Annotated in this window: 45 protein-coding genes (2 of these 45 running past the window's edge); 8 read left to right on the top strand and 37 right to left on the bottom strand. The window is 37.7% G+C overall.

All coding sequences use genetic code 11. The features are described 5' to 3' along the window. The 8 genes from SanaruYs_RS13165 to SanaruYs_RS13130 all read right to left on the bottom strand — a co-directional run. A protein-coding gene (locus SanaruYs_RS13165) for a PKD-like domain-containing protein (RefSeq protein WP_127123023.1) crosses the window boundary here: on the bottom strand, window positions 1–432 show its 5' end (the start). It extends 8,079 nt beyond the left edge of the window; 432 of the gene's 8,511 nt are visible here — the first part of the coding sequence; the start codon lies at window positions 430–432; its stop codon lies beyond the left edge, outside the window. 92 nt (window positions 433–524) lie between these two features. Further along, the gene (locus SanaruYs_RS13160) at window positions 525–3,872 is read right to left on the bottom strand and encodes a hypothetical protein (RefSeq protein ID WP_127123022.1); all 3,348 of its coding nucleotides are present in this window, start codon (window positions 3,870–3,872) and stop codon (window positions 525–527) included. A 451-nt stretch (window positions 3,873–4,323) separates the two neighbouring features. Continuing rightward, entirely contained in the window at window positions 4,324–5,682 is a 1,359-nt protein-coding gene (hemN, locus tag SanaruYs_RS13155) for an oxygen-independent coproporphyrinogen III oxidase (RefSeq protein ID WP_127123021.1), read from the bottom strand. Window positions 5,683–5,800: 118 nt separating this feature from the next. Further along, on the bottom strand, window positions 5,801–6,247 hold the full coding sequence (locus SanaruYs_RS13150) for a KTSC domain-containing protein (protein ID WP_127123020.1): 447 nt from the start codon (window positions 6,245–6,247) through the stop codon (window positions 5,801–5,803). 127 nt (window positions 6,248–6,374) lie between these two features. After that, entirely contained in the window at window positions 6,375–7,943 is a 1,569-nt protein-coding gene (locus tag SanaruYs_RS13145) for an amidase (protein WP_127123019.1), read from the bottom strand. A gap of 178 nt (window positions 7,944–8,121) precedes the next feature. Then, window positions 8,122–8,283: a cbb3-type cytochrome oxidase assembly protein CcoS gene (gene ccoS, locus SanaruYs_RS13140; RefSeq protein WP_127123018.1), complete on the bottom strand. Its 162-nt coding sequence runs from the start codon at window positions 8,281–8,283 to the stop codon at window positions 8,122–8,124. Then, entirely contained in the window at window positions 8,280–10,691 is a 2,412-nt protein-coding gene (locus tag SanaruYs_RS13135; protein WP_127123017.1) for a heavy metal translocating P-type ATPase, read from the bottom strand. The genes ccoS and SanaruYs_RS13135 overlap by 4 nt, the downstream gene beginning before the upstream one ends. Then, window positions 10,684–11,526 carry a universal stress protein gene (locus SanaruYs_RS13130; RefSeq protein WP_127123016.1) on the bottom strand — a complete coding sequence of 281 codons (843 nt, stop codon included), beginning with the start codon at window positions 11,524–11,526 and terminating at the stop codon, window positions 10,684–10,686. The genes SanaruYs_RS13135 and SanaruYs_RS13130 overlap by 8 nt, the downstream gene beginning before the upstream one ends. 188 nt (window positions 11,527–11,714) lie before the next feature. Here SanaruYs_RS13130 and SanaruYs_RS13125 point away from each other — a divergent pair, with 188 nt between their 5' ends. Together SanaruYs_RS13125 and SanaruYs_RS13120 are read left to right on the top strand one after the other, a co-directional pair. Next, the gene (locus SanaruYs_RS13125) at window positions 11,715–12,482 is read left to right on the top strand and encodes an ABC transporter ATP-binding protein (protein WP_127123015.1); all 768 of its coding nucleotides are present in this window, start codon (window positions 11,715–11,717) and stop codon (window positions 12,480–12,482) included. 5 nt (window positions 12,483–12,487) lie between these two features. After that, window positions 12,488–14,140, top strand: coding sequence for a hypothetical protein (locus SanaruYs_RS13120; protein ID WP_127123014.1), 1,653 nt, complete (start codon window positions 12,488–12,490; stop codon window positions 14,138–14,140). Window positions 14,141–14,388: 248 nt separating this feature from the next. Here SanaruYs_RS13120 and SanaruYs_RS13115 read toward each other — a convergent pair whose 3' ends face one another. The 7 genes from SanaruYs_RS13115 to SanaruYs_RS13085 form a co-directional block, all read right to left on the bottom strand. After that, window positions 14,389–15,192: a DUF2705 family protein gene (locus SanaruYs_RS13115; protein ID WP_127123013.1), complete on the bottom strand. Its 804-nt coding sequence runs from the start codon at window positions 15,190–15,192 to the stop codon at window positions 14,389–14,391. Between the two features lie 51 nt (window positions 15,193–15,243). After that, entirely contained in the window at window positions 15,244–16,143 is a 900-nt protein-coding gene (locus SanaruYs_RS13110; protein ID WP_127123012.1) for an ABC transporter ATP-binding protein, read from the bottom strand. Window positions 16,144–16,170: 27 nt separating this feature from the next. Next, window positions 16,171–16,710, bottom strand: coding sequence for a DUF4252 domain-containing protein (locus tag SanaruYs_RS13105; protein WP_127123011.1), 540 nt, complete (start codon window positions 16,708–16,710; stop codon window positions 16,171–16,173). Window positions 16,711–16,750: 40 nt separating this feature from the next. Beyond that, the gene (locus SanaruYs_RS13100) at window positions 16,751–17,227 is read right to left on the bottom strand and encodes a DUF4252 domain-containing protein (protein ID WP_127123010.1); all 477 of its coding nucleotides are present in this window, start codon (window positions 17,225–17,227) and stop codon (window positions 16,751–16,753) included. 107 nt (window positions 17,228–17,334) lie between these two features. Further along, a complete protein-coding gene (locus tag SanaruYs_RS13095; protein WP_127123009.1) occupies window positions 17,335–17,862 on the bottom strand; it encodes a DUF4252 domain-containing protein in 528 nt (175 codons plus the stop codon). Window positions 17,863–17,907: 45 nt separating this feature from the next. Beyond that, window positions 17,908–18,414: a PG0215 family putative anti-sigma factor gene (locus tag SanaruYs_RS13090; RefSeq protein ID WP_127123008.1), complete on the bottom strand. Its 507-nt coding sequence runs from the start codon at window positions 18,412–18,414 to the stop codon at window positions 17,908–17,910. Further along, a complete protein-coding gene (locus tag SanaruYs_RS13085) occupies window positions 18,404–18,916 on the bottom strand; it encodes a GFO_1088 family ECF-type sigma factor (protein WP_127123007.1) in 513 nt (170 codons plus the stop codon). The genes SanaruYs_RS13090 and SanaruYs_RS13085 overlap by 11 nt, the downstream gene beginning before the upstream one ends. A gap of 40 nt (window positions 18,917–18,956) precedes the next feature. Here SanaruYs_RS13085 and SanaruYs_RS13080 point away from each other — a divergent pair, with 40 nt between their 5' ends. From SanaruYs_RS13080 to SanaruYs_RS13070, 3 genes are read left to right on the top strand one after another with little or no spacing between them, the layout of a single operon-like run. Next, window positions 18,957–19,256 carry a hypothetical protein gene (locus tag SanaruYs_RS13080; protein ID WP_127123006.1) on the top strand — a complete coding sequence of 100 codons (300 nt, stop codon included), beginning with the start codon at window positions 18,957–18,959 and terminating at the stop codon, window positions 19,254–19,256. 34 nt (window positions 19,257–19,290) lie between these two features. Then, entirely contained in the window at window positions 19,291–22,458 is a 3,168-nt protein-coding gene (locus tag SanaruYs_RS13075) for an AsmA-like C-terminal region-containing protein (protein WP_127123005.1), read from the top strand. Window positions 22,459–22,471: 13 nt separating this feature from the next. Beyond that, complete coding sequence (locus SanaruYs_RS13070; RefSeq protein ID WP_127123004.1) at window positions 22,472–24,523, top strand: TonB-dependent receptor; 2,052 nt, start codon at window positions 22,472–22,474, stop codon at window positions 24,521–24,523. Between the two features lie 16 nt (window positions 24,524–24,539). Here SanaruYs_RS13070 and SanaruYs_RS13065 read toward each other — a convergent pair whose 3' ends face one another. From SanaruYs_RS13065 to SanaruYs_RS13045, 5 genes are all read right to left on the bottom strand, one after another. Next, window positions 24,540–25,316: a hypothetical protein gene (locus tag SanaruYs_RS13065; protein WP_127123003.1), complete on the bottom strand. Its 777-nt coding sequence runs from the start codon at window positions 25,314–25,316 to the stop codon at window positions 24,540–24,542. Between the two features lie 72 nt (window positions 25,317–25,388). Beyond that, window positions 25,389–25,595 carry a hypothetical protein gene (locus tag SanaruYs_RS13060; RefSeq protein ID WP_127123002.1) on the bottom strand — a complete coding sequence of 69 codons (207 nt, stop codon included), beginning with the start codon at window positions 25,593–25,595 and terminating at the stop codon, window positions 25,389–25,391. Continuing rightward, the gene (arfB, locus tag SanaruYs_RS13055) at window positions 25,592–25,990 is read right to left on the bottom strand and encodes an alternative ribosome rescue aminoacyl-tRNA hydrolase ArfB (protein ID WP_127123001.1); all 399 of its coding nucleotides are present in this window, start codon (window positions 25,988–25,990) and stop codon (window positions 25,592–25,594) included. Before arfB ends, SanaruYs_RS13060 begins: the two co-directional genes overlap by 4 nt. 7 nt (window positions 25,991–25,997) lie before the next feature. Then, window positions 25,998–27,752, bottom strand: a complete 1,755-nt coding sequence (locus SanaruYs_RS13050) for an OmpA family protein (protein ID WP_127123000.1) — start codon at window positions 27,750–27,752, stop codon at window positions 25,998–26,000. 95 nt (window positions 27,753–27,847) lie between these two features. After that, a complete protein-coding gene (locus tag SanaruYs_RS13045) occupies window positions 27,848–28,285 on the bottom strand; it encodes a cytochrome B (protein ID WP_127122999.1) in 438 nt (145 codons plus the stop codon). Window positions 28,286–28,350: 65 nt separating this feature from the next. On the opposite strand from SanaruYs_RS13045, the gene SanaruYs_RS13040 reads away from it, so the two are divergent. The 3 genes from SanaruYs_RS13040 to SanaruYs_RS13030 all read left to right on the top strand — a co-directional run bounded on the left by SanaruYs_RS13040 (window position 28,351) and on the right by SanaruYs_RS13030 (window position 32,359). Continuing rightward, the gene (locus SanaruYs_RS13040; protein WP_127122998.1) at window positions 28,351–29,316 is read left to right on the top strand and encodes a ligand-gated ion channel; all 966 of its coding nucleotides are present in this window, start codon (window positions 28,351–28,353) and stop codon (window positions 29,314–29,316) included. Between the two features lie 151 nt (window positions 29,317–29,467). Next, window positions 29,468–30,841, top strand: coding sequence for a pyridoxal-phosphate dependent enzyme (locus SanaruYs_RS13035; RefSeq protein ID WP_127122997.1), 1,374 nt, complete (start codon window positions 29,468–29,470; stop codon window positions 30,839–30,841). A gap of 6 nt (window positions 30,842–30,847) precedes the next feature. After that, complete coding sequence (locus tag SanaruYs_RS13030) at window positions 30,848–32,359, top strand: tetratricopeptide repeat protein (RefSeq protein WP_127122996.1); 1,512 nt, start codon at window positions 30,848–30,850, stop codon at window positions 32,357–32,359. Here the strand turns inward: SanaruYs_RS13030 and SanaruYs_RS13025 are convergent. From SanaruYs_RS13025 to SanaruYs_RS12950, 17 genes are all read right to left on the bottom strand, one after another. Further along, window positions 32,356–33,600: an OmpA family protein gene (locus SanaruYs_RS13025; protein ID WP_127122995.1), complete on the bottom strand. Its 1,245-nt coding sequence runs from the start codon at window positions 33,598–33,600 to the stop codon at window positions 32,356–32,358. The genes SanaruYs_RS13030 and SanaruYs_RS13025 overlap by 4 nt on opposite strands. A gap of 105 nt (window positions 33,601–33,705) precedes the next feature. Continuing rightward, complete coding sequence (pbpC, locus tag SanaruYs_RS13020) at window positions 33,706–36,060, bottom strand: penicillin-binding protein 1C (RefSeq protein WP_127122994.1); 2,355 nt, start codon at window positions 36,058–36,060, stop codon at window positions 33,706–33,708. A gap of 190 nt (window positions 36,061–36,250) precedes the next feature. Then, a complete protein-coding gene (locus SanaruYs_RS13015) occupies window positions 36,251–37,084 on the bottom strand; it encodes a CheR family methyltransferase (RefSeq protein ID WP_127122993.1) in 834 nt (277 codons plus the stop codon). Window positions 37,085–37,230: 146 nt separating this feature from the next. Continuing rightward, entirely contained in the window at window positions 37,231–40,083 is a 2,853-nt protein-coding gene (locus SanaruYs_RS13010) for a PAS domain S-box protein (RefSeq protein WP_127122992.1), read from the bottom strand. 3 nt (window positions 40,084–40,086) lie between these two features. Continuing rightward, window positions 40,087–40,692, bottom strand: a complete 606-nt coding sequence (locus tag SanaruYs_RS13005; RefSeq protein WP_127122991.1) for a hypothetical protein — start codon at window positions 40,690–40,692, stop codon at window positions 40,087–40,089. An 11-nt stretch (window positions 40,693–40,703) separates the two neighbouring features. Continuing rightward, the gene (locus SanaruYs_RS13000) at window positions 40,704–42,479 is read right to left on the bottom strand and encodes a chemotaxis protein CheA (RefSeq protein ID WP_127122990.1); all 1,776 of its coding nucleotides are present in this window, start codon (window positions 42,477–42,479) and stop codon (window positions 40,704–40,706) included. Between the two features lie 12 nt (window positions 42,480–42,491). Further along, the gene (gene cheB / locus SanaruYs_RS12995) at window positions 42,492–43,532 is read right to left on the bottom strand and encodes a chemotaxis-specific protein-glutamate methyltransferase CheB (RefSeq protein WP_127122989.1); all 1,041 of its coding nucleotides are present in this window, start codon (window positions 43,530–43,532) and stop codon (window positions 42,492–42,494) included. 10 nt (window positions 43,533–43,542) lie between these two features. Next, window positions 43,543–43,899, bottom strand: coding sequence for a response regulator (locus SanaruYs_RS12990; RefSeq protein ID WP_127122988.1), 357 nt, complete (start codon window positions 43,897–43,899; stop codon window positions 43,543–43,545). A 16-nt stretch (window positions 43,900–43,915) separates the two neighbouring features. Beyond that, on the bottom strand, window positions 43,916–44,353 hold the full coding sequence (locus SanaruYs_RS12985) for a chemotaxis protein CheD (RefSeq protein WP_127122987.1): 438 nt from the start codon (window positions 44,351–44,353) through the stop codon (window positions 43,916–43,918). After that, window positions 44,350–44,862 carry a chemotaxis protein CheW gene (locus SanaruYs_RS12980; protein WP_127122986.1) on the bottom strand — a complete coding sequence of 171 codons (513 nt, stop codon included), beginning with the start codon at window positions 44,860–44,862 and terminating at the stop codon, window positions 44,350–44,352. The genes SanaruYs_RS12985 and SanaruYs_RS12980 overlap by 4 nt, the downstream gene beginning before the upstream one ends. A gap of 76 nt (window positions 44,863–44,938) precedes the next feature. Continuing rightward, window positions 44,939–47,539 carry a methyl-accepting chemotaxis protein gene (locus SanaruYs_RS12975; RefSeq protein ID WP_127122985.1) on the bottom strand — a complete coding sequence of 867 codons (2,601 nt, stop codon included), beginning with the start codon at window positions 47,537–47,539 and terminating at the stop codon, window positions 44,939–44,941. Between the two features lie 34 nt (window positions 47,540–47,573). Continuing rightward, on the bottom strand, window positions 47,574–47,738 hold the full coding sequence (locus tag SanaruYs_RS20115) for a hypothetical protein (RefSeq protein ID WP_160118660.1): 165 nt from the start codon (window positions 47,736–47,738) through the stop codon (window positions 47,574–47,576). Between the two features lie 4 nt (window positions 47,739–47,742). After that, window positions 47,743–48,267, bottom strand: a complete 525-nt coding sequence (locus tag SanaruYs_RS12970) for a hypothetical protein (RefSeq protein WP_127122984.1) — start codon at window positions 48,265–48,267, stop codon at window positions 47,743–47,745. A 305-nt stretch (window positions 48,268–48,572) separates the two neighbouring features. Next, window positions 48,573–49,757, bottom strand: a complete 1,185-nt coding sequence (locus SanaruYs_RS12965; protein ID WP_127122983.1) for a PAS domain-containing sensor histidine kinase — start codon at window positions 49,755–49,757, stop codon at window positions 48,573–48,575. 104 nt (window positions 49,758–49,861) lie between these two features. Next, window positions 49,862–50,515, bottom strand: a complete 654-nt coding sequence (locus tag SanaruYs_RS12960) for a response regulator transcription factor (RefSeq protein ID WP_127122982.1) — start codon at window positions 50,513–50,515, stop codon at window positions 49,862–49,864. After that, the gene (locus SanaruYs_RS12955) at window positions 50,508–51,929 is read right to left on the bottom strand and encodes a response regulator (protein ID WP_127122981.1); all 1,422 of its coding nucleotides are present in this window, start codon (window positions 51,927–51,929) and stop codon (window positions 50,508–50,510) included. The genes SanaruYs_RS12960 and SanaruYs_RS12955 overlap by 8 nt, the downstream gene beginning before the upstream one ends. 100 nt (window positions 51,930–52,029) lie before the next feature. After that, window positions 52,030–57,671, bottom strand: partial view of a PAS domain S-box protein gene (locus SanaruYs_RS12950; RefSeq protein WP_127122980.1) — the 3' portion only. 3,181 nt of this gene lie beyond the right edge of the window; only the last 5,642 of its 8,823 coding nucleotides appear in the window; its start codon lies beyond the right edge, outside the window; it ends in the stop codon at window positions 52,030–52,032.

Here is a 57,671-nt window from a genome sequence, read left to right as displayed (position 1 = left end):
GGCCGAACAATTGTTTGTAATTGTGTAAGTGGTGGCTGGCGCTATTGGTGAATTATCTGCAATTGAAACATTCAAAAAGGCGAAGTATGAGTCATCCGAAGTCGTCTTCTCATATGCTACTATTCCTAAAGAAAATCCACTTGACCATTGAATTGTGCAACTAGTTGCATTCTGACTTAGAACGGTGCCACCATTTGCCTCCCAAAAAGCGGGAAATCCAGAAGAAGGTGGTGCAACTACATTATTAAAACGATCACGCCATGTTGCAGTAAAACTTTGTGATTCTCCTGCAAGCGCAGTAGTAGGCCCACTAATGGTTACTGAATAAGATGGTGGAACTCCCTTCCCCTCGCTATGAATTGTTTTTTCTAAGCTTCGTCCATAGCAAAGACTAACACAACCGAGCAAGCAAACTAAAACTGCATTACGCATAAATATTATTATTTCAATTACTATATTCTTAATCTGGATAAATTTCCTAACAATGCTTAATCAGCAACTTTCATACTACTGATAATACACGGTTAGTCAACAATTGGTATAGTTCCAACAATCTCATTTTTATAATGATACATGAAAGTCCTAAGCACACCAGTGAAATCTTTAATCGCCTTTAGTCTGCCAAGTGAATCATACTCGAAGTATTGTATTTGGTTATTAGCATCCGCAATTGATGTAACCCCAATTCCAGGTTGATGTGTAAAAGTGGTTAACATTGCATGTACCGGGTACAACCGTATTTCGTCAATAAAAGAATCAGCAGATCCTATCTGAATATTTGATGGATTAACAAGATTATCCTCAATTAATTCCCACTCACCTGTTCCTGTTTTTTTCCAATAAGTAAGCGTATAATTACCCGTAAATGAAGCACTTATTGTGTATAGCCCTGCGAAAGATTTTTTCCCTGCTTTTGCATCTTGTACTTGACCAATGTCTTCAAAACCTTGATAAAAAACCTCAGAAGGTAGGGCATTTTTTATTTCAGCAATTGGTAAAGTAAAACCAGCAATTGAGGATCCTGATTCTGGAAGCGAAGGATACCCCCATATATAAGATAGTGTGGTATTATTTGTGAGCTTTTGACTAACAAGGTCACCTGCATCATTGTAATCAAAATCTATTTTTGGCGCATATCGATTGTCACTGATTAGAGTGTTATATTTTCCAGACGACTGGGTTTCCGATGTTAAAGAATCAGCTCCGATATTGGATTCGAAACTATAGATTCTAGAGACTTTTGCAAGGGTGTTGTATTTATTTATTGTCCCTTTAACCATTATAGAATCACCTGAGTTGTTTTTTTTCCATACTTGCTCCTCAATAATTGGAGATAAAACGTGTGCGTTTACAAGACTTGCTGTCGATGAAGTTATATAATCCTCAGGGTATTTATATTTTATATAAGTCTCTGTATCATCAGGATATGTGATTTCTTTTCCAACTACGTTTCGGGTAACATCATCGTAAATATTTATTGTTTTTGTTACAAGTGAATCAGTTCCTTCATATTTTGTTTCGATAGAAGAATCCAAATAATTCCAATCCATAGGTTGACTCACATAGTCATATCCGTAAATACCACCTGTACCAAAATTTCCACTTGTATAAACAACCTGTTCTGCTAGATATATTGAAATACCATTAAAAACTGTGTCTGTAACTTCCTTATATGAATAGGCAGACTTATGGATTGGGATAAAATGATCATTCAGCTTTTTATTAACTACTTTTTTTATAAGGTTAGCTTCTCTTAAATCTCCAGTTAGTTTATAAAAAAAGCTTGTTCGTTGTTGCTCCTCGCCAGCGACAAGTTCCTCAGTTACGAACTTGTACATCCAAGGCAAACCTTGCACATAACCCTCTGATAGATTTGAAGTATGCTGAACATAAACTGCACGAGCAATTTCTCCAGCATATGGGTCAAAAGTTGATATAGAAAATTGTTTTGATGAATAGCTTGGGTTAGAGCGCCCGATTCCAGTGGAAAAACCTTCATCATTTTTGTATGAATACTTTTTTATAATTGGACTCCCTTCGTTTGGAAAGGAGGAGATTTTTTTGATTCGTATACCTTCACCAACAGAGCCTTCTAATGGAACATTCTGATCTTCATTCTTATAATTTGTGTAGGCAGATACTGTAGTTTCGCCTTTATCGCAGTAAATTGTAATTCTGTAAATGCCAGCATCAAGTTGCATTGGAATAGTTTTTCCAGGATTATCAACATTAAATAAAATCTTAAAAACCCCCAGGTTCTGAATCACATCTACTTCGCCATCAACATAGTAAAGTCTTTCTAGTTTAAGCTCAGGTTGATTATCATGATTGACATGCTCATCAAATGGAGCAACTTTAGGTATTCGGGAAAATGTTAAATCTATAGTTTGATTGTAGTTGATGCTGAATTCTTCAGAAGTCTCAAGTATCACTAAATCTGAAATGCTAACGGGTCTGATTATTTCTAAATTGACTGTACCGCCAACTTTCAAATAATTTTTACCTGAAAAAAGAATGTTGGGTTCATATTCAAACTCAGTGCTTCCATCAGTAGGGTAAGTAATTTTTTTAAGTGCACCATACTTTGTATAGTTGAAGTTTGGGGTACGGCTTGGGCCAATAGGGTAAATAGGTGTTGGAATAAAGGAAAACCCAAAACTACCGGGGCTATTCAAATAACCAAAATGATCAACTGAAGAATCGAAGCCTGTACCAAAAGTATCATTCTCATTTTCATACTCGAAAAGGTGCTTAAGTTCTAAATTTGAACCGGAACTTCTCTCTGATAAGGCTTTTAATTTTAGAAAAGTCGTTCCGTGAGAGCCCGTTCCAAAATAATCATGTTCAAAATAATAGGATTTTATCATCATTTGATCACTTGAGATAACAGAGATTGAGTGGAGCGCTCTAGAATTTCCATCAATATCATTTCTAGCATTAATCTCAGGGTTAAAATCAATTATGTGCTTCTTGGATATAATTCTGGAAAGCCGTTTTGAATTAATAATTTTAGTTGGAAATGAAATACTTGCAGGAAATAAAGTACTTGAGTTCTCTATTTCCCCATAACCACTTTGAAACTCTCGATATGTCTGTGATTTTACGCCATATTGAAATTGTTCACCTTCATCTACATATTCTAAACGTATCGATTCGGTTCCAGAGGGATTAGTAATCTTAGTTAAATACCATGCGGAATTGTATACAGGTAAAGTGTACGGTGCGCCAAAACTATTCTTGGGAACTGTCGTTTCTGCACTACCAAATTCATATTTCACACCATCTTCAGTAATAATAGTAAAGCCATTCGCTCCGGTGTTACCTGTGATTTTAAGTTTCTGAAATGGTGTAACGTAGAATTTATCTTTATACTTGATAAATTTCCCTGAGTAGGAACCAAAGTTAAAACTATAGATATCTGGTTGGGTATCATACATGGCATTCTGATAAGCATTTTTAAGCCATGTGTTGTCAGTGGCAAGATTGAATATTTCATCTGTATAGTCACCTGCCGCGCCTAAATGTCCATCTACTTTGTCTCCAATCGTGCGTGTAATAACTCCACCAGCTTGAAGCGACCAACCAAGCCCTATCCAACTTGCTTCCTGAGATGGCTTAAATCCACTATAATTATAAGTAAGCGTAATTGGTAAACTTAAATCATTGCCCGCAACAGTGAATATTGGGATGGAGACATTGGCCATTCCGGTATAATGAGTTACTGGTACATCACCATATCTTCCCAGATTTGCTGCTGTCGGGGAGGGTGGAATCAAATCAGTACGAATTGGATTTTCCAATTGAGCCTGGACTTGAAAAAATGAACATGAAAATATAAGGACTAACTTACTGATAGCAATTAATTTGCGCATGCTGCCGAGATTTTAAAAACTATTTGATTACAATTTTGTTAAAATTGCTTTTAAATATAAATAGAAGAACAGAGATTATCAAAAAACAGGTTTTAAATTACTGCCTAAAGAATATGTTTCATTCAGTTGAATTCAAACTTTAGAATTTCAATTGACCCTCCTGGTCGTTGAGTCTCTCTACGACCTTAAATATAATTCTGTCTATCAATAAAACGCTACAATTTATTTCTGAAAAAAAAGTAATCTCTTGCGCTACTGCATCTTAAAATAAGAAATAAAAAATGATGGGTCATGCAGCCTTTTCAAGGGTCGTAGCGAGACGCTACGACCAGTGCGGGCCAGGTGCCAGGGTCAGGCCAGAGAGTCAAATTTGAAATTTGAAATTTTGAATTGTATTAGCAACCAGTCTTGCCACGAGCTGGCCGTGCGATACCTTAACTAATTTTAGTACTCATATCGCTTTACTATAAACAACTTTATCTTTCATAAGATCAGCGTAAGCATCAAACACCTGGCAAATATTTCTGATAAATGTAAAGCCTGCCTGTGTAACACGTACTGCGTCATGATTGATGCGCAGTAGGCCTTCCTGCTGCATCTCTTCTAGCAAGTCCATGCTTTCCTCATCAACCACTGCTTTAACATCTTCTATTCTGGCAAAACCATGACAGCTCAATGAAAGTATAATATCTTTTCGAAGGCGATCATCACCTTCATGCAGGTGCCCCTTCAAAACGGGTAACAAACCTTCTTCTCCAGATTTCTGATGCGCTTCTACTTCTTTAATATTTTGCGCATAGCCATAGGTTGTTTCACTGATGGATGAAGCGCCCAGTCCTATTAAAATATCGGTGTTAGTGGTGGTATAGCCCATAAAATTACGATGCAGTTTCCCTGCACGTTGTGCTTTAAATAATGAGTCGTGCGGTAAAGCAAAATGGTCCATGCCAATTTCTACATAACCTGCCATGATTAATCGTGAGCGACCTGTCTCATATAAAGTTCGCTTTCGCATATCACCCGGCAAGTCAGCATCTTCATAACCACGTTGGCCTGGTTTTAACCAAGGCACATGGGCGTAACTATAAAAAGAAATTCTATCCGGCCTTAACGTAAGCACTTGCTTCATGGTGTCGGCCACACTGGCTATTGTCTGAAAAGGCAAACCATAAATAAGATCAAAACTAACCGAAGTAAATCCTCTTTCACGACTTTGCAGCACTACCCTCTCGAGGTTTTCAAAAGGCTGTATACGATGAATCGCCTTTTGTACCTGCTCACTTAAATCCTGTACACCAAAACTAATTCTTTTAAAGCCATGCTTTTGCAACACATCCAAATGTGCTGACATGGTATTGTTGGGGTGGCCTTCAAGACTAAACTCATACTCAGGATGAATATTTACACGTGACAGAAGTGCTGTTAATAGTTTATCAAGATTATCTGCATTAAAAAATGTAGGCGTTCCTCCGCCTATGTGTAGTTCGCGCAAAATAGGTTTAGTTTGAAAAATACTTTCATACAAGGACCATTCCTGCATCAAAGCCTTAATGTATTTTTCTTCTACCGAATGGTTTTTTGTAATACGTGTATTGCATGCGCAGTACGTGCACAAACTTTCACAAAAAGGTAAGTGTATATACAGACTTATCCCCTTGGCTTCATTACTTTCATCAAAAGCAAGTTTTAGTTTTTGCTGCCAGGCAATGGTATCGAAAGCTTGCGTTTGCCATTGCGGCACTGTTGGGTAACTGGTGTAGCGCGGCACGGGCACATCGTACTTTTTCAGTAAAGCGGCATAGTTCTTCATAACATAAAATTGATGAAGACAAAAATAGCGCTGCCTCCTTTATCTTACCGTGAGTGCGATCAGGGGAGGTTATGATATAAATCAGCCGAAAAATTTGAACAAAGTAACTGCTAGTAAATTACTCTTCTGTTGCCTTATTTACTTTACGGTATACATGTGAGTGGTAAACATGTCTGCGGGCGAAACGATCGGGTGTGGCTGAATTAATAAACTTATTATAAATGCTTTTAGGCACACCAAAAAACTCGTAACGACTACCATCAGCAAAACCAATCTGCAAGGTTTGCCCTTTATATTGAAAATCAAGAAGCCTTGATGAATTCATGGTTTCTGTATACTGCGGTAATTGCTGCTCATGCGTTTCGGGCGCAATGCTTACCAGCAAATGGTAGGCTTCAATAAATGCTTTGCTTTTCTCTTCGGCTTCGGCTTTTGCCACTTCATTATCCTGAATTTTATCCGGATGCCAGTCCTTCATAAAGTTCCTGTAAATGGTTTTCAGGTCCTTTAAGGTTACATCCTTTTCTACACCCAGCAGCTTTCTTGATTCAATGATTTTTTTCATGCGGGTGCAAAAATAAACTATTTAAGCCTAAAAACCGACTCGCCCCTGATCATCAAAACTGATCAAGGGCGAGTTGAATTTGTTTTTCGCTAATCGTATGTTCTACTTCTAAAAAGAAAGCTAATTCTTAATTGGAAGGAATAAACTTTGGTGCTTTACGGTGTTTTGTACTTTGTTCATAGGCATAAGCAATCTCAATCAATAGTCCCTCTGTCCAGGCAGTGCTAAAAAACGACACCCCTACTGGTAACTCATCCACAAAACCCATAGGCAGCGTAATAGCCGGGTAACCTGAAATTGCTGCCAACGAAGAACTGCCACCAATGTAATGATCACCATTTATTAAATCTGTCTTCCAGGCTGGCGCTCCGGTTGGTGCCATTAAAGCATCGAGCTTGTTTTCTTTCAAGAGTTTATCAATACCATTTTCGCGTGTGGCTTTCTGCATAGTTGTTAAGGCTTCCAAGTATTCCTTACTTTGTAAATCACCTTTTTCGGCAGCCATTTCTAATAAACGCTGATCGAAATAGCGAAGCTCAATGGAATCCTTCTTATTAAATTCAATAAGGTCTTGCATTGTTTTCACAAGCGCCTTATCACCTAAGCTTGCAAAATATTTTTCTAACCCATCTTTAAATTCGTATAACAATACCTGAAAAGAAGCGCCATTCGCACTGCGCTCTAAACTAAAATCAATTTCAATTACCTCTGCGCCTTGATTTTTCAAATCTTCGATGGCTCGCTTCATTAGCGTATCAACTTTGGCATGAAAGCCCATACTGTTTTTTAGTAAACCAATACGCTTTCCCTTCAAACCATCACTCTTCAAAAAAGGTGTATAGTCGGTCAGGTACTTTCCATCTGAAGCTAATGTTTTGTCATCAGCAGTATCGACACCAACCATGGTACCTAAGCTGATGGCCACATCTTCAACGCTGCGAGTCATTGGCCCTGGTGTATCTTGCGTAAATGAAATAGGAATGATACCGGTTCTGCTCAGTAGGCCTACCGTTGGTTTTAATCCTACAAGACCATTATTGTTTGAAGGACAAACAATTGACCCATTCGTTTCAGTGCCTATAGCAAAAGCGGCCAGGTTTGCTGCAATGGATGCACCTGATCCTGCACTTGATCCGCAGGGATTGCGATCTAATACGTAAGGATTTTTTGTTTGACCACCAACACCACTCCAACCGCTTGACGACATATCGCCACGGAAGTTTGCCCACTCACTTAAATTTGCTTTAGCAATAATAATAGCACCAGCCTCTTTTAATTTTTGCGTAATAAAACTATTTGATGATGGTATAGAGTTTCTTAAAACAGTAGCCCCTGCCGTTGTAGGCATGTCGTCTGTATCAATATTGTCTTTTAAGATAACCGGGACGCCATGTAAAGGTCCACGAATTTTACCTTCTTTTCTTTCAGCATCCAATGCTTTTGCTTCTTCCAGCGCTTTTTCATTAATAAAAATAATGGAATTAATCGTTGGTCCGCTTCTATCAATACTTTCAATTCTATAAAGATAGTCGCTTACAACTTGTTCACTGGTAAAAGTTCCTTCTTCATAACCCTTAAGTAATTCACGCACTGTAATTTCTTCCAAATAGCTTGTTTCGCGGGTTGATTTAGTTTCTGGCTGGCACGAAAAAGCAAGACCAAGCAGAAAGACTAGTAAATAGTTTAACTTCTTCATAAGATGGGTTTATCTAATAAAGAAAGATAAATAATTAAAAAGTAAACCAGCATCTTAAAGTGACAAGCGAGCGTAATACGATTTTTTCGGTTGATCCGCGCCCACGTATTAATTATAACGGCAATTCTTATATAGTGCCATCTAAGCTGCAAAACAGATCAGGTTAAACAAAATGTAATCAACCTTCCTGCTTCTTCTCCTTTTTATCTTCGAATAACATACGCACAGAAGGTCCGTAAGTGTCGTCAAACTGCCCTGATTTCATGCTCCACAAAAAACTACCCAAGAAAAGTATGGCAATGGTAAGGGAAATCGATATTAATAAAATAATAATGGTCATACACTTTTCTTTAAAATGGAACGAGACACTACACCAACCGCTATACTACTAAATCCAACAACACTAATACTACTGATGGGCATTAGTATAGCGGCTACTAAAGGTGTGAGATAACCAGTTACGGCAAAACTGAGCGAAATAATATTATAGAAAAAAGAAATAGCAAAAGCAGCTTTAAGAATAGTAGTAGAGGCCTTTGCCAAACGTAAGTACAATGCTAGGTTAGTCAATTGAGAACCTTGTAAAATACCATCGCAGGCGGGTGTAAATACGCCAGCATTATCTGAAATAGAAATGCCTACATCACTTTGCTTAAGCGCGCCAGCATCGTTTAAGCCATCACCCAACATCATTACTTGCTTACCCTCCGCTTTCCAATCTTGAATAAAATTCATTTTGTCTTGCGGACTTTGATGGAATAATAATTTCGCAGAAGCTGGAAAAACTTGTTTCATGCGTAATTTATCGCTCTCATTATCACCCGAAAGCATAGCCACAGGCAAAGCATTCATATTTACCAGTGCTTGCTTTATCCCATTACGTAAAGCAGTTGTAATAGTAAAATGCCCTTTCACTTCTCCGCTAACAGAAACAAAAACATGTGAAGATGTTTGATCTGGTAAAGCATTCGCTCCGACAAAATTGGCCGAACCAATTTTTAGCGGCAAGCAAGCTACTTCACCTTCAATTCCCTTACCTGGTCTTTCAATCAGATTTTTTACTGTCCAATGTGCAGGCATCGTAAGGTGTTTTACAATTAGCTCACTCATGGGGTGAACAGAAGATGCAGCCAGTGATTTGATACAAGATAATTCGTGTTGTGTTAAATCCCCTTCAAAATGTACAGTTGCCGCACCTTGGGTTATGGTACCCGTTTTATCAAAAACAAGTGCGTTAATACCGGCCATGCGTTCTATCACATCTGCATTTTTTAAATAGAAGCCATGCTTACCAAATACGCGCAGCATATTTCCATAAGTAAAAGGTGCAGCAAGCGCAAGCGCACAAGGACAAGCCACAATCAACACAGAAGTCAGTATCAACCACATGTTGGCTGAATCTGCATAATACCAATAGACAGCCGTTGCAATTGAGAAAAATAAGACGAACCATGTAAAGCCTCTCGCGGCTTTATCAATCATTTTTTTATATCGGCTTTCTTTAGGCTTTTGAAAAACAGCATTATTCCATAAACTGGTTAAGTGACTTTGAGAAGTTTTCTTTTGCACCTCCAGGATAACCGGCTCACCCAATAAACGACCACCTGCATACACAAGATCACCAACATTGGCCTTAACTGGTTTGGATTCACCTGTTACAAAACTATAATCAATATAAGCCTGTTCACTGAGCAGCGTTGCATCAGTTGGCACTACCTCTATGTTCCTCACTTTAATAACATCTCCACATTCCAAATCATATACTACAACAGGTTTCCACTCTACACCTATTTGTTTATGAATAGCCAGCGGAAAATAAGATTTGTAGTCACGATCAAAAGCAAGACTCTCGTAAGTCTTATCTTGGAACCAACGACCGATCAATAAAAAGAAAACAAGTCCGCTAAACGAATCAAAATAACCAGGGCCAATATGAAAAAGTATGTCGTAAGTACTTCTAAAAAATAAAGCAGCTAAGCCAATGGCTATGGGTACGTCTATATTAATTTGCTTTTGTTGTATGCTTGTCCAGGTGTTTTTAAAATAATCGCTTGAACTATAGATTAAAACAGGAACAGACAAAGCAATATTCAAATAAGAAAACAGTTGTTGCAGGTATTGCTCTGAGGCATCCAATCCCAAATACTCCGGAAAGCTTAATAGCATAATATTACCAAAGGCAAAACCTGCCACTGATAATTTAGCAATCAACGGATGTGTTTCCTTTTGAGACTTACTATTTTCCAGGTTTATTAATGGTGCATAACCAACGGACGTCATGCGGGCTGCTATTGTACTCAATGAAATCTGGCTGGGGTCAAATTCAATAGTAACGCGTTTACGGGCGAAGTTTACCTGCGAACGAAGTACCCCTGTACAAAGGCGTTGTAAATTTTCTAATAACCAAAGGCATGAAATACAATGAATGGCAGGCACATAAAATTCTACTTTGGCAAAAGTTGCCGATTGAAAAAGCAACAACTTGTCCTTAATACCTTTTTCATCCAGATAAGCAAAGGCATCGTTGTCAACTAACTCATGCTTTAAACCTGGCTTAGTATCGTAAGTATAGTATTCACAAAGATTGTTCTCATTCAGAATATCATATACGGTTTGGCATCCATAACAACAAAAGTTTTTACCATTCTTTTGCAGAATTTCATCTTCACAATCCTGACCACAATGATAACAGGTTATTTTTTCAGTGATTTTACTTGCCGGGGATTCTTCAACTACTGAATTACTCATTGCGCATTGTATAAGTCCAAATTGGAATGTCTATGTGATTTACTACATCTTCCGCTACACTACCACTCAACACATGGGCTAATCCTTTTCGGCCATGGGTCCCCATAGCAATCATATCAGCGTTTATAGTGTGTGCAAAGTTAATGATACCATCTTCTTCATATAAATCGTTGAAGACATGTGTAGTGTAGTTCTTAAATAAAAAGCGTTTAGCAAAATCCTGCAGTCGCTTATTAGTTGTTATGTCTCTTGTGAAGTTTGAAGGGGTATTTACCCAAACAATATGCAGGTTAGCTTTAAAGAAATTCTGCATCGCCTTTACTTTCATCAGCAAATCTTCCTGAATTTCTGTATGCAAGGTATTAGGTAATACAATGTCTTTAATGGTGCTCAGTTTTGGATAGTTTTTTACAGCTATAACCGGAACAGGTGAATTACGAACTACTTTCTCTGCATTAGATCCTATCACATACTCTTTAACACCACTGGCCCCCTTGGTTCCCATAATGACCAAATCAATTTTATTCTCTTCAATATAGCTGAGGATCATTCTGGCGGGTGCACCAAATTGCGTTGTGGTTTTCAACTTGTCTTTGGGGTCAGCGTATTTTTTGATGAGTTTAGCATATTCTACCTGCGATTTTTCTCTTAATTCCTTCAACAGCACTTCCTCAAAAGACATTACAGGCATTAAAACACTGTCGTGCATTACAGGTAACTCAATAACATGCGTGAGGTGCACTTCGCCCCCTGACTGACGTGCAATATCAAGCGCGAACCGAAAGGCATTTACTGCCTGTTTCGAAAAATCGCATGGAACTAATATCGTTTTCATGGCTTTGCTGTTTAGTTAGCCAAAAGTATATAGCCTTACCATTAAGTTACGTGATAGCGGTCAATTAGAAAACTGACAAAAATCAGAGAAATTAAGATTTAACATTTACGATATACGATTGACATCTGCCTTTTTAACATTTGTTACATTAATGGGTTATGCGTATTATTAATGCTCAAATAAAGTGTATGCAAGCAATTGTTGTAGAGGCGCTCTCTAAAAGTTATGCCAACCCAGTTTTAAAGAATATTTCGTTTACGGTTGAAGCAGGAGAAATCATTGGCTATATCGGCCCAAACGGAGCTGGTAAAAGTACCACAATTAAAATTCTTACGGGCTTAATTAACGAATTTGAAGGTAAAGCTTCCGTGCTTGGCCTTGACGTAAGAACAGAAGCACTTGAAGTTAAAAGGCGTATTGGTTATATACCTGAAAATGCCGCACTTTACGATACCCTCACACCCTTGGAGTATCTTGAGTTTGTGGGTAATCTATATTCTCTGGATAAAACCTCGTTAAACAAAAAGTCTAAAGAGTTGCTGAATGTCTTTGGCTTATCAAACCATAAAGAAGACCGCATGACTACCTTCAGCAAAGGCATGCGGCAAAAAGTACTCTTGATTGCCGGAATGTTGCATAATCCTTCAATCTTGTTTTTAGATGAACCATTATCTGGCTTGGATGCCAACGCAGTGATATTGGTAAAAGAAATATTAAGCCAACTGAAACAAGCAGGCAAAACAATTTTTTACAGCTCGCATATCATGGACGTGGTAGAAAAAATATCTGATCGTATCATGATCATCAACAAAGGTGAACTTATTGCCAATGGACCATTCACAGAGCTTAATTCGCAGGCGCATAGTGGTTCGCTGGAACAACTTTTTACTGAGCTAACCGGAAACAAAGAGCATGAAAGTGCAGCAGGTCAATTCATTGATATCATTAAACAATAATATCTATGGATAAAATACTGCTGCTATTTTTGGATGCTTTAAGCTTTGTTTATAAAATATTTGGTATCGACTATCATCAGGTAAGATCTATTGTTGCCGTTAAATTAATGATGGATGGTAGAAGGCCTATGCTTTCTATGGGGCAAGCATCTTCTAATCGAAGTTACTATTATGCGCTAGTGATTTACTTAGTCTTTGGATTATTAGTTTCCATTCTGATTTATACAATACCTTCTGTCGTTATAACCATGACGTTCATATTCGCATATATTATGGTTATGACGATCATGATTTTGATTACAGATTTTTCTTCTGTTTTACTGGACACGAGCGATAATTCCATCATTCTTCCAAGGCCGATTAGCAGCAAGACTTTACTGGCAGCTCGTATCACACATATTATTCTTTATATAGGATTACTAGCACTTGCACTATCACTAGGGTCTATTATCGCAGTTTTTATCAAATATAGCTTTGCAGGAATTCTTGCATTTTTAATTTCTCTGATACTATGTGTTCTTCTATCACTCACAATTACTAATGCGTTGTATTTACTTATTATGCGTTTCACCAGTGAAGAGAAATTGAAAAACACGATAAACTACCTTCAGATATTTATGACGGTACTTTTTATGGGAAGCTACCAATTGATGCCCCGTTTGCTGGGCACTATTGATTCACTCGAAACAACTTTTACATTTCATTGGTGGACTTATTTAATACCTCCTGTTTGGTTTAGCGCGACCATTGAGGCTTTCGAAACTTTGCAATTCGATCTAACACACTTAGTCTTTGTTGTAATTGCTGTGGGAGTTCCTGTTTTAAGCATTTATTACGTGAGTAAATTTCTTGCACCATTGTTTACTGAAAAAATTCAGGACATGGGTACCGATAGTCATGTAACACCTAAATCAATTAAAAGTGAAAAGTCGTGGGCAGACAAGATTGGCGAACTAATTACTCAACCAGGACCTGAACGTTCAGGTTATAGTTTAACCAGTAAAGCAATTGTTCGAGATAGAAAATTAAAATTAAAACTCTATCCAGCCATTGGATATTTTATCGTATTGGCCATTATTTTTCTTTTTAGATTTAATGATAACAGTGGCAGTGTATTGGAAGGTTTAAAGGGAGGAAATTCTTATTTACTACTCATCTATTTTTCCACATTTATTCTCTATGCTGCACTCTTTGAAGTATCCTTTAGCGACAACTTCAAATCATCCTGGGTGTTTTTCTCATCTCCGGTTAATCAACCGGGTTATATTTTGAAAGGATCTATAAAAGCATTGTTAGCAAATCTTTTTATTCCGATATACCTGACCGTATCTGTTTTTTCGCTTGTCATTTGGGGGACGGCTGTAATTGATGATCTACTGTTTGGGTTAGCTAATAATATTGTTATTATCCTAAGCATTTCCATTCTCAATAAAAAGCATTTGCCTCAAAGCGCGCCTGATGGTGCAAGAAACAGTGGTGGTAATTTTGCACGAGGTATTATTATGATGCTAACGATGGCGCTATTGGGTTTTTTACACTATGGCGCTATGCAGTTAAGTGGTTCACTCTGGGTGCTTGCTCCCATCTTCGTCATCATTGCTTACTTTATGTTTAAGTCGTTCAGTACAATTACCTGGAAGGATTTGCAAGGAGCTTAAACATTTTTTTTCAGTGAAGGAATAACCGGTGAAGGAAGTGGTTTGTGAGGACACAAACCACGGAGTAGGCTATAACAACCGGTATGATCGTTGTATAGTAAAGCAAGAAGCGGTCTGACCAGTCGCAGCTATTGAAAAAATAATTCTTAAAATCACTGAAATATGACGAACAGTTTGTGAATGAATTGTAAAGCAGAAAATAAAAATGCGACACTCGGCCGCATTTTGACTATATAAGTAATGTTATGTTACAAATCAGATTTCTTCAGTTTCAGGTAACTTAAATAATTGAAGGCAATTGTCCAGAACAAAGCAATAGCGACTGAGGTGATGCTCACATAATCTTGAATTTCCTGAAATACATACCGGGGGAAAGGCATTGCTACCAAATTGCTAATTGATTCCATCGGGAAAAATGGAATAATAGAAGGGAACCTGTCGTCAAGATTGGCTTTAAGAATAAACTCCAACATGTGCGACAAACTTATTACCACAATGGTTAGCCCTGATCGCTGTATTAGTAAGCCCAGCATTAATGCATATGACAAGAAGGCAAAAACTTCTAAAAAGTAAGCAATTAGAAAACCTATGTCTGAAAACAAGTAAGACAATTCAAGATTGGGTGTATAAATAAGACCTGTTAGCATAACGATGAAAAATATCATTAGGCAGCTGAGCACACTTAACAGCACATTTGTTAAAACTTTGGAAAGTAAGAACTCTGTTCTGCTTAAGCCATCGATAATATTTTGTCTGATGGTGCGATAGGTAAATTCATTCGTCACTGAAATGATTACCATGAAAGCGAGAATCAGTTTAAAGAATCCACTTATGTAAACTAAATTCTGCCAAATGTCTGGAAAGTGGTACAATGGAATTCGATTAATATTAAGCGAAGTACCAAACTCAGCTCCTTTTGAAGCAAGCCACTTCAAAAATTCCATACCGCTGGCTGTGGTGAAACCCAGTGTTAAAAAATATAACCCAACTACTACCCAAAAAGTACGGTAGCTGGTTAGTTTTTTTAAGTCAATTGTTAAGAGGTGAAGCATAGTGCCAAACTTTAAAATATATCAAATAATTTTTATAGTTATAATTGAATCTTAAGCCGGTTTATTTTCAGAAAGTATCTCCAGAAATTGTTTTTCCAGACTTTTCTTCTGAGTAGCCAAATAAGAAACTACTATACCATTACTGAATAAAAACTTATTCAAGTCGTGGCTATGGAAACCTTCATTCATTTGTACTGAATAATTTGCACCATCCTTCTTCACAGATTTTGCACCTTCAAACCTTTGCAAAATCAATCCAAGATCATCGTGGTAAGCATTTACCTCTACCAGTTCCTCTCCCTTACCGACATCATCTACCGGTCCGCTGTGTACTAACTGTCCTTTGCGCAAGACTGCATAATGCGTACATACTTTTTGTACCTCATCCAACAAATGACTTGCTAAGATGATGGTTTTACCATCGGCTGCAATTCGTTTAATAATTTGTCTGATCTCTGCAATACCCATAGGATCTAAACCATTTGTTGGTTCATCTAAAATCAGGATTTCAGGATCGTTGACCAATGCAGATGCAATGGCAAGACGTTGTTTCATGCCAAGTGAATATGTTCTATACTTATGATCTTTACGGGCAGTCAACTCAACCAGCTCAAGCACCTTTGCTATGTTAGCTGGATCAGCCTGCTTAATAGTGGCGTTAAGCTCAAGGTTTTTTTGGCCGCTAAGGTATGGGTAGAAAATAGGATGTTCTAACACAGCACCTATTCGTTTTCTAATGGTATGCGAAGGTGCCTCACCAAACCAGCTAAATTCGCCAGCGGAAGGATTAGTTACACCCATTAGCATGCCCAGTGTTGTGGTTTTGCCACTGCCATTAGGGCCAAGCATACCGAATACCTGGCCTGCTTTTACTTCAAGGTTTAATTGATTTACTGCGCAAAGTCTACCAAAATTTTTAGTAAGACCGCGAACTGAAAGAACTGTTTGCATAGGGAATGGTTGATTTAACAGTTTCGACTAATTGTCTTCACTTTTCTCTTCTTTCTTGTTTTTATCACCGGCAAACTCTTTAATCATTTTACCGATATCAGAACTCTGATCTATTGTTTGAAAGAACTGTGGCACTTTATTAACTGGTACACTTCCTAAAATATCCAATACATAAAGATCCTTTTCATCATTTACCAGCACTACTGTCCCTGCTACTTTACCACCCTTCTCTTTCAAATAGATATCGAAGTTTCTTCCATCCATCCTACTTGTCATAATCTCTTCATAGCCCTCACCTTTATAATCAGCTACAAGTGACTTAAACTTATTGATAGTAAAATTTGATTCATCTTTACTTACAATGAGAAATTTCATCTTCTCAATATCTTTAATCAAGTCATCAAACTCCTTACTCTCCTGCTGGTTTAGCATCTTCAATGTATTCTTGTAAAAGAACAAGGCAAGTGCATCTTTATTAGCATCATGCAAGGCTTGAGTAGTTTTGCTTTGCGCTGATACGATGATGCTACAAAATATCAGGGTAAGAAAAATGCCAGCTGCTTTCATATTCGTTATTTATAGATAAGTGTACTCTTTCTTCAAAACATTACAAACTCGCTGAAGTTATTTTTCCGCTGGTAATCAAAGCTGGATCAATATATCCTTTCAACTCGAAAACAACTACTTCATGGGCTCCATCGACAATGACAACGTAATAGTCACGATTTTTACCAGGAGCCAGCATGAAAGATACAACTTCTCCATTGTCCTTAACCTCCATTAATGTCTCGAAATTATTCTCTTCTAAAAACTTCTTATAACCACTAACAGACACACGCTGCTGAGCAAAAGCTTCCTTGGGAATAGTAATGAACTCTATGCTTCTTACGCCAGAAATAGCCTCTTTAAATTCATGGTCATCAATCATTTTTAAGGCTAACCTTGCCATAAAACCTTCCACTTTAAAACTATGTACATCCGCTTCTCCACGAAAGCGATCTTTTAAAACCCGGATACTATTATGCTGGCTGTTGGCTGCTGAAACTGTCAGCAGTACGAGCATGGATACTATAAATGTTTTCATGAAGATACCTTTAAAATTGTGTCTGATAAAGAAAATGAAGTCAAAAGAAGTTGATAAAAAATATGGTCTGCTTTTGACAGACCATATTTAAATAAGGTGGATAATTTTTAGTTCTTTTTCTTATCCAAGTTCTCTAGTTTATCCAAACCATCGATTTCCATACGCTTACCAATGCGGCTCACTTGTTTCAAATCAATTTCTCCGTACAAAGTCATGATCATAAAATCAGTTGTACCACCCATGATCATAATTAATTCAGAGATTTTTCCTTTGCCGTCATCTTTAATCAAAAACTTCATGTCCTGGTCTTTATCACGCACAGTCATCAGTTCTTCATAATCCTTCATTGGAATTAACGTAAATGCTTCTTTGTACAAATCACGTGCATTTCTGGCATCTTCTTTAGCAAGAATTCTCAAACCTTTTATTTTACTAATGGCTTCTACCACTTCTTTATCTTCTGCGGTTTCAACATCCATATTAGTAAACAGGCTAAACATTTTACTGCTTACTGTTACATTGCTGAAACTTTCATCGTTTTGGTACTTGGCAAAAAACTTTGAGATGGCATCAGTCTGACCAAAAGTAATACCGTATCCGGCCATCATCACAAGTGCTAACATCAACTTTTTCATATCTTTCTTTTTTTAAGTTCTTAATTATTTTTGAGAAATCAGATATTAACTATCCGCTTTATCATTGTCTTTTGTTTGTATCTTATCCTTTGCTTCATTGATCAGGTTTAATTTAGCAGTGGCCTTTTGTCCTTTGCTGAAATTTTTCGAGATCATTTGTAATGCTCTTTTAGTTTCTTCAAAAGCCTTTTGAGGGTCATCGTAGGTATCGGTTATCTCCTGCGGTTGATCTTCGCGTATTTGAGTACGCACCAACCAGAAGGAGGCCAATACTACACTTATACCAGCAGCAATTCTCAAACTGCTGTACACAAGGCTTCTCATTTTTCCTTTTTGGGGTTCAATCGCTTTCTTCAAGCGTCCCTCAAAAGCCACATCTGTAATCACCTGTTGGCGTTGTTGCTCAAAGTAGCGAAACAAAGAAGCTGATTCCTTAAGGTGTAAGGGCACTTCGGCCTGATTAAAAAACTCGCGCAAAGCTTTCTCCTCATCCAACGTTGTTTCGCACTCCCAGTACTTTTCCAGCAGCTGTTCTATTTTCTTAGAGTCCATAGGCATTTGCTTTAGTCAGTTTTTCACGTACGGCATTTCGGGCTCTGAACAGGTTTACTTTAACCTGGTTCATATCGATATCCAAAATATCGCAAATCTCATTGTAGCTGTAGCCCTCCACATCGCGGAGGTGCATCACTTGCCGTTGCTTATCGGGCAATGCGGCCATTAGTCGGTTTATTCGCTGCATACTCTCATGTAGTTCAGTTGATTCATGAGGCGTTAACGCTTCGTTTCGAACATCAAAACTTCCATCAATCGGTTGAGTTTGTCTTCGGCTGTTTGCACGAATGCGATCCAGAGACAGGTTTTTGGTGATGCGCATGCACCAAGCTTCCATGTTCTGAATTTCTGCCATTTGCTCTCGGCCGTTCCAAACCCGGATCATTACTTCCTGCACCACATCTTTGGCTTCCTCCTCGCTGCCTACTAAACGTAAGGCGAAGCGGAAAAGCTTGTTTTTTGCAGGTAATACGCGATTTTGAAAAGATTCGAAATTCATTCTTTATTGAATTCAAGTACAAGACGGTGGCTGGTACACGATGTTACAAAAGATTTTAAAATATTTACAGTCCATTGTATCTTTTGCCTTTAGTGTTATGGAAGACAACGACAAAATCATCCTTTTTAATAAATACGACTCAGTAATTGACGCCAATTTGGCCAAAACTAAATTAGATGCTTACGGAATACCCTGTTTTTTAACAAATGAGACAACTTCCTCACTCTATCCATTACCTTTTATGAAGGGAATGGAAGTGGGGCTGTTTATCTTTGAGGCTGATAAAGCGAGGGTACACGAAATCATGATGGAAGACCAGCATGATGGACTGAAGATTTGAATTATGCCTTGTGTAATATCCGAATTACTCAAAAATGAAGAGCCGTAAAAAATTTTGGATTAAGCTAATAATTGGTCTTATAACCCTCCCCCTACTTGTATTCGGGATAGTGGTAGCCATTCTTTTCTGGAAACAAGATGCTATTGTGCAGGAATTGGTTACTACAGCTAACGAAGATTTTGTTGGTGAACTAAGCATAGAAGACAGTCATATTTCTCCTTTTGCCAACTTCCCTTATATCTCTATCGACCTTGATAACGTTAGCGTATACGAATCAAAAGATAAAAAAGAACTGCCCATTCTTAAACTAAGAGATGTGTATGTCGGCTTTGATCTCTGGGCCATGCTTGGGGGCTCAGTGGATATTAAATCTATTAAACTAAGAGATGGCTTTATTGAGTTGGTGCAACATACAGATGGAAGTTTTAATATCGGTAATGCATTATCAGCAAAAAAAGAAATAGAAGATCCTGCTGAGGAGTTTCACATGCACCTTAAAAAAATTGAGTTGGTCAATGTAGATTTACTAAAAGTAAATGAAGCCAATAACCTGATTCTTGAAACTTTCATTGATGATGCTACATCAACTTTTAAAACGACTCAAGATCATATTTTTATTTCACTGGATAGCCGTTTTGTGCTGAATGTAATAATGGAAGGTGATACAACTTTCGTCAAGCACAAACACTTTGATATACAAACAAAATTTGATTTTCTCAGTTTAGAGCAAAAGCTAGTTATACAGCCATCGGAGGTTAAATTGGAAAACGCACTATTCAAAATGGATGGCAGCATCGATTTCGATGATGATATGAATCTTGATATCAATTTTCATGGCAACAAACCAAACTTCGATCTATTCATGGCATTTGCGCCTGAAGAATTGGCACCAGCACTTCAGCGCTATGACAATGCCGGTAAAATATTTTTTGAAGCCAGTATTAAAGGCAAATCCATCAATGGACACAATCCATTGGTTGTCGCAGACTTTGGTTGTGAAGATGCCTTTTTTGATAACAAAATTTCTAAAAAGCGACTTGATGATCTTTTCTTTAAAGGACATTTCACCACGGGCGCAAACAGAAACGCATCTACAATGGAATTTTCGTTAGTAGACTTCAGGGCTAAACCAGAAGCAGGTGTTTTCAGTGGTAATTTAATGGTGAAAAATTTCGAATCACCTGAGATTGATATGCAGCTCAAATCAGATTTCGATCTTGATTTCTTATCAAAATTTTTAAATATCACTGACCTGCAAGACCTAAAAGGTCGTGTGGCACTAACCATGAATTTTCATGACATTATTGATTTATCAAATCCGGAGAAAAGTATAGAGAAGTTAAATGAATCTTATTTTACAGAATTAGAAGTTGAAAACCTGAGCTTTACCACCAGTAAATATCACCTACCCATTCATGATATAGATATCAAAGCAAAAATGGATGGCCACGAAGCCGAAATAGAAAACTTTAGTCTGAAGGTTGGAAACTCTGATGTTAGTATTCAGGCAAAGATCAGCGATTTACCTGCAATTCTTCACCACACTAACAATCCGGTAAGCGCTATTTTAAACATTAAATCAAATTTGCTAAATATTAAACAACTAACTGCTTATGATACTGCTAACTCTAAACCTGTTGATGAAGCCATTAAAGATTTAAGTTTGAAACTTAAATTCAATAGTACAGCAAAAGCATTTACAGAATCACCAAACTTGCCCATTGGTGAATTCTTTATTGAAGATCTTTACGCACAACTCACGCACTATCCCCATAAGCTTCACGATTTTCACGCGGATGTTTTCATAGACAATCAAGACTTTCGGATTGTTGATTTTAATGGTATGATCGACAAAAGCGATTTTCATTTTACCGGTAAACTAAAAAATTATGATTTATGGTTTAATGAAAACCCGTTGGGTGATACTAAAGTAGAGTTCAATCTTACCTCTGCCCTTCTTCAATTGGAAGATTTATTTACTTATGGGGGCGAAAACTATGTGCCAGAAGACTACCGGCATGAAGAATTTAAAAACTTAAAAGTACATGGTTTCGCAGACCTACACTTCAATAAAGGTTTGAAATCCTCAGATGTATTCATTGATAATTTGGAAGCACAGATGAAAGTACATCCCCTACGTTTTGAAAAATTTAAGGGTCGTTTTCATTACGAGAATGAGCACCTACTTGTTGAAAATTTTAGTGGTAAGCTGGGGAAAAGTCAGTTTAATGTTAACCTCCATTATTATTTAGGTAATGATGAAGCTATCAAGAAACGTGACAATCATTTTAGTATTACTGCACCCCGTTTAGATTTCGATGAGTTGTTCAACTACACTCCACCTCCGGCCAATGCTCAAACCAAGCCGGAAGATCATGAGGCAGTTTTTAATATTTATGACCTGCCCTTTACTGATATGACTTTTGATGCAGACATTAAACACCTTAATTATCATAGGTATTTACTGGATGATTTCTTTTTGAAAGCCAGAACAAATAAAAACCATTACATCTATGTTGACACCATGTCGCTAATGGCTGCTGGTGGAAAAATAAATCTACACGGATACTTTAATGGTTCTGATAAAAACAAAATTTACTTTAGTCCGGTAATGAAACTACATAAGGTAGATTTGGATAAGCTCTTATTTAAGTTTGAAAACTTCGGACAAGACCATTTAGTGTCAGAGAATTTACATGGTAAACTTAGTGGCACTTTGAGCGGCAAAATTCATATGCATGCTGATATGGTTCCAATACTTGATGATTCAGAAATTCATATTGATGTAGATGTAACCCAAGGAAGGTTAGAACATTATGCTGCGCTGGATGCTGTGTCAGATTATTTTAAGGATAAAAACCTTTCGCGTGTGTTGTTTGATACGCTGCACAACAAACTGGACATGACCAATGGTATACTTTCTATTCCAAATATGACCATCAACTCCACGCTAGGTTTTATTGAGATATCGGGTAAGCAGGACATGAACATGAACATGGAGTATTACTTGCGCATACCCTGGAAACTGGTAACACAAGTTGGTTCTAAAAAATTATTTGGAAGTGGCGAGAAATCAGAAGGTGATGACGAAATCCAATACAAAGACGATTCTAAAAAAGTACGTTTTATCAACCTGAAAATTACAGGCACCCCTGATAACTATAAAATATCTTTAGGTAAGGATAAGAACCAATACAACTAAGATGTAAAACTTTATGCTTCACCTCGGTAGTGTTCTTCTGCTTTTTGTTTCTATTACCTTGGTGCAAGCTCAAGATTCAGTTCGGTACTTGCAGGAATTTACGATAACTGCCTTCAAAAGTAACAGACCCATTTCAGAAGTTGCCGGATCCATTTCGTTGTTAGCATCAAAGAACCTCACACGTTTTGCAGGTAATAGTTTAGTGCCTGCCGTAAATACCATTGCAGGCGTTCGCATGGAGGAACGCTCTCCTGGAAGTTATCGATTCTCTATCAGAGGCAGTTTATTACGCTCTCCGTTTGGTATACGTAATATTAAATTTTACAGAGATGGACTTCCCTTTACCGATGGTGGTGGCAACACCTATTTAAACTTACTGGATTTTGATGCCATTACTTCCATGGAAATCATTAAAGGCCCTGGTGCCAGTCTTTATGGCGCAGGTACAGGAGGTGTTGTGCTTATGAACAGTCCTGTAGACAACCAAGAGGCTACACGCATTTCAATGAGTGGTGGCAGTTATGGCTTACTGAGGATGAATGCTAGTACTAAACTGCAGTTATCAACTCGGTCTGCTGTTGCCGTACGAAGTGCTTACCAGCAGGCAGATGGTTACAGGGAGCACACAAAAATGAAACGCTTTAATGCAGGTGTAGATTGGGAGTATCAAATAGGCGAAAACGCAAAAATTACCACTTCATACCTAGTGGGGAATTTATATTATCAAACACCAGGTGGTTTAACCAAAGCACAATTTGAGGAAGATCCGAAACAAGCAAGACCTGCTACACCTGTATTTCCGGGTGCAGTAGAACAGCAAGCTGCCGTAACTAATTTAACACATCTTGTCTCCAGTGTTTACGAAGCTGAGTTAAGTTCTTCGCTGTTATTGAAGGTAGGTGCCATTACTTCACTTACAGATTTTGAAAATCCTACAATCAGGAATTATGAAAAACGTATAGAAAAAAATATTGGTTTCCGAGCTGAAGTACAGTACAAGCACAATCTGTTTAATCTGGGGAACAAACTCAGCTTTGGTGGTGAGTTTCAATACTTCAACTCACCACTACAGGTTTATGATAATACAGCTGGTGCGGCCACTAACCTGCGAGAAGATGATTTATTGACTTCTTCCAACGGTTTAATTTTTTTACAAAGTGAAACCGATTTACCACAAAATTTTTTCCTCACTACTGGTATAAGCCTGAATATGCTGCGCTATGAGTTTACCAGAAAATCCCCATCACCATCCATAGACCAAACAAGGAATTTTTCCCCTTCACTTTTTCCAAGAATTGGTTTAGCAAAGAAGTTATCAAATGGTTTTTCCTTGCATGGTAGTATTAGCCAGGGTTTCTCACCACCTTCTTTAGCAGAGGTAAGACCATCGACAGGCGCATATAACAATACACTTAACGCAGAAATTGGACTTAACACCGAAATTGGTATACGTGGGCAAATATTCAAAAAAGCTAAATTCGATTTAGTGGCCTATAACTTTAAATTAAATGATGCTATCGTTATTCAAAGAAATAATGATGGTGCAGAGTATTTTGTTAATGCGGGAAGAACCAGTCAACAAGGTATTGAGTTAAGTTTTGCTTATAATAAAATCAACCTGTGGAAAAAGGTAATCTCTGCTGATTATTTTTTAAGTTATACAGGACAATATTATTTCTTTAAGAATTATGTTCAAGATGGCAATGATTACTCAGACAATAAAATAACAGGTGTTGCACCCAATGCCTTGAGCACCGGTTTAGACATAAACTTAAAACAGCATTTTTATATAAACACTACCGCTAACTATTACGACCATATTCCACTTAACGATGCCAACACTGTTTACTCACCTTACTTTTGGTTGATCACAGCAAAAGCGGGTTACAGACATCTAGGTAAATTACCGGTGGAAGTATTTTTTTTCATCGACAACCTGTTGAATGAAAAGTATAGTCTTGGAAATGATTTAAACGCCATTGGTGCGCGATATTACAACGCAGCATCTGGTAGAAATTTTTCAATTGGGATTGAAGTAAAGCCTTCCTTTAAACGAAGAGTGTAAAAGATTCAACTATAAACTACGTTTGGTTACTCGTAAGCCAACGCATAAACCTGGTCAATAAAGAAACAGATTCCTCTTTCTTCTTTTTGGCTGGCGCTTTCTTAACTTCCTTTTCAACTTTTACCTTCTCTGCTCTCGAAGGTGCTTTAGCCTGACGAGTTTGTAAATACTTCTGTTTTCTTAACTCTTTTCTCTTCTCCTCTTCTGCCTTTCTCTTCTCTTCTTCTTCACGCCTCTCACGCTCTCTTGCTTCCGATAAGGTATTGCGTCTTGGTCGCTCTATTCTCTTCCTATCTGTAAATTTCTTTTCTCTTGGTTTTATACGAGGCTCTGTAACGCTTTCTTCTATCAATACTTCTCCAGATTCGTTTATTACTTCTGACTCTTCTTTCTTTTTCTTTTCAGGCAATTCTATCTTACCCAAAACCTTTAAACCGCTTAGTTCAATCTTGGGCGCTCTAATCACATCGGGAAGTTCTTCAACTGTTTCTATAGATGAGGCTACTTCATTCTCAACTTCATCAACCTCCTCCATTACTTCTGATTCATCTGATGGTTCAGGTATTTCTATAGTCTCCTCCTTAGGCGCCTCCAAGGTATTTTCTGGTTCATGGGGAATAGTCTCTTCAACGTCTAATAATGCAGGGGCAAAATGAGATATGACTGCGCGTGCATGTACTTCGTCAACTTTTGCATTGGGGCTATCATCAATGGCAACGCCTTGGGCGGCCAGAAAATCGACAATGGCAGTAGATTTTAAGGATAATTTACGTGCCAACTGAGCAAGTCTCATAGAGAAAAGGTTAATCTTATCGCAAATATATTGGCAATCAAGCTTTTAACCCAACTATAGTTTAAAATTTGCTTAAAGAAAGAGTGTTCTGAGGTTTTCGTAGGGCAACTCTACCTCCAGGTGAACAGGGGCATCGTTAATACTTTGATAATTAAGCTCTACAATGCTTCGTCTGGTGTTTTGCGGGTCAGGGTAAATACGGCCTATACAGGCTTTATTAATCAATTCCGTTTTGCTTTCTTCATCTTGTAGTACAGGCAGTTCAATAAAATCGCTCATAGTTTTTGTCTCCATTTTTTCTTTTCACTGCGCTGTTTTTTGTCAGTCACACGTTTTTCTTTTGCTGCCATAGATGGCTTGGTTTTCTTTCGAGGTTTAGGCTTTGTAAAAGCTTTTCGTATCAGTGCCTCTAACCGATTAATAGCACCTTCTTTATTTTCTAATTGTGACCGACTATCCTGAACATTTATCAATAAAACGCCCTCCGTAGTAAGTTTACCGACCAACTTATTGAGTAGCACCTCTCTTTGCTCATCGGTAAGTAGCTCAGATTGCTTTATATCGAGCCGTAAGGTTACTCTACTGTTAACCTTATTGACATTTTGCCCACCGGGACCGCTACTGCGGGAAGTTGTAAATTCAATTTCAGGCAATAATGATCTGGCGGTAAGCATGAATTATTTACTTCTTTACAACGGTAAATTCAACACGTCTGTTGTTAGCGCGTCCGTCTTCAGTATCGTTAGAATCTATCGGTTTAGTTTCACCATAGCCTTGTGCAGTAAGTCTGTAGCTGTCTATACCCTTGCTGATAATATAATCAACAACTGATTGTGAGCGACCCTGCGAAAGATTGAGATTATAATCATCAGAGCCTTTGCTATCTGTGTGACCCGAAATTTCAATTTCGACAGTACTATTTTGCTTTAGGAAATCAACAACTTTGTCAAGTTCTGTAAATGATTCACTTTTAAGGGTGGTCTTATCAAAATCAAAATAGATATTCTTAAGCCTTACGGTGAGGCCTACTTCAATTGGTGCAAGGAATAAATCTTTAAACAAAGGTGAGTTCTCTTCATTTTCAACTTCAATACTATCAACAGCGTTTAAATAACCTTCTGCCTTTGCTGTTAACAAATACATACCAATGCCGGGAAGTTCCTTTTCATATTTACCTGACACAGCATTTGTTCTCATTGCATTACCTCTCTTTACGCTGGGTTGAATTTCAACTACAGCGTTTATAGGTTGTTCTGTCTTCTTATCATAAGTTGTTCCGGTAATGATAAGCTTTTTGGCAATAGGTGTCAGGTAAATATCAACGGTAATGGTGGTGTCATTACCCAAGGCAGGGAGTGTAAAGTTTTGTTGGTCTGGTAAGAAATTAGCTGCAGTGGTCGATAAACTATAGTTGGCAATTTCTGGCATGCGCAATTCGTATTGGCCATCTACTTTCGTGCTAATTTTTTGGGGCTTATCACCAGCTTTTACATCTACTATGGCTAAAATGGGTTCATTGGTTTTTTTATTGTAGACAGTTCCATTCAAAATAACATATACATCGCGTGGTACTAGTTTAAAAATATCGAGGTTACCACCATCAATAGTAGAATTTGCACGACTGGTGAATACATTTCCTTGTTTGTCCATGCAGAAGTACAACTCTTCTGCGGCAGTATTAATAGATGGCCCAAGGTTTTCAGGCTGCGACCATTTTTTCCACGTATTGTCCAAGCGCTTAGTGCGGTAAATATCTAGTTTGCCTTTTTTGCCTGGAGCACTTCGATCGCTTGCAAAATATAATATCTCATCATCTGCACCAATAAAAGGTCCGCAGTCATCATCTCTGTAAGAAATATTTAACTTAACTGGTTTCGTCCATTTACCATCAGTTTGTTGATTGCTTACATAAAGATTACTACGCGCACTCGTTGGTGTTTCACTAAAGGATAATATAATATGCTTTAAATCCGAAGAAATAGAGGCACCATAAAAACGCCCTCTGTTCATTTCTTCAAAACCAGGAATTTCTATTTCAGTCAAAGAACCTCCGGCAGTAACCATAGAAAATCCTTTTGTGTCCTTTCTGCGACCTCCCTTTATAAAAAGTGAACCGTCAGGCAAAGCTGTAAATACCTGATTGCTGCGGTGCGAATTAAAAGGTGATCCGGCATGTTGTGCGGGTCCCCATTCTCCTTTTTCATCAAGGGTACTGAACCAGATATCATCGCTACCTTCTTTACCGAAATTATTGTCCGGATGGTTATGCACAAAAAAGTAAAGCTTGTTGCCATCTTGTGAAAGTAATGGGGCGGCTTCATGGTAATGAGTATTTACTTCCTTACCTAATTTTACAAGCTCATAACGTGAAGAAAATTGCTGTGAGAAGCTGGTAATACTTATGAACAGAAGTAGCGTGACGATAAAAGTTCTCATGTTAGTTCAGTTGGGGTAAAACAACAATCAATAGGTATTGGTAGCGATACCAAAAAACTTATTATAGGTAACCGTTATAAACGATTTTATTCTAATTAAAAAAAGAAGAACACTGTTCTTCCACTTTGCATAATGGTTGCGATGATTATTAACAATGCTATACTATTGAAAATTGCAAGACGTTTATGCTTAGCTAAACTTTCAGACATTCTTTTAGCAGTAGACCTTGCTATGGTGATTAACACTACAGCAATTAACATTCCTACTAGGTGTTCAACTGCCCAATAGCGTAGAGCACCATCTTTCATAGTGTTACCATTAAATTGAACATTAGGACTCATAAAATAAAGTACCAGGCCCAGCAAAAATTGTATGTGAGTGGTAATTAATAGCCCCAGGCTTAAGGCATTATCTAATTGGCTAAAAGGTTTATTGCGTAAAAAGCCTGCTAAAGACCGCACAATAACCACCAACAATAGCACTAATACCAAATATCGAAGACCTGAATGACCGTGAAAAAGCCCTGTATACATATAATATGGATTTAAAAACCGAAATTAACATAGCTTTTCCATACTTCCGAAAAATCTTAGCTACTATGAAACCCATTTCTCTGTTTTTTTTGCTGATTAGCTGTTGCACCCCAGCATTTGCACAAGAAGAAGACAATACTTTAACAACACCAGATACCGTAGTTGCTGGTGCTTACATTATCAACATACACGACATTAACTTCAGGGATAAAGAATATACTATTCGTTTTTGGCTATGGATGCTGTATGACAATCCGTCTTTTGATTTTGCAACGCAGATAGATATACCTAACGCAAAAAACATTGAAACACCAGAACCTTTAATGGATTTAGTTGATGGTAGAACATGGCAACTCATGAAAATGAAGTGTACTATGAAGCAAAACTGGAATGTAGATGACTTTCCATTTGACAAACAGCATTTAGTTGTGCGGATTGAAAATACAGTTTTTGATAACCAGTCGCTGGTATACGCATTAGATAAAGATGGTAGTGCTTATGATCGAGAACTGACCATTGATGGCTGGAATATCAGCAACTTCGAAGTTAATACTTCTATCAACGAATACACTACTGTTTTTGGCGATCCTGGGAATGATGCACTTCATTCAGAATATGCATCATTTAATATAAGTATGGATATTGAAAGAGATGCCTGGGGCTTATTTGCGAAGATTTTCATTGGCATGTATATCGCATTTTTAATTTCAATTATATCCTTTACACTGAGGCCTTCTGAATTAGAGCCACGATTTGGCTTGCCGGTTGGTGGTCTATTTGCTGCTGTTGGCAATAAATACATTATCGATTCATTATTACCTGAGTCTACCCATTTCACCTTGGTAGATACCCTTCATACGATTACATTTTTAGGCATACTGGCAACGCTATCCGTTTCGGCTATCACCTTAAAATATTTTGATAACGGCCAATTTGATAAGAGCACCACAGCTAATCGTATAGGTTCTCGCTTGGTAATTGTTTTTTACATAGCTGCCAATTTATTGCTAGTGGGCATGGCAATCCTGTAAATCTCACGGAATTAACCTAACATCCATCCGGATGAAAATACCTAAATTGCAGGCTTTATCGATAATGTGAAATGGCAATTAACAGAGTTTACTCAAACTTTTAAAATGAGGTTGCCCTTTCAATTGACCACTCAAAAACAATTATTAAAGCATGAAAATCTATAATTCTATTGTTGAAACCATTGGTAATACGCCCATTGTAAGGTTAAATAAGCTTGGAAAGGGCTTGCCTGGTACTTTCCTGGCTAAAGTAGAATATTTTAACCCTGGCAATTCAACGAAAGACCGCATGGCCTTAAAAATGGTTGAAGATGCCGAAAAAGCAGGCATTTTAAAGCCAGGAGGTACCATTATTGAGGGCACTTCCGGAAATACAGGTATGGGACTAGCCTTAGCCGCTGTTGCTAAAGGTTACAAGTGCATCTTTACAATGGCCGATAAACAATCGCAGGAAAAAATTAATATCCTTCGTGCTGTCGGTGCAGAGGTAATCGTATGCCCTACCAATGTTGAACCTGACGATCCACGTTCATACTATTCTGTAGCACGCAAGCTCAATAAAGAAATTCCAAATTCTATTTACCCGAACCAGTACGATAATCCGTCTAACGCACAAGCGCATTACGAAAGCACAGGTCCTGAAATCTGGGATCAGACTGACGGCACAATTACACACTACATTGCAACGGTAGGCACTGGTGGATCAATGTGTGGAACAGCAAAGTATCTTAAAGAGAAAAACAAGAACATCATATCTGTTGGTATAGATACTTATGGGTCAGTATTTAAAAAATACAAAGAGACCGGCATCTTCGATGAAAATGAAATTTATCCTTACCTGACTGAAGGCTTTGGTGAAGATATTCTACCCAAAAACGTAAACTTCGATTTGATCGACACCTTTGTTAAGGTTACTGATAAAGATGGCGCAATAATGACACGCAGACTTGCTAAAGAAGAAGGTTTATTTGTTGGATGGTCATGCGGATCAGTAATGCATGGTGCCCTTGAATATGCCAAAGACAACATGAAGAAAGGCGACATTTATGTATTGTTGCTTCCTGATCACGGCACTCGTTATTTAGCAAAAGTTTATAACGATCAGTGGATGCGTGATCATGGATTTCTTGATTCACGAAGTTTCGGTACCGCACGCGACATTATTCAATCGCGTAATGGAAAGAATAGTTTACACACAGTAAGTAAAACGACCAAAGTAAGTGAGGCTATTCTTCTCATGAGTAAAGAAGGTATAGATCAGATTCCAGTTACTGAAAACGGGAACTTCGTAGGAAGTGTGAGCTCAGCTTCATTGCTTGAAAAAATAATCAGTGATGCTAACCTACAACAAAAAAATGTTGGCGAAGTATTAGAGAAGACTATGCAGTTTGTTGCTCCAGACAGTACGCTGGATGTATTATCCTCACTCCTTAACAAAGAAACAAAAGCAGTGTTGGTGAGAGATGAACAACAAAACGTACACATCATTACACAACATGATGTGCTTAAAGCTATAGCGCAATAATATAAAATGAAACTGAGAAAATGGGTAGGAATAGCACTTTGGATATACAGCATGAGTCTGTATGCCCAAAGTGACTTGCCTAAAAATCTCACCAAGCAGTTTGAAAATGTTCCTCACGACTCAATATTCATTGATCAACTCAATGTAATTGCTTTCGAAAACCTAAAAACCAATAGTCAGTCGGCCAGGCAACTTAGTACATATACGCAACGTCAGGCACAAGCACTTAAATACACAAAAGGATATGCCCGTGCCCTTGCTATTACAGGCAGTACCTATTGGTACGAAGGCGTTTATGAAATAGCGCAGAGCTATTACCTTGCTGCGGCTCGTCAATACAGTTCTATTAACGACAGTGTAGGCGTTGGCCAAATGTATAATAACATAGGTGAAGTGTACAAAAAGCTTGGGCAGTATGACAAGTCTTTGGAATATCAATTACTTTCTCTAGAATTAAAAAAGAGTGATTTAAAAAGTCAGCAACTTACACTCTATAACATTGGCGAAATTTATATTGGTTTAAAGGATTATGATAAGGCACTCGATTACTTGAATCGGGCACTTGACATGGCAAAACTTACCAATGATAAACGAGTAATTGCATACTGCTATTGGAGCTACGGTATTATCAGAGCCGATAAGAAAAAATATACAGATGCAATCGGTTTCTATTTACTCAGCGAAAAACTGTGGGCAGAGTTAGGTGAAAAGCGATCGCTCATTCAAACCTATCAGGATTTTGCTCTAGCTTACCAAGGCTTAAAAAAATTCGAAAGAGCTAATGAATATCTGACTAAGGCACAAACACTAATAATTGAAATTCGTGCAAAAGATCTGCAGGCGCGCAATTACCTCTACCGATTTAAACTAGATTCGGCACAACAAAATTTCGAAAAGGCTATTAATAATTTATACCAATACAATCTGTTAAACGATAGCCTTTACAGAAGTAGTAAATCAGAACAAATTAATAAGCTTCAAACGATTTATGAAGCAGAAAATAGAGAAAGGGAGAATGAAGAACTAAGAACTGAAACCACACTGCGCAATGCTGAGATACGATCACAGCGCATTATTATTATCGCTATCGGACTTGGTTTATTCTTGAGTAGCATTTTATTGATTATGGTGTTTTTCCAGCGGCAGCGTATTCTTAATGTCAACAAGCAGTTGAATGATAAAACCGAAGAAGTACAAACTCAGTCAGAGAGTTTATTGAAGCTAAACGATGATCTACAAATGCTGAATAAAAAACTTGAGTCTATCGTAGAAGAAAGAACCACTCAGGTGATGAAGCAAAATCAACGCCTTGCAGAATACACTTTTATTAATGCGCATAAGTTAAGATCACCCGTTGCCAGCATACTTGGACTGATCAATTTATTGCCCAATGCTTCTATAGAAGAAAGGGAACTGATTTCTAAATACTTGAAAGATTGCGGTGAAGACCTTGACAAAATTATCAGGGAGATTGGCAGAAACCTGGAAGGTGCAATTGTTGAAAAAAATCAGAATTAATCCTTTACAATTTCAATTTCAACTCTTACGTTTTCTTGAGCCTTTGCACTATGCTTATCGTGTATAGACTTCTTACCACCCCATGCTTTCACTAAGGCTCGTTCAGGTGAAATGCCCTGGGCAACCAAATAATCACGAATAACTTCAGCACGTGACTTCGATAATTCTTTTGCCGAACCGTATCCATCTTTAGTACCATTTAATGAAAAGAAATCTTCACTACTTTTATCCTTATAGATAATTTTTCCTGCATGATTTCCATTGGTGTGCCCATGAATACGAACGATATACTTAGGATTCTCTCTTAGCATCTCCAGTAAACTATTTATTTCGAAACGAGACTCAGGTCGCATAACGGCTGCATCTCTGAAAAAATAAACATTATATAGAATAGCAAAGTCACCTTGCTTAAGCCGTATCAATTCGAATGGGACATGAATTATACCGTTTTCATCAACCTTAACGCCTGTCGTATCAGATTCAGGATTTACATAACTGAAATCTTTCTGCGCCTTACGATAGCCAAACACTTCAGCTGTAAAGGTTACCATTCCAGTATTATTCTTTAGTTCAACTACACGAATGGCCTTATTTGCAGGATAGCTACCTAGTTTTTTCACCTTATCAGGATCAATCATGGCTACCTCTCCTTCAACAGGTACGCTATCTACAAACCTTGTCATTTCAAACACAAAAGCTTTACCTGTTGCATTAGAAGTTTCTACAATTGCTATTGGGGTAATTTCATTTTTAGTAGTAATCGGCTGGCGAGATACGTCACTCTCAGCAACAGATTCAATAACAGGCTCAGATACTTTGTACGTTTCTTCTACAGCTACAACGTTCATTGGTTGCTGGTCAACAGGATTAGTATCTTTACCTGAAGAAGACATAAAGTTATTACCTAAAACTCCATGGTAGACCCAGGCATCTTGTAGCTCAGTTTCCCCACGCAACCGCAAAGCCTCATTCATTGCCTCTTTCGATTGCAGCGTGCTTAAGCAATATACATAGTAAAGTTTTCGGTTGGGGTTAATATCAAAACTGGCATTCAGTTTTAGATCCTTATTTACATGACTGACGAATTTTATTGCATTTTTCTGAAAAGAAAATGCACCAATTACGACATAATGTGGAACGGTGTCAGGCGGTTGTATTGCCTTGTGAGTAGCCGAAACATCTATGCAGGAGAGCAAAAAAACAAACAGCATTGCCCTGCAAAAAAATGGAGAAGGTTTCATGTGCTTATAAGTTTAAAGCCAAAACTTTAACCAACAGGATTAAATTCTATTACAAATGTAGTAAAGAATTAAATAGATGCAACTAAAATTCTAAAATTCAGATACTTACATGTCTGAGATCACTTCGAACTGTCTGGTGAGCGAATGCCCCTCATCATCAACCAGGGTAATGGTGTGCTTGCCCTTTAAGGGGTTAAGTGCCATTTCGTGTTTACCTCGTGTAGCGCCAATATATTGATCGTTTAAATGCCAATATACAGTTGTAAGTGTTTGACTGTGAGCTAATTCAAAAATTACCTGCCCCAAGTTACCATCTAGTCCGCGAGGGATAAAAACTCTGGCATTTGACTTAGGGTAGATTAAATCCATATGATTAATGGACTCGGGACAACCCGGTTTTGGCCTTGGCAAAGGGCGATAGGCTATGTTTCTGGATTTGTAATAATATTCCTGTACAGGAGGCAATACAAACCAGCTTTGGGTGTGCATAGTTGAAACAGCAGCACATGCCGAACTTACCCTGAATTTTTTATCCTGTGTAAGATGAACCAGTCTATGATTTGGACAAGCTTCAGACTTTAGGCCACTCTCTTGCACCGAAAGTGTATCGGCACGCTCACAATGGGCACCAATTCTATGCCCACTCAAAGCACATACACTTACAGCTTTAAACTCTGATGAAGGTTTTTTAAACCAAGTCGTGGCGGGCAGTTGCGAAAATATAGAAAACATTAATGGAGAGGCAGCATCCGTACCAGTTAATCCTGGCCTACCCTCACCATCAGCATTGCCCACCCAAACACCAACTGTATATTCAGGCGTAACTCCTATTGCCCAACCATCTCTAAAACCATAACTCGTTCCGGTTTTCCAGGCAATTTTTTTTGAATTACTAAAGTATCGCCACCCAGTTTCTTCCCCTGGTCTATATACTTCTGTTAATACTTCAAGGGTTTGATAGATAGAGGCCGCACTCATGTGCGAGTTTTGTTCGAGAGCCTGATGTAATGTAGTGTCAGCAAATTGAAGTAAGCGTGGTGCATGCCAATCCTTTGGATTGTATTTGGCCATACCTGGATGTTCAAAATAATTATTTAAGACTCTGCCCATAGAAGCATACATGCCTGTTATATCCCACAATGAACCTTCGGCCCCGCCAAGTATTAGAGACAATCCATAATGATCGGGAGCTTGTTGTAATGTGCTCATACCTATACTTTTCAAAAGCGTGTGAAACTTTTCGTATCGGTATTGTTTTAAAAGATGTACTGCCGGGATATTAAGAGAGCGGATTAATGCTTTGTCGGCAGGAACTGCACCATCATATTGCTTGGAGAAATTTTTGGGTGCAAATCCATTGATAAATGTAGGTATATCAGGCAGTAGTGTTTTAGTAAGTATTTCGCCCTGATCGAGCATAGCCGCAAATAAAAATGGTTTTAATATGCTCCCTGTACTCCTGGGTGCATTGATTATATCCACTTCATTTTGAAAACTATTTTTCTTATCAGATAAGATATTACCTGCATATGCAAGCACCTCTCCTGTTTTTGTATCCAATACTATGGCAGCAGCGTTGTTAATTTTATTGGCGGCTAAATTTCGGTGTTGCTCTTCCAGTAATTGCTCCACGCGCTTCTGTAAACTGAATGAAATGCCAGTTTGATTTTTACTTTGATCATAACCGGCCTTTACTAAATGTTGAAGTGCATGCCGCGCCATGCGTGGTAGTGCTTGTGGCTTATCCGGAATGGGTTCAGTCTTTCCTAATTGACAAGTGAATTCGTCAATTATACCATGTTCTAATAAGCGATCTAACAACTGATTGCGTTTTACTTTCAGTGCTTCAGGATTGCGACCGGGATGAAGCAAAGATGGTGCATTAGGTAACACAGCAAGTAATGCTGCTTCGCCCCATGATAAATCATGCAAGCTTCTGCCAAAGTATCGCCAACATGCTGCCTCTATACCTACTACATTTCCACCAAAAGGTGCATGTGATGCATACAAATGTAGAATCTCTTCTTTTGAGTAACGTAACTCAAGTCGCGTAGCCAATACTATTTCAATAAGTTTTTCAAGAACATTACGGCTCTTGCTCTTCCTTGAAAGTCGTATGACCTGCATACTGATGGTACTACCCCCACTTACTATATGGCCGGATTGCAAGTTTTGTCTTGTAGCCCTTGCTATTGCCCGCCAATCAAAACCTGGATGTGAAAAAAAACGCTTGTCCTCGTAGGTTACCAAGGCTTTAATGTAATTAGCTGGTAGCGTATCTGTCTCAGGGAAACGCCATTGACCATCAGCTGCGATACTTGCGGATAGGAGTTCACCCTTATTAGCCAGTAGAATTGTAGAGTAAGGATCGTTAAATAACTTACCCGGTAGTAAAAAGTAGTAAGCAATTAAAAGTATTCCTAGAATGGATAAGGATGTATACTTTACCTTTTTGCTCATGTACAAAGGTAAAAGATAATCCGTGAGGACTAATCCAATAATTGTAACTCATCCAAAATATTATCTGTTAATTATTTTAGATACTAACTGTTTTAAAACATTAAATTAGATAAATCGAGATAATCCGTCAGACCGCTGAACACTAAAGCAAACAGCGGTCAGACGGAATTTAAGGTAAGCTATCAGGAAACTAGCATTTTCTAAAGATTTTAGCCTCTTCATCAATCAATTCAAACTTCGTATAGTTAATCCACGACAGCATGGTATCATAAAAACCGATGACAAATAAGCCACCCGGTTTAAGTGCATCATAGAATTTATCCAGCAACTTTACCTTTGCCTGATTGTCAAAATAAATCATCACATTTCTGCACAATATAAGATCGTAGGTTTCATTTACCGGATCTGTTATTAAGTTGTGATATTCATATTGCGCATAAGTTTTTAAATTATCTACCATGGTGGCCTCCGTACCTTCCGCAATACTATATTTAGAAAAATCGCTGTAAATGTTATAATTCTTAAAATTGGCCTCGTTCTCTATCATCTTAATTTTATGATACTTTCCATTCTTAGCTTCCTGTATGGCATGCATATTAATATCTGTGGCAAGTGCCTTTGTCTTATCCCTGAATCCGATTTCACCCAACAAAATCGCCATGGAATAAACTTCTTCTCCTGTAGAACAGCCAGCATGCCATATAGATAAGGACGGTTTATCTTTAAAATCTGCATTAAGTCTTTGCTTTAGATGTTTCCAGAAAATTGGATCACGAAACATGGAGGTCATACCCACACTTACTTCATTCATAAAGACCTGAATAAAAGTGCTGTCGTGAAGTAACTTAACCCACAAGCTGTGTACTGAGTCAAAGTTATAAAGGTTTAATAACCTGACGATTCTTCTACGTAATGATTTTGGCTCATAGCAAGTAAAGTCTATTCCATAACGGGTAAGTATACTCTGTGCCAGTGACTTTACTTCTTCATCCGATATATCTACTGACGTAGTATTAGTTTCCATAAATTTTTTAAACTGCTAATCCGCATCTTACCTAAAATCCGTCTGACCACTCTTTACTTTCGCTTTCAGCGGCCTGACGGATGATTCATTTTTAAAATCCCTGCTCTTTTTGATACTAGTGGTATCAATACAGATTAGCAGACTTTCTAAACAACTGCCATAACAGGAATACGCTCTTCCACTACTTTAATAAGAATAAATACAAAGCGAGTTATTTTTCCCTCGAGATTTCGTATAACGGTTAAGGAAGTTTCGAAAGTCGCAGTTCTGTCGCCAATTGTAAAAGGTATCAATAACGTAGCGTGTTCCTGATTCAGCATATCGCTTTGCATAGTCGTGAACACACTTTTATAATAGTCATCAACAAAATCATTAAATGACTTCCCTCTTATTTGTTGGCGTGTTAAATCGAATAACTTTAAGAATCTTTCGTTGGCTGTTTTACAGCTAAAGTTTTCATTAAATTCAACGATAGGTAATGTGGCCTTTAGCGAGTTGATTACTGATGATAAATCGTTAATCTTTTCCTTTTCCTGCGTAGTGAATTGTGCGAACATCATGATTTTATCTGGCACTTCACTTTGAACTAGAATTGGATTAAAAGTTCCTGTTAACCAAAGTTCTTGATGTTCTCTATTTTTCAATCTGAATTCGCCTGAAAAGAATTTACCCAATCTCAAGTTTTCCCACATCATGTGAACGCTTGGCTCATCAATCATTAAATCCTTATAGCTATTACCTTTTAATTCATCTTGTTTATACCCCATCACGGTAAGGAAGATATCATTACCAGCAATAAAATTACCGGCAAGGTCAAATTCAGCAGAAGCTATCGTATTGTTAATGGCTGACAAATAACTACCCAATTCCACTTGCTTTCGCTCTGCCTCTTTCTCAAGTAGTTTTTGTTTGCTTACATCTACACCAAATTCAATAATCTTAATAAGATCTCCCTTTAAATCCACTACTGGATAATCCATTAGTTTCATACAATGACTGTTTCCGCTTTTATCAAAACGTTTGTACTCACCGCTCTGTAAGCCGTTGTTTCGAATTTCTACCAGCAGTTTACCAAAAATATGTTCACGTTTAGTAATTACTGAATAGGGTTTTCCTAGCAGTTCATTTACCTCATATCCTAATAAGTGAGCATAGTTATCATTAATCTCAATAATATTCCCTGCTAAATCCATTTCCATAATAGCATTGGATTTACTTAACGCCTTCATTTTCTGGTGAAAATCCAAGGCACGCATTTTTGTCTCAGTAATATCCGCCTGAATTGAAATGTATTTCTCAACTTCACCCGCTTCATTGGTAACCGGATTGATAGCCAAGGAAACCCAGTATGTTTCACCATTCTTATTATAATTCAATATCTCTTCAAAAATGGGTTCCTGCGATTCAATCATTGTCCGCAGTTTATTCACCGTTTCCTGATCGGTAAGAGGGCCCTGCAGTAAATCACCTGGTTTTTTACCGATAATTTCTTGCGGAGCAAAACCTGTCATTTTAGTAAAACCTTCATTTACATATTCTGTTATTCCATTGGCGTCTGTAATAATCACAGAGTTATCTGTATTATTAGCAACAAGCGATAATCTTTCAAATTCAATCTCCTTATTTTTCTTGCTCGTAATATCCTGAATCATACAAAGCACACGTTCCACTTCCTGCTGAGCATTCAACATTGTGGTAAAAGTTATGCTAAGCCAAACTGACTCACCATTTTTATCCAGTGTTTCAAAATCGCCTGCCTTAATTTTGCCATGAGTGATAAGAGCCCACGCCATAACCTGCTTACGCATTAAAATGGTGTAGTCTTTAGTATTTAGTTCTCCTTGTGTACACTTAAGAAAGCTGGCCAATAAATTATTGGAACGAATTAAGTTCCCACTCAAAGAAAACTCAGCTGTTGCTAATGTAGAATCAATAGCATGCATTACACCTGATAGTTCACTTTGCTTGCGCGCCATCTCCTCCTGTGTTGCAGCAAGTTCTTCCAGGTTTTGCTTCATCATCTCCTCCCTTGTTTGAAGCTCGGTGGTTAATGTCTTTGATTCATTTAACAGCTGTTGCGTATGTTGGTAGCCTTGTTGAGAGGCCATCTCTGAAGCAATATTTTCGACTACACGTTTTAAGAACTCTTTATGATGCAAAGGCATTACATCAAATAATCCCAGCTCAATAGCTCCGTAAAACTTGTCATTAAAAATTAGAGGTGCTACTACAATATTTCGTGGTGTTGCTTCACCTAATCCTGATGTAATCTTAACATAGTCTCCAGGAACATCAGTAATAAAAACAAAGTCTTTCTCAAGCATGCATTGTCCCAAAATACCATCGCCTTCATTTATTCTTCTATCTAAAAATTTCTTCCTGTCATATGCATAACAGGCTACCATTTCCATGTAGCGGTCATCCTCGTTTGACTTCTCAAGAAACAATGCCCCTTGGTTCGCGCCAAGGTATCTAACCAATTGACTAATAATCTGCTGTGTGTAGGTTGTAAGTTCAGATTTATCGCGAAGTATCTCACTGAAACGTGCCATCCCCTGATTTACCCAATTACGCTTGTCTTCTTCTTCTTTCAAGCGTTGCAACTGTCCCTTTACTGAATAAATGGCTTGACCAATGGCATCATTTTTTACCAACGCATCCATTTCATCCTCAGACTGTGTTGAATCTATTTGCTTAATGTACTGCGCTGTTAAATCGAACTTCCGTTTAATGAGTAGTTGATTTTCAGCAAGTTTATCAAAAACATTTACTGATAAGTTTACATTATCATCTATCTTGAAAGCCAAAATTGAATTAGTCTCCTTTACAAGTGTCTTCACAAAACGATAAAGTATTGTTACTAACCAAAGTAAGGATAAACCATTTACAACAAACCCGGCTGCTATCAGGTAACGATTTTCTGTGAATGCGATAAGAAACCCTGTACTTAAAAAAGTAAGCACTAAAACGGTAAGTGCGACACGAATTCTCTGTTTCATTTTTTAGCCGTTATGATGAATTTTTTCGTTGGGTACAGTTTCAAAGATGCGCGAACTTAGTTTCCACAAAAACTGTGGATGAACACGCTCGCTCACATTAAACTGAAAGGTTGTGTTTGATAAAATCATACTTGACCGATCAATTCCTTCCACTTCCTTTTCCATAAAACCCTCTAGCTCTGTGCCATGCATGCGCTTTAAGATCGGTACATCGCCATATACTTCAAGGTGTAGACCGTTGGATAATTCGGAAATTACAGAGGCCGAGATTATATTATCAATCTCCATCAGTAATGCATCATTCAACTGGTGACTTACAAAACCAAAAGTTTGTGAAGTAATTTTAACAATCTCAGCAGTTTCGTCAGCGTTAAGTATCAAATAGGACTTACCCGATAAATCGCCAATCAGTTTTGTGACCAGAACAATAATCTCACCTTCCTCATCAGAAATACATGAAAAATCATTTGCATGACGCACCAAAACAGATTGTGTGTTGGTAATTTTTACCGACTTACCAATAAAGGATGAAAAGGCATCAGATGCGCGTTGAAAGCCCTGATTCATAATGTGAATGATAAATTTCTCACGTTCTCTGTTCGCATCCATAACTGTAATTCTTAGTTAAGTGAAAAGTTCTTTGAAGACCTGCCTTGTGAAGAAAGGCTAAAAATAAAGTGTAGTATAAATGGCACATTCAAGACCAGGCAAACATTTCCGCTTCCCAGAATTGTAAAGCCTCCTATAAATTTTATCTTATCCACAGGCTTCATTAATGGTTTTTCAACAATTTCTTTTTGTTGTAAAAGTTTATCTACTACAAAGCCAACAGTTCTATTATTAAAGGTCACTACTACTATGTCCAATTTTTCTTCAGGGTGAACGCTATCATAGGCTTTCTGAAGCGCATTATTGCTTTGGCCAACCATTATAGGATCATAGTCGAATACATCTTTCAAAAAGACAATAGCAATGTTTTTACCAAGATGAGAAGCCACCAAGCCACCACCAGCTTTGTGAATGGAAGATCGGTACAAGGAAATAACGGATTCGGTATATGCAAGTGGTATAGCGTACACTTCTTCTTTTAGCTCAAACAAGAGACAGGATTTAACGGCCATAGAAGATGGTAGCGTCAACTGAATTGTGGTGCCGACTCCCGCTTCACTACTCACTTTTATTTCACCACCGATACTATCCAATGTTTTACGAACTACATCCATGCCAACACCACGTCCCGCAATCGCTGTCACCTGGTCCATGGTAGAAAAGCCAGGTTCAAAAATCAAGAGACTTAATTCATCTTGAGTCATTCGCTCAAGATCTTCAGCAGTAGCTAATCCTTTAGCAATGGCTTTGGCTTTAATGCGATCATAGTTGAGACCTTTTCCATCATCTTTTATTTCAATGATAACAGATTCTGTTTCACCCTTTGCTGTTAACCATACCGTTCCCTCTACTGGCTTGCCTGCAGCTTTTCTTTCTTCAGGACTTTCAACACCATGACCAACAGCATTCCTTACAATGTGTATTAGAGAATCACTGATCACCTGCAGAACATTTCTGTCTATTTCCGTTTCCGTTCCTTCCAGTTTCAGTACTACATTTTTCTTTTCAAGTGTGGCCGCATCACGCACCACCCGATGAAACTTGTTAAACAAAAATCCAACCTGAACAAGGCGTACGTCCATTACTGAATACTGTAAATCAGAACTGATTCTGCTCAATCTTGCATATTCGTTTGAACCACGTCCGCTATTAACCTTTGAAGCCAATATTCTATCCTTCTCAATAATTAATTCTCCTACAAGATTCAGCAGATTATCCAATTTACGCACTGGCACTTGTACCAGATCTGAAAATGAAATTTTAGTGTCCGATTCGTCCGGACTCTCAGCTTCTTCCTCAACGAAAGGCTGAGCGCCAACCCCAATGGCGTCCGGAGCGAATGGATTATCGTTTGATATTGCTACTTTAGTTGGTTCTTGTTCTGATTTATCCGCAGCATTTTCATGTGCTCGTTTTAACAGAACCTCTAGCTTCGTTTTGATTCCTTTATATTTTACTTCTTTGCCATCGCGCACTGAATTAACCAGTGCCCCCAGCACATCAGTTGCTTTAAATAATGGCGCGTAAAGTGATTCATCCAGTACAATTTTCCCTTCCCTTACTTCGCCAAATAAATCTTCCAATACATGTGCCATCTCAGCAATACCAGTATATCCCATACCAGCCGCGTTTCCTTTTAGTGTATGTGTAATACGGAATAAAGCATGAACAGTATTTTTATCATTCTTACTTTTTTCAAGCACTGTAAGCAGTCTGTTAATTTCTTCAAAATTTTCCATGGCTTCCGCCAAAAAAATTTCTTTGTACTCTTCTTCTTTGTTGTTCATGGCTTCTTCGTTTTACAAACAGCTTACAATAAAACCTGATATTTGTGTAAGTGGAACAATCTGTTTAACTGCTCCAAAATCATGTGCTGCCTTTGGCATTCCGTATACAACAGAGGACTCTTCGTCCTGAGCAATGGTATATCCACCTTTGCTTTTTATTTTTGAAAGACCCACCATACCATCTTTACCCATACCCGTTAAGATTACACCTATGCTTCTATCTCCATAAGTTTCTGCCACTGATTCAAATAAGCAATCGATAGAAGGAAAATTAAATTCTTCAAACTTTTTGCTGGTTGATGTAATCATGGGTGCTCCAGTAATCATATTTTTCTCAATACAAGTATTGGATTCGCCATTGGCAACATAGATCACTCCCGCTTTAAGTATTTCTCCTCTTCTTGCAAGCTTTACCGGCAACGGACTATTTTCATTTAGTCGTTCCGAAAATGTTTCAAGAAAACGTGGTGGCATGTGTTGCCCTATTACTACAGGAATTTGAAGATTACGTGGTAAATTATTAATGATCAATTCAACAGCACCCGGCCCTCCTGTTGAAGCACCTATTACCACAATATCGTAGTTAAGTTGCTGTGTAAATGTGTGGGTATGTGTGTTCTTATGAGTGAGCTGTCTGGCTTTAAGGAGATTTGTATCCGTAAGCGAGGCTTCTCTGATTAACTTAATCAGCGGGTCATTAAATGTATTGCGTCCATCTGCACCAGAAGGTTTATCGATAAACTCGAAAGCACCATACTGTAGCGCATCAAAGATTCTGGAATTAGTCTTATCTAAAGAACTCAGTACAATAATGGGCATTGGTCGTTTATCCATAACAGATTTAACCAGATACATGCCATCAAATTCAGGCATCACCATATCGGTTATCACCACATCAGGTTTCAATTCCAATGCCATGTCGCTTCCTACCTTACCATCTTTTGCGGTACCAATAATTTCAATTGACGTATCTGTACTGATGAGGTCAGTTATTAACTTACGCATCAGGGCAGAATCATCAACGATAAGGGTACGAATTCGTGTGGCAGGCATAGAAGAAGTATTAAGCGTTAGTAACTGCCTGTACTAATTGTTCGTTAGTAAATGGTTTTACGATATAAGCGCGCGCACCAAGCCTTAGTCCTTCGTTCACAACTGACTCCTGCCCGACAGCACTAATCATCACTACCTTCGACTTCAATCCTTCGTCCTGGTATACCTTTAGAATATCTGTACCAATCATGTCGGGTAAGATATTATCCAGTGTTATCAAATCAGGTTGAAGTTCAAAAGCCAAATCGATAGCTTCTTCACCATTTGCAGCCTGACCCACTACACTGTAGCCATTTCCCTCGAGCGCATCCTTAATTAAAGTGCGCATATATAGAGAATCATCAACAATAAGAACACTCTTAGCCATGGTTTCTGAATTTTAATTAATAAACTTTTAACTCTTTAGTTTGTGAAAAACGTACAGTCATTTCTCCTGTACCGGCATGAAACTGAGCTGATCTGCTTAAGCTACCGCCCAGGTCTTTCGCTGCAATAAATATTTTCTGTTGAACCAAATGCTCTAAAACAGCATTTGTGTTTTGTAATCCCACTTCGTATCCTGTAGCTATTACGTTGGCTCCACCTGCAACTTTTGCTCTCAAATTCAACAAGTTGCTTCCCTTATTCTTGAATTGTAGCAACAAACTATTCAAAACATGCGGTATGCTTTGCGGCAATAAAATGTGTGCTCCCCCTGAAATACCAGTGGTGCGATCTTTCAAAAATAAGCCTATGCAAGATCCAAGACCCAAACAATTGTAGACCGTATTTTCATAAGTGCTTACAGCCTGCTCGTCAATATTCAATTTAAATTCTCTCATGCTGCAGTAGCCTTTTTCAAATTCGTAGTCAACTCCTGATCAACAACTTTAAAAATGTCAATCAAAATAATGAGGCGCGTACCAGTCTTAATTATTCCTTTGATATAGTTTACTTCGGCATTTGCGTCTGCAATAATGCCTACAGACTCGTCTAAGTCACTAGCGTTTACAGAAATGGTATTAGGCACTTCGTTAACAAGAAGGCCCATTTTAAAATCTTCACTTTCAACAACAAGCGTATACTTCTTACCTGACAATTGTGCTTCATTTCGCTGAAGATTAAACCTGTCTTCCAAATCAAAAATGGCAATAACATTTCCGCGTATATTAGCTACCCCTTTAACATAAGAAGGCGTTTGAGGCATTCTGGTAATTGTTGGTGTAATCACTACTTCTTTGATTTGATCAATACGAAGTCCGTATTCTTCCTGACCTAACTTGAACACTACAATCTGCAGCGAACGCTGCGATGTGTTTTCATTCTGTTTTGAAACGATTGCTTCAGCCATACATTTCTTATTTAGTTTCCCCTGAGGTGCGTGTAATGTGATAAATTGTCTTTATCACATTACACACCTCATTTAATTATTTTCTGAGTTTAAACTGCTGAATACCGGCTTGCAATTCTGCTGCGACAGCTGACAATTCATCGCCAGCTTTTGAAATTTCAAGCATACCAGAACTCATCTGTTGACTTGAGCTGGCCACTTGTTGGGTACCTGCCGCAGTTTCTTCAGACACCACCACTATTTGTTCAATGTTTTTCACAACCGTTGAAATGGCTTCCTTCTGTGTACTGGTGGCTGTTTGAATTTCTTTAGAAGAAGAAAAAGTCTCCTCGCTGGTTTTAGCAATTTCCTGGAAGATCACTTCAGCTTCAATACTTGACTTATTACCTTCTTTCACACTGCTTTCCATTACTTCAATGGCTTTACCTGCCGCTTGTGTATCCTTTTGTACATCGCCAATAATCTTTTCAATCTCAACTGCTGACCTTCTTGAATCCTCCGCTAGTTTTCTAATCTCTTCTGCAACTACTGCAAAACCTCTTCCTGCATCACCTGCACGTGCTGCTTCAATGGCTGCATTAAGTGCTAATAAATTAGTCTGGCTTGCGATATCAGTAATCACATTTAAAGTGCGACCGATTTCTTCAGTTCGCTTAGTTAACACACTGATAGATTGAGAAGTCTGACCGGCAGAATCCTTAATGCCATTCATATTATTAACTAACACTTTAACAGTTCGCATGCCTTGGTTAGAGCTCTCCAAACCTTTCTCTGCGGCTTTATTAATCATGTTTGCTTTCTTCTCCATGTCATTCGAAGAAGTCATTACATGGTTTATCAGCTTAGAGGATTCGTCAGTACGTGAAGCCTGATCTTGTGCACCCTTCGCCATTTGAGAAATTGCGGTAGCCACTTCAGCTGTATTACGCTTCATGTCATCTGTTTTCTTCTGCAATAGATCAGAAGATTTCGCAACCACATCTGAACCCTGGCTAATTTGTCCAAGCACTGAATTCAAATTATCTAACGTTTTGTTAATCTCAGCTGTTAAGCCTGCATTATCAACGGCTGTATTGCAGCGCTGACTCAAATCACCCTTAGACATTGCCTTGATAACACGGATTACTTCTGTCATATCAAGCGCATATTTTACAACTTTGTAAGGCTTACCATCCGCGTCTTTAATTGGGTTGTAAGATGCCTGAATATAAATTTCTTCACCTTGTTTATTAATACGGGTGTAAGTACCTACAAAAAATTCTCCTCTATTAAGTGTCTCCCAAAAGTTTCTATACTCTGAACTTCGACCATACTCAACATCAACAAACATACGGTGATGCTTACCCTTTATCTCATTTAAAGTATAACCTAAGGTTTTTAGGAAATTATCGTTAGCATCGATAATGGTGCCATCCATATTAAAAGAAATAACTGCATTAGACATACCAATGGCTGCGAGTTGTCCTTCGTAGTCATTATTTTTAATTTTTTGGGCAGTGATATCTGTAGCGAGCTTTATTACCTTAATAACATTGCCCTTCTCATCTTTTACAGGTGTATAATTGGCTTGAATCCAGATATCTGAACCACTCTTAGTTTTACGTTTAAACTCACCAATTTGTGGAATACCATTTTTTAGATTCGTCCAAAACTGTTGATAAGCTTGTGTGTTAGTGTAGGTGGTATCACAAAACATTCTATGGTGCTTACCTTCAATTTCCATTGCGGAATATTGCATGGTGCTTAAGAATAGATCGTTGGCTTTTAAAATACTACCATCGGGTGTAAACTCTATGTAAGCATTTGCAGCATTAATAGCACCCATGGCACCTTCCAATTCTTGCTGCTTTACTACTTGTTCAGTAATAACGTAACGCACACCGATATATTTAATGGGTTTACCATTAGGACCCAAAACTGGTGCGATCAACGCATCCACCCAATAAGCACTTCCGTCTTTCTTTCTATTTTTGATTACACCACGAAAAATTTTTCCCTTGCCAATAGTTGCCCACATTTCCTTAAAAACACTCTTCGGCATATCAGCATGGCGGAACATGCTATGTGGTTGACCAATACACTCCTCTCTGGTATATTGAGAAATTTCACAAAGCAAATCATTAACAAAAAGTATATCTCCTTTTAAATCAGCTTCTGAAACAACACAAGCTACATTGATTTGATCCATGCGCGTTTTCAATTCGCGTTGCAGCTCTTCCAACTCTAGAACCGACTTTTTCTGAACTGTTACGTCCTTAATAAATAGAGTATGCTGTATTTTATCATTTGCTATGGCTTTTGCATCTGAAACTGAAAACCATAATAATTCTTCATTCGCTTTTTTAATTTGCAATTCAACTTCTTGCCCAGGCTGAAGTGAAGTAATTTGGGAAATCTGCTCAGCTGAAAATAAAGCAGATAAATCACTGTTCACGACATTACGCTTATCAATACCAAAGAAAGTAGCCGCAGATTTGTTTATCGATTGTATTACATTGTCCTTATCAAAGATTACAATACCATCAATCGCCTGATCATAGGCATCATGCTGTGCTTTTAGCAAATTTTCAATATCTGTTAATCGTTTTCTGATATCAGCAGCTGAATCAGATTTTGTAGTGGAAGCACCACCTCCTGTACCTCCGTTTTCCTTATCCTGATAATAATTTGGCTTCATAAGTCTTTATTTAATAATGTTTATCATTTACTTTTTATAAAATTTCTAAACTGTGTCCAACCATAACCATAAACCAGGCAAGGGTATAGATCAGTAGAATAATGGGCAGCACCCATGCCACGATTTCTAACAAATACAAACTATACCCCCGAAAATTCGAAAGCGTTTTATTGTTCTTGAAGAGGATTATTTTTGCCATATAATTAATTAAGACAGCTTTTTTCAAAATCAAAATCGCTTATTGTTGGATACTTTATCAAAGCCATACGCTTTGTTTCCCATGTATAAGAGCGGTGTGCGAAATTGTGAAGCTCTTTGCCCTCTTTAACTAATTGCGTTAGAGAAGAACCCAAAGCATCCGCAATTGATGCGCACTTTACAGCTTGATCAATAGCTTGATGCAGGCATAGTGAATCAACACCTTTCCACGATTCTCCTTTAACAATTTTATAAAACAGATTTCTGGAAGCTTGTGTGGTGCGATGGAGACTTACGATTGCTACGTCATCTGCAAATGAGCGCATCGCCTGTACTAACAACTGAGGCGATTTACCCGTTACCAGTATCAACAAATGATTTTGCTGTACAATGATCAATGCTTCATGATAGTAAGTGGATAGACCACTTAAATAGGCCAATACCTGCGTCTCATTAAAATCGGTTCTGTGCCGAAGTTGATGAGGAATCAAATTCAGGTCTATTTCTGCTGCTATAATATTCGCTTCCATGCCCGTCTTATTTTTAGTAAAGGTCAGGTAAAAGCGATTGCAGCTCAATCCGCGTATTCTTGTATTTTAATCTCCTGTTAACTACCGAAAGTGATTCAGTAGAACTACTTAGAACAATTTCTAGGCTTTTTAGAACATTAAAAGTATAGGGAATTATTATGCGTGTTTAAACGCTTTAGCAGTACTGAGCTACGCATTTATATGATTAAACTCAGGTTTTAGAAGACCGCTCAACCGAATCTTAAACCGCTAAATAGCTATAGAGATTTTAGCCAATAATTTGGATGGTGTTAGCTAAACCAAATTTAGATCGCTGCTTGATTAAGCTGCTGCTTTCGATTTATTAGTTTTCCTTTTGGACTATTAGGAATTGATAACTTGAACAAACTTCCAAAGCCGACTTCAGAATTTACCGATATACTACCGCCCAATTGTTCAATTCCTTCCTTAGCTATATACAAGCCCAATCCAGCACCTTTGGAATGCACGGTGGCTTTATAAAACATATTAAAGATCGATTCGAAGTATTGTCTTGCAATACCAATTCCATTATCATGAATTTCAACAACAACAGTATCTGCTGAGACCAATGTTGTTATATTTATAAAGGAATGTGCTTTATTAATATCTACAAACTGTACAGCGTTCCTAATAAGGTTATCAAGAATTATTTCAATACGATCTGTATCGCTGTAAAACAAACTACTACCAACGACAGATACCTGAACCCGTATCTTGCCAAAATTATCATCTCCACAATGGTTATTGACTATTTTCCAAATAAGTGATTCAAAATCGATTTTTTCGCTGTGTATATTCTTATAGGTTGTTTTTGAGAAGCTGATAATATCTCGGATAATTTTATCCAATTTATGAGTACTTAATTCAATTTTATCTGCATATTCAACAAGTGAATTATCTTTAGAGTCCATTCTTATTAGATTAACGAGGCCCATAATAGTAGTAAGGGGCGCACGTAAATCATGTGATGTACTATAAAGAAATTTCTCCATCTGGTGGTTAATCTTAGCTAGTTGTTGATTCTTAAGCTCAAGATTCTGTTCAAAAGCAACCCTTTCAGAAATATCTAATGCAGTCCAATTGATCATTGGCTCACCTAATTCATTGGTTTGAATTTGAATGTTTACCAATGCTACAATCTTCTTACCTTCAAGAGATTTAAAATTTACTGCAACACCTTGTACACGTTGTTCCCGAATAGCACGGACTTTCAATTTATTGTAATCGTCTAAGTCATTGAAAAGTTCGTGCACTTTAGAACCTTTTGCTTTTCTGAACTTACCGAATCCGAAAGTCTCTACAAAAAGCTTATTACTGAATTGTATTTCGTCTTGAAGTGACGACCTAAAAATTAACTCAAAGGTATTATCAACAAAGGATCTATAAAGATTGCGAAGTCTAAGTGCCTGCTTTCTTTGCTCCGTTTCCTCTTCTCGCTCTTTTGGCAAATCTCTGTTCAACGCTAACATATCTTCCCGATTTCCTTACAAAGTTGTTATACTTTAGGTGGCCAACCAATACAGGGAATTCGGGAATTTTAATGGGTAGAAGTACGTAGGTAATCAATGCTAACCTAGATAACAATTTGCAATTGCCGCGCTCTTTTAACTAGTTCTATAGCATTTTTCACAGTAAACTTCTTCATCAGATTAGCTCTGTGCGTTTCAACCGTCCGCGGACTAATAAATAACTTATCAGCCATCTGCTGACTTGTTAAGCCTTGATCAATTAACTGAATTATTTCTATTTCCCGGTTGGTGAGTTTAATAACTTCTTCTGGCAGTTTTTTGCGCGTTGCGTTCTGCTTATACTTATTGAGTATTACCTCTTGTACTTTATGACTAAAGTAAGTTTTGCCTTGCAGCACTGCGCGTACAGCATACTCAAGTTCTTGCCCACTTTCACTTTTTACTACATAACCCTTCACACCACTTTCTATACATCGACTGATATAGTCTTCATCATCATACATAGAAAGCATAAGGATATTTGCATCGGCATCTTGTTCCACAATTTTTTTTGCAGTTTCCATACCATTCATGTCTGGTAGTGAAATATCTAATATGATTAAATTTGGTTTAAGCAATTCATATTGTGCAATAGCTTCAGCTCCACTTGCAGCTTCGCCCACAACCTGGAAATCCTTCGCTTGCTTTAACAAATTCTTCACGCCTTCACGAATCATGGCATGATCGTCCGCGAGTAAAATACTAAACTTATTAGACATGGGCTTGTTCGGTTTGTGAAAATGGAATTTCAGCAATAATAAGTGTACCTCTTTTTGTATCTGTTTCAATAATTAGTTTGCCGCCCATCATTTCAGTTCTCTCTCGCATATTTACAAGACCATGATGTGGCTTACCATCGTTTACAGGTTTCATGCCTGCTCCATTATCTTCAATTAGTAATCGAATATTCTCTTGATTGGTCGATAATTGAAGACTGATTGAAGAAGCGTGCGCATGTCGGATGGCATTATTTATTGCCTCTTGTGCAATTCTGTAAAAATTAACTTTTTGCCCTTGTTCAAGCTCGGGTGCTTTACCAGTTTGTTGAAAACCAACATTTACGTTTAGTGTTTCTTGAATTTGCTTACACAACGATTTAAGACAGGTAGCCAAATCAAAATCTTTTAACTTCGAAGGCAGTAGATTTTCAGAAATCCTAACGGATTCCTGAATTGCCTCATCCATTAATTTAGCAATATCATTAGCCTTATCTTTATTATCAACAAGCAACTTAATATTCATTTTAATGGCGTTGAGCATTTGTCCCAAGCCATCATGCAAATCTTTAGCTATACGACTTCTCTCCTTTTCCTGACCTTCTATTAGTGCTGCTACTCTGGTGTTTTCAAATTCACGCAGTAACCTTGCATGTTCGTACTTTTCTGTCAAATCTTTAAAAACTAATACAAATCCAATCTGCTCGCCCTTCTTGTCTGTAACAATACTAATAGTACCATCTCCAATTGGTATTAACTTATTTTTCAATTTTAAGGAAAGGCCTTCTTCCAATGCATTGACCTCATGTTCCAGTGCACATTTAATTGGATTTATAGGAAACTGGTGCGTTTCATTATGCTGCAAAGGCAATACCTCGGTGATATTTTGTCCTAGTGCCTGATCTAGTATTACTGTAGTAATTTTTTCGGCAGCTGGATTAAGGTACGTTACTTGCAGCTGGCTGTTTACAATTATGAGTGCGTCACTCATGGCACGTACAGTCGAAAAATACTGTTCTTCACTTTTTCGTAAACGTATTTCAATATCGTGCTTGTACAGAGCCATTTCCAATACTGTGAATATCTCTCTGTCTTCAAATGGTTTTGTAAGAAAACCGTAGGGTTCTGTAACTTTTGCACGTTGAATAGTATCCTTATCGGTAAGTGCTGTTATATAAATTACTGGAAGACTAAACTTATTTTTTACAACACTTGCAGTTTCTATACCATCAAGCTGACCATTTAGCATAATATCCATCAATACTAAATCTGGCTTTGTGTGTTCAAGAAAAATAAGCGCTTGCTCTCCTGAATCCAATATACCGTAAACATGGTACCCCTCACTCTCCAACGTCTTTTGAAGGTGATATGCTACAATAAACGAGTCCTCAACAATAAGAATACCAGCTTTTGACATAGTTGGGGGTTAAACTAATTGCATGCTAGTTAAATATATATACAAAAGATTAAATTATGTAATAGTCAGCAAAAAAGATGATTAATCTCCACTTATCAATTTAACCATCAATTTCAAATGATATAAAAAAGCATGTGCCATTTTCACGTTCAATTACAAGATTAGCCTTAAGCTGTTTAATAAATATTTCTAGCAACTCCATTCCAAAAGAACCATGCAAACCGGGCTGAATATTTTCTGGTAGTGAAACACCATTATCTTTTACAATTAAGCTACAAGCAAAATCCGATTTCATAAAAGTCACTTCTATTTTTCCTCCATCGCGATTAATAAATGCATGCTTGAAGGCATTTACCACCAACTCATTAACAATGAGACCACAGTGAATAGCATTATCGAGGCTAATCTCAGTTGATTGTACTTGAGTAAAAACTTCAATTCTACTATCTGGCTGTACCATACTAACTTGAAGGTCATGAATCAGTTTCTTCAAATAGTCAGCAATATTTACTTGATTTATAGAACCAGTTTGCAGTAGTCTTTCATGAATAAGCGCTACGGAACGAATTCTTTGTCGCATGTTTTCAAGAAAGCCACGCGATTCTGATGACTCCATACCTGCCATCTTGATAAAAATAATTGATGAGATTAGTTGTAGATTATTTTTTACACGATGATGTATTTCTTTAATCAGAAGATCTTTTTCTTTTAGCGCATCAATTAATTGTAATTCCGCTTGTTTCTGGTCTGTGATATCAATGATAACACCATTCCACAAAATACGGCCATCACCTACTTTGCTCGGATTACTTCTTCTTCTAAACCATCGCCACAAGCCGTTTTGTTGTCTGAATCTATACTCAATATCAAACACGCTTAAATTTGCATTTACCTCAGCAATCATCCTATTATTATGCTCCTGATCATCCGGATGAATGTTTGCATCAAACAAAGAAGGATCAGCTAGCAGTTGCTCTACTTTAAGTCCTGTGATGCCTTCAATACCAGAACTAAAATAGATATAACGACCTTCATCTTCACCCTCCAATAATTCATATTGATAAATGGCAACACTTGGCAGGTTATCACTTATTACCCGTATTCGTTCACGACTTTCAGCCATTAGTTGTTCAGTAGCTTTTAACTCTGTAATGTTATTTAAAGTAGCAATAACATACATTACATTTTTATGCTTATCCATACGGGGTATTACATCTACCATCAACCAAACTCTATCTCCAAGTGTAGGTCGCATAACTCCCATAATTACACCCTTAACAGGTTTCTTTGTTTTAATTGCTATAGGAACAGGTAACTCATCAGGTGGAAAGGGATCACCATTTTCTTTAAGCAAAGCCCAGTCAGGATCAAAAGATGTTTTACCAATTAATTGATCTTCGGTTAAACCAAGCATCTCTAATCCGGCCTGATTACTGGAGAGTATTTCTGCTTTAGGGCCTTGCAACAATACACCAATTGTTAAATGACGAATCATAGAACGAAAACGTACTTCACTCTCAAGCAAAGCAATCTCCTTATTTTTTCTATCATTCTCCGAATCAATTGTATGAATCGCAAAGGCTATATTCGAAGTTACCTCCTGCAACAAATCAATCTCTTTGTCGGTGAAAAAGTTAGGTTCTTCTTTATACAGTGTAAGCACACCTGTAACTACATCATTAATAATAATAGGCAGACCAATACTTGATTGGTAACCTCGTTTGAGCGCTTCTTCTCTCCACAAATTATAACTTGCGTTTTTACTACCAGCTATGTTGTTGTTTATCTGTGGAAATCCTGTTCTTGCCGCTGTTCCAGTAGGGCCTCTTCCTTCAGGAATATCTTTTGCAGAAATACTAGGAATAATATCAAAATAATTATCGACATGTCCCTCCCAAGCTACAGGTTTGACAACAGCGTTGTGGTCAAGTAAGCCAACCCAAGCCATTCTGAATTTGCCATATTCAATTGCAATATTACACACCTCAGCAAAAACCTCTTCTTTGGTTTTTGCATGCAATACCATTTGGTTGATTTGGCTTGTTACCGAATAAAGTCGGTTTGTTTTAAGTAATTCTATTTCGGATATTTTACGTTCAGTAATGTCATACTCAATACCATTCCATATAACATCACCATTTGATAATTTCTCTGGTTTAGATTCAATATGCAAATACCGGACCTCATCATTTAGTATGATTCGACCTTCCCAAACAAAGTCAGTTTCATTTTTAATGGCTTCATTTCCAATTTTCATAAATGAAGGCAGATCATCAGTATGAATATTTTTAATGACCAAAGATGAATCATTTAATACCTGATGTTCTTGTAACCCGTGCAAATCACACCAACGCTTACTTACATAGAGCAATCTGCTAGAGCCATCTGCCTGTTTTACATTTTTATAGACTCCCACTGGAATCATTTGTACTAATCGTTCATACTCACCTCTACTCTTTAATAATTCTTGCTCTGCTAATTTGCGATCTGTGGTGTCGAGAATAACTGTATACCACATAACCGAACCATCTGGCTGTTTTTTGGGTACACCACGCGATTCAAGCCATTTCATCTTTTTTGATGGGGTAATGATTCGCCATTGCCATTGCCATTGCTGCATAGTCTTGGCTGACTCCATTACAGATTCAAACATAGCCTGAACATCATCTGGATGAACAGCATCCCATAAGGGCTTTGAATTAGTCATTGCCTCCTCTGCGGAAATCTCCCATAGATTAATACAGCCACTACTCATAAAGCTCACTGAGTGCTCACCATCTTTTGATAATACGTATTGGAGTATAGCGCCAGGCACATTTTCTGCCATCGACCTAAAGCGTTCTTCACTGTCTCTGATTACTTGATTAGCGATCTCTTGACTAGTAATATCATAGTTAACACCAACCATACGAATCTGCTCTCCACTAGAACTTAATTCGATTGATCCAAAAGCTTTTACATAGCGTAGCTTACCGTCTGACAGTCTTTGAATTCTGAATAATGTATCAAAGTTGTCATTTTGTTGTAAGCATCTGTTTAATGCATCCTCTACTATTGTTCTATCATCTTCATGAATGAGACTCATGAAAAGCTTAAAACTAATTTCGTGATAATCAGATACACCAAAGATTTCGTATTGTTGATGATCCCATACAATCGTATTGCTTTGTATATCCCATTCCCATATACCCATTTCTGCGGAATGAGTAGCCAACATTAACCTATTATTGACTCTCTCCAATTCAAATTTACTTTGCATGCGTTCGGTAGCGTCCAGTCCTACGCATTGTATTGAAACAGGATTTCCTTGTTCGTCTTGCAGTGCAACAAACTCCCACTCTGTCCAAAAGAACCCACCTAAAGGATTTGGCTTTCTTAATGTTACCGGAAATACTACGCCTGGAGACTTAATACATTTTTCTATTACCAAAGAACAAGCTTCATGATCAATCTTAAGAATTGTGTCTAATGCATTTGTACCTATAAGTTTATCCGGTAAATAGCCAAACTTCTTGTAAAACATTTTATTGGCAAAAATATAAATGCCCTCAAGATCTGTTCTGATTAGAAAACTGGATTGAGAATTAACGAGTGATTCAAAATATCGCTGACTTTGAAACAATTCCTGCTCAGTCTTTTTACGAGCCGATATATCTGAAGCATTAAAAGAAACACCTACAATAGTACCATCGCTACCATAAACAGGTAAATACCGAATCTGATTCCAGTAAGATATTGTGCTGGTAAACGAAATTTCTCTTTCAACATAAATCACTTCACCTGTTAATGCCTTTGCAAAATTTGCTTTTAAATCATCAATTAAAGAAAGCGGTGTATAATCAAGAAAATTATCACCTACTTCTATTAACTTATCATAAACACCTTGTACCGCAACCTCTGCTGATTTATTAAAAACTCTTACGGTAAAATCCGGATCGAGTAAAAAAGTAGCATCTGTTGATGCGTTCAAAACAGCATTTAACTCATCATAAATCTTTTTTAAATTTTGCTGATAATGCTCTCTATCGGTTATGTCGTAGTCAACACCTATCATTCTAATGGCCTTACCTTTCTTGTCGTATTCAATGCTACTACTTACAAGAAAGTGTCTAATATCTCCAGTACTTGCATGAATAATACGCATAGTAGTTTCAAGAATCTCAAGTTTTTTATCTATGGCGGATTCTATTTCATTTTTAATTCGTACGCGATCATCATCGTATAAATATTTGCTAAACTTAGCAAAAGTCATTGGCGTGCCCGGTTCTAAACCAATCAGATCATAAAGCATTTCATCGTAAATAGTTTCATCGGTCTCTAAGTTCCATTCCCAAACACCCATTCTGGCTGTTTTCGTTGCAATTTTTAAACGATTGGTGCTACTCTTCAAATCAAACTCAACTTTTTTCTTCTCCGTTATATCAAGAAAACTAGCTACTGCACCAATGAGGTTTTCTTTATAATCAAATAGCGGAGCTGCATTTACATTTAACCACTTTATCTTACCATCTTCTGCAATAATTCCATGCTCTATATTTGTAACTGGTTGCTTATCTCGTAAAGCTTTGGCTAATGGTAACTCATCTGTAGGATAAGGTGAACCATTTTCATCAATTTGCTCCCACAGAGTAGAAGAAAAATAGCGATGTTCAATTTCGCTTGACTGCAATGTTAAAATATCGGTAGCACTTTGGTTAGCATAAGTTATTTCTCCATGAACGTCCACCACAATCAGACCACTAATCATTGTGTGGAATATACTTTGCAATTTTGCTTCTGAGGCTTGCACAGCCAGCTCAAGTTTTTTCCTGGCTGTGATATTTAAAGACAAACCATCCCACATTGTTCTGCCATCTGGTAATCGTCTTGGTTTAATTCGGGCTTGAATCCATTTCAGCTTACCACTAGGCGTGGTGATTCGGTACTCCAATTCGAAAGCAGCCAAAGTCGTTTTAGACAATTCAAGTTTTTGATATAATCCTCCCAAATCATCTGGATGAACCATACTAAAAGCCAACGTGGGGTTTTTAAGTAATTCATCTGGTGCTACTTCTAAAAGATCCTTTACGCCATTACTAACGTATTGAAAACCTTCAAGATCGCCTTGAGCTGTTACTATATATTGGTACAAAACGCCATCATAAAGATTGTCAGTTATTGTGCGGAGTTTTTCCTCATTCTCAGTTATCTTTCTTTGCGCATCAAGTTTTTCAGTAATGTTAATAGATATGCCACCGACCGCTATAACTTTATCTTCAATGTCCTTTAATGGAAATTTATATTCTAAAAAGGTTTCGCCCTTCACATGATGCTCAAATTGAATCATTTCTCCTGTGCTGGCAACATGCTGGTCCCGCTGATTACACCAGTCTGCAAAATCTTTATCAAAAACATCATAGTCCGTATAACCGGGCTTTAATATTTTATCATTCATAAAGTCGCGATAAACTTTATTATAAAAACTATAGCGACCTTTCAAATCTTTAATAAACGCCACCATGGGTGCATGATCCATAAAGGTTTGTAATGCCTGTTCACTTTTCTGCATTTCGTGAATAGCATTCTTCAAGCTTGTAATATCAGATTCAACAGCCATAAAACCAGTAACCACTCCCTTAGCTGATTTTATAGGCAACACTTCAATATCCAACCAATATTTTCGACCTGATTTACTGTAATTAAGTAACTCAACCTTAAAGCCTCTTCTGCTTAAAATTCCAGCACGCATCTTTTCAATAGTTG

Origin of the sequence: Chryseotalea sanaruensis (genome assembly GCF_003990915.1) — a bacterium.
GTDB classification, from domain to species: Bacteria; Bacteroidota; Bacteroidia; order Cytophagales; family Cyclobacteriaceae; genus Chryseotalea; species Chryseotalea sanaruensis.
This window is presented reverse-complemented; position numbering and strand designations above follow the sequence as displayed.

Excerpts from the sequence above, each read along its gene's own strand:
- SanaruYs_RS13160 (WP_127123022.1), bottom strand. The coding sequence starts at position 3,872 with ATGCGCAAATTAATTGCTATCAGTAAGTTAGTCCTTATATTTTCATGT.
- hemN (WP_127123021.1), bottom strand. The coding sequence starts at position 5,682 with ATGAAGAACTATGCCGCTTTACTGAAAAAGTACGATGTGCCCGTGCCG.
- SanaruYs_RS13150 (WP_127123020.1), bottom strand. The coding sequence starts at position 6,247 with ATGAAAAAAATCATTGAATCAAGAAAGCTGCTGGGTGTAGAAAAGGAT.
- SanaruYs_RS13145 (WP_127123019.1), bottom strand. The coding sequence starts at position 7,943 with ATGAAGAAGTTAAACTATTTACTAGTCTTTCTGCTTGGTCTTGCTTTT.
- ccoS (WP_127123018.1), bottom strand. The coding sequence starts at position 8,283 with ATGACCATTATTATTTTATTAATATCGATTTCCCTTACCATTGCCATA.
- SanaruYs_RS13135 (WP_127123017.1), bottom strand. The coding sequence starts at position 10,691 with ATGAGTAATTCAGTAGTTGAAGAATCCCCGGCAAGTAAAATCACTGAA.
- SanaruYs_RS13130 (WP_127123016.1), bottom strand. The coding sequence starts at position 11,526 with ATGAAAACGATATTAGTTCCATGCGATTTTTCGAAACAGGCAGTAAAT.
- SanaruYs_RS13125 (WP_127123015.1), top strand. The coding sequence starts at position 11,715 with ATGCAAGCAATTGTTGTAGAGGCGCTCTCTAAAAGTTATGCCAACCCA.
- SanaruYs_RS13120 (WP_127123014.1), top strand. The coding sequence starts at position 12,488 with ATGGATAAAATACTGCTGCTATTTTTGGATGCTTTAAGCTTTGTTTAT.
- SanaruYs_RS13115 (WP_127123013.1), bottom strand. The coding sequence starts at position 15,192 with ATGCTTCACCTCTTAACAATTGACTTAAAAAAACTAACCAGCTACCGT.
- SanaruYs_RS13110 (WP_127123012.1), bottom strand. The coding sequence starts at position 16,143 with ATGCAAACAGTTCTTTCAGTTCGCGGTCTTACTAAAAATTTTGGTAGA.
- SanaruYs_RS13105 (WP_127123011.1), bottom strand. The coding sequence starts at position 16,710 with ATGAAAGCAGCTGGCATTTTTCTTACCCTGATATTTTGTAGCATCATC.
- SanaruYs_RS13100 (WP_127123010.1), bottom strand. The coding sequence starts at position 17,227 with ATGAAAACATTTATAGTATCCATGCTCGTACTGCTGACAGTTTCAGCA.
- SanaruYs_RS13095 (WP_127123009.1), bottom strand. The coding sequence starts at position 17,862 with ATGAAAAAGTTGATGTTAGCACTTGTGATGATGGCCGGATACGGTATT.
- SanaruYs_RS13090 (WP_127123008.1), bottom strand. The coding sequence starts at position 18,414 with ATGGACTCTAAGAAAATAGAACAGCTGCTGGAAAAGTACTGGGAGTGC.
- SanaruYs_RS13085 (WP_127123007.1), bottom strand. The coding sequence starts at position 18,916 with ATGAATTTCGAATCTTTTCAAAATCGCGTATTACCTGCAAAAAACAAG.
- SanaruYs_RS13080 (WP_127123006.1), top strand. The coding sequence starts at position 18,957 with ATGTTACAAAAGATTTTAAAATATTTACAGTCCATTGTATCTTTTGCC.
- SanaruYs_RS13075 (WP_127123005.1), top strand. The coding sequence starts at position 19,291 with ATGAAGAGCCGTAAAAAATTTTGGATTAAGCTAATAATTGGTCTTATA.
- SanaruYs_RS13070 (WP_127123004.1), top strand. The coding sequence starts at position 22,472 with ATGCTTCACCTCGGTAGTGTTCTTCTGCTTTTTGTTTCTATTACCTTG.
- SanaruYs_RS13065 (WP_127123003.1), bottom strand. The coding sequence starts at position 25,316 with ATGAGACTTGCTCAGTTGGCACGTAAATTATCCTTAAAATCTACTGCC.
- SanaruYs_RS13060 (WP_127123002.1), bottom strand. The coding sequence starts at position 25,595 with ATGAGCGATTTTATTGAACTGCCTGTACTACAAGATGAAGAAAGCAAA.
- arfB (WP_127123001.1), bottom strand. The coding sequence starts at position 25,990 with ATGCTTACCGCCAGATCATTATTGCCTGAAATTGAATTTACAACTTCC.
- SanaruYs_RS13050 (WP_127123000.1), bottom strand. The coding sequence starts at position 27,752 with ATGAGAACTTTTATCGTCACGCTACTTCTGTTCATAAGTATTACCAGC.
- SanaruYs_RS13045 (WP_127122999.1), bottom strand. The coding sequence starts at position 28,285 with ATGTATACAGGGCTTTTTCACGGTCATTCAGGTCTTCGATATTTGGTA.
- SanaruYs_RS13040 (WP_127122998.1), top strand. The coding sequence starts at position 28,351 with ATGAAACCCATTTCTCTGTTTTTTTTGCTGATTAGCTGTTGCACCCCA.
- SanaruYs_RS13035 (WP_127122997.1), top strand. The coding sequence starts at position 29,468 with ATGAAAATCTATAATTCTATTGTTGAAACCATTGGTAATACGCCCATT.
- SanaruYs_RS13030 (WP_127122996.1), top strand. The coding sequence starts at position 30,848 with ATGAAACTGAGAAAATGGGTAGGAATAGCACTTTGGATATACAGCATG.
- SanaruYs_RS13025 (WP_127122995.1), bottom strand. The coding sequence starts at position 33,600 with ATGAAACCTTCTCCATTTTTTTGCAGGGCAATGCTGTTTGTTTTTTTG.
- pbpC (WP_127122994.1), bottom strand. The coding sequence starts at position 36,060 with ATGAGCAAAAAGGTAAAGTATACATCCTTATCCATTCTAGGAATACTT.
- SanaruYs_RS13015 (WP_127122993.1), bottom strand. The coding sequence starts at position 37,084 with ATGGAAACTAATACTACGTCAGTAGATATATCGGATGAAGAAGTAAAG.
- SanaruYs_RS13010 (WP_127122992.1), bottom strand. The coding sequence starts at position 40,083 with ATGAAACAGAGAATTCGTGTCGCACTTACCGTTTTAGTGCTTACTTTT.
- SanaruYs_RS13005 (WP_127122991.1), bottom strand. The coding sequence starts at position 40,692 with ATGGATGCGAACAGAGAACGTGAGAAATTTATCATTCACATTATGAAT.
- SanaruYs_RS13000 (WP_127122990.1), bottom strand. The coding sequence starts at position 42,479 with ATGAACAACAAAGAAGAAGAGTACAAAGAAATTTTTTTGGCGGAAGCC.
- cheB (WP_127122989.1), bottom strand. The coding sequence starts at position 43,532 with ATGCCTGCCACACGAATTCGTACCCTTATCGTTGATGATTCTGCCCTG.
- SanaruYs_RS12990 (WP_127122988.1), bottom strand. The coding sequence starts at position 43,899 with ATGGCTAAGAGTGTTCTTATTGTTGATGATTCTCTATATATGCGCACT.
- SanaruYs_RS12985 (WP_127122987.1), bottom strand. The coding sequence starts at position 44,353 with ATGAGAGAATTTAAATTGAATATTGACGAGCAGGCTGTAAGCACTTAT.
- SanaruYs_RS12980 (WP_127122986.1), bottom strand. The coding sequence starts at position 44,862 with ATGGCTGAAGCAATCGTTTCAAAACAGAATGAAAACACATCGCAGCGT.
- SanaruYs_RS12975 (WP_127122985.1), bottom strand. The coding sequence starts at position 47,539 with ATGAAGCCAAATTATTATCAGGATAAGGAAAACGGAGGTACAGGAGGT.
- SanaruYs_RS20115 (WP_160118660.1), bottom strand. The coding sequence starts at position 47,738 with ATGGCAAAAATAATCCTCTTCAAGAACAATAAAACGCTTTCGAATTTT.
- SanaruYs_RS12970 (WP_127122984.1), bottom strand. The coding sequence starts at position 48,267 with ATGGAAGCGAATATTATAGCAGCAGAAATAGACCTGAATTTGATTCCT.
- SanaruYs_RS12965 (WP_127122983.1), bottom strand. The coding sequence starts at position 49,757 with ATGTTAGCGTTGAACAGAGATTTGCCAAAAGAGCGAGAAGAGGAAACG.
- SanaruYs_RS12960 (WP_127122982.1), bottom strand. The coding sequence starts at position 50,515 with ATGTCTAATAAGTTTAGTATTTTACTCGCGGACGATCATGCCATGATT.
- SanaruYs_RS12955 (WP_127122981.1), bottom strand. The coding sequence starts at position 51,929 with ATGTCAAAAGCTGGTATTCTTATTGTTGAGGACTCGTTTATTGTAGCA.